This window comes from Rhizobium altiplani (assembly GCF_001542405.1).
GTDB lineage: Bacteria > Pseudomonadota > Alphaproteobacteria > Rhizobiales > Rhizobiaceae > Rhizobium > Rhizobium altiplani.
The window spans coordinates 17,793-75,463 of sequence record NZ_LNCD01000049.1 but is presented as its reverse complement, the minus strand read 5'-3'; the positions used below and the strand labels follow the sequence as shown (position 1 = coordinate 75,463).

The window sequence follows — 57,671 nt, the reverse complement described above, 5'->3', positions numbered from 1 at the left end:
GCTACCGCAACTTCGGCACAAAGCTTTGGAATGCGACGCGGTTTGCCGAGATGAATGGCGCCAAGAGCGATCCGCATTTCGTGCCAGAAGCAGCTGAACTGACGATCAACCGCTGGATCCTGACGGAGCTTGCCCGTACGGAACGTGACGTAACGGAAGCCCTGGAATCCTACCGCTTCAACGATGCAGCAGGGGCGCTCTATCGCTTCGTCTGGAATCAGGTCTGCGACTGGTATCTCGAGCTGCTGAAGCCAGTCTTCAACGGCACGGACGAGGGTGCTAAGAAGGAAGCGCAGGCCTGCGCGGCCTACATCCTGGAAGAAATTTACAAGCTCCTGCATCCCTTCATGCCGTTCATGACGGAAGAACTCTGGGCGCATACCGCAGGCGAGGGCATCGAACGCGACACGCTGGTTTGCCATGCCGAATGGCCGGCGCCGTCCTACGCCGACGATGCCGCGGCCGATGAGATCAACTGGCTGATCGATCTGGTTTCCGGCATTCGCTCGGTTCGCGCCGAAATGAACGTTCCGCCGTCTGCCGTTGCTCCGTTGGTCGTTGTCGACGCCAACAGCCTGACGCGCGAGCGGCTGGTTCGGCACGACGCCGCGATCAAGCGCCTTGCCCGGGTCGACGCCATCTCGCTGGGCAGCGAGGCGCCGAAGGGAGCCGCGCAGATCATCGTTGCCGAGGCAACTGTCTGCCTGCCGCTCGGCACCCTGATCGACCTTGCCGCGGAGAAAGCTCGCCTCGAGAAGGCGATCGCCAAGGCCGACGGTGAGATCGCCCGCATCAACGGCAAACTCTCGAACGAGAAGTTCGTCGCGAATGCCAATCCTGAGGTGGTCGCCGCTGAACGTGATCGCCTCGAGGAATTGCAAGGCCAGATCGCCAGCCTGCGGGTTGCACTATCGCGTGTGTCTGAGGCGGCATAAAATCAACGCTTGGTAGTAATATATTCTAAGGCGTCCGATTGCGAATCGGGCGCCTTTTTTCAGGCTCGGTCGAGATTGATGGATTTCAAGGCCAGGCTTGCCGGGATCGCTGACGGGAATCCTTGATTTCACACGTTTTCTTGAGCCGTTTGGCGAAAAATATGACTGTTGTTTCTCTGTTACAGGGCGGCGTTATCGTGGAATGGTCGACCTCAATTGCGTGGGTAGTTTTACCTTTCGTGGAATTTTCTTCTAAATTGTTGGAATATTGACGTGCCCGTCAAATTTTTACGTAAAGCATCTGTTGGTGCAGTTTCTAATCACGCCCGATCACAAAGTTGCCATTTATCGGCATCGTCGGCACAGTCCCGCCATTGCAATTGCCCGAGTGGGGGAGACACCTTGGCATCTCGTATGACTTCGGCCAGCATTGTGTCGCTGGTTCTATTTTCAACGCTGGCGCAGCCGTCCTTCGCGGGCGGTCTTGACCGCAGCGGCTATAATATCGATCTGCTGTTTGATCAGTCGCGGTTTTCAGCGCAGTCGGCCGTGATCTATGTCATGCCGCAGCGCGAATTGAAGAATGTGAGGGACACTGATCCTTCCATTCGGCCCGGCGGCGGAAACCTGAACAATCGGTCCCACTCGGCGGACGACACAGAGAATTATGCAGTCCCCTACATCGGTTTCAAGGCCGGGTATGAAGATGTGGACTGCCTCTTCGACTACTCCGAGCCATTTGGCGCACACACGAATCCCGGCATCAATTGGGCAGGTGCCAACAACAACATCGAAACGAAGATCAAGACGCATAACTATGCCACGACGTGCTCGTACAAGTTTGATGTGGGCCCTGGCCAGCTTCGCTTGATTGGCGGCGCCTTCTATCAGGAAGTGGAAGGCTTCAAGGAGCGCCTAGTTAGCACGGTTCCAATCGCATTCGGCACCGGAACGGGCGTAGGTCGGTTGGACCTTGAAGACAATGCTTGGGGATGGCGGACTGGCATCGCATATGAAATTCCAGAATACGCGATGCGCGCGAGCTTGGTCTATAACAGCCGTGTGAAGTATGACAGCCTGAGTGGTACGGTTGACCTGACGCAGGTCCGGGCGCCAGTCGCACCGCTGAATGCCGCGCCCTATGGCGCAGTCACGAATGTCTTCGGCGAGGCGGAAGCTCCCGACTCACTGGAGCTAAAGCTTCAGAGTGGTATTGCGCCAGATTGGCTGGCATTTGGTTCTGTGAAATGGACCAACTGGAGTGTCCTCCAGTCGATCTCACTCTGCCCTACATACACGAAGGGCAGGGCTTGCACCGCCACGAGCGGAACTCAGCTCACGTCTCTTGATCTGCTCTATCAAGATGGCTGGACCATTACCGGCGGCATTGGTCACAAGTTCAATGAGCAGTGGACCGGCGCTGTCAGCCTGACTTGGGACCGCGGTACGAGCCACGGCTATGGCTCTCAGACGGACAGCTGGACGGTTGGGGTCGGCGCTGCTTATAACCCGACCGACAACATTGAATGGCGCCTTGCCGGTGCCCTCGGCGTTCTGACGAGCGGTTCCTCCGGAGTGCTGGTGGAGAATGGTGTTCCCTACGGAACCGACGTCTCTTACGACTTCGGCAATGATCTCGTGGCCGCTGTCTCGACCAGCATCAAGGTGAAATTCTAGGTTTCAAAGATGAACCGCAGATCAGCCCGGCAAAACTGCCGGGCTTTTCTTTGTGTACGGGTCGTTAAGCATGCCGATTCCGTGTCTCGTTTTGTGACGATTCAGCAACAGTTTTTTACCAGCATTTGCGTAAGATGATGCCAAGCTGAAATTGTCCATTTCCCGCCACAAACTAGGCGCAGCGCTATATGCGGGCGAGGGAATGACAGGCGTAAGGTGCGCGTAAAAGAGTACGATGAGCGAATTCCTAGCGGATACAGTCAGGGTGGGTGAGGCCCACGGCAACGATGCCGCGGCTAGCGCCATTTCCCTTTTCCCGCAAGGCTATTCCGTCTCAGAACTTCGCTCTGACGTTGCGCTTCCGAACCTCTCTTTCTCCTCGCATTCAGACCGATCGGTGTCGTCGGAATCGGCTTCCGGTAACAACGACACAGGTTTGGTCACAATTGGTGATTACCTTTTTCTCGACAGCGGAAAGGCGCAGAGCCGGGCCGCGGGAGTGAGGCGAATGGCATCGCGGGGGAGCCGCGCCGGGCAGCGGGTGGACAGTGTCGATGCGCTTGGAATTGAAGCTCTCGCAGGAGGGCGGAAGGCTGGATGCGACGCGGGCAAAGGGGCCTTTGAGCCCACCGCGGGATCGCTCGCCGGGAGGAATGCATCCGCGGATCGAAAGTCCGCATGGGTGGAAGCGAAAGAAATCGAGTGAAATGCTGACGTCCGAGTTCAGACCTTTCAGAATGATGCTCATGGGGATTTCCATTGCCTGTTGCGCGGCAATTGTCTCCCCAGCGGGTGCATTCGACATAAAGTCGGGTGTATCGAAGGAGTCTGGCCCGTTCGACCTCTTCAAGTTCGGTTTCAAAGCCTACAAGAACGGCCAGAAGGAAGAGGCGGTCGAAGCCTATAAATACGCGGCGGAAAAGGGACACACGGGCTCACGCTGGGCGCTCGCCAACATGTATGCCGACGGCGATGGCGTCGCGCAGGATGATTTCGAAGCTTTCAAGATCTACAGCGAGATTGCGCAGCAGGGCGTTGAGCCTGGCTCTGAAGATACAGGCTTCTTCGTCAACGCCCTTCTGTCGCTTGCCAACTATTACAAGCACGGAATTCCCGGTAGCCCTGTAAAGACCGATCTCAACCAGGCGCGTCAACTCTACTTCCAGGTCGCGTCTACCTTCGGGGTGCCCGAGGCGCAGTTCCAGCTGGCACAGATGATGCTGGCGGGCGAAGGCGGCAGCACCAGCGCGCAGCAGGCAAAGAAGTGGCTCAACCAGGCCCGCAAGAGCGGCCATCCCGGTGCCATGGCCGTCTTCGGCAATATCCTCTTCCAGGAAGGGCAGGCAGCCAACGGGCTCGCGCTAATGACCGCGGCGCTCGACCGCTGCAAGCCCACGGACTGCGGTTGGATGGAGACCCTGCAGGAGCAGGCTTTCTCCGTCGCAACGGAAAGCGATCGCCGCTCGGCCGTGGCGCTTTCTCACAAGATCGCTGTCAACGGCGCCGATTAAAGCGCGCTGAGCGCTGTCGCCAATCTGAACGAAAAAGCTCAGGCCGCGAAATCGAAGTATGCTACGACTGGCACGTGGTCTGACGGCTTCTCCCAGGCACGAACGTGCTTTTCGATCGCTGATGATGTCATGCGATCGGCAGCCTCAGGCGAAAGCAACAGGTGGTCGATGCGAATGCCGTTGTTCTTCTGCCAGGCACCCGCCTGATAATCCCAGAACGAGTAGAGTTGAACGGCATCGGTCGTCGCGCGCACGGCATCTGTCAGTCCAAGGCCTCCTAGTTTGCGGAATGCCTGGCGCGTCTGCGGCAGGAACAACGCGTCGTTCTCCCAGGCCTTCGGGTCGAAGCAGTCATGCGGCTCCGGGATGACGTTGTAGTCCCCTGCGAGGATCAGGATTTCCTCGTAGGCCAGACGGTCGGCCGCGAATGAGCGCAGCCGTTCCATCCAGGCGAGCTTGTAGCTGTATTTCTCGGTTTCAACAGGATTGCCGTTCGGCAGGTACATGCAGCACACGCGGGCGACGCGGTTGCCCGGCAGCGAAAAGACGGCTTCCAGGAAGCGAGCCTGCTCATCGAGCGGATCGCCCGGCAGCCCGCGGCTCACTTCGTCAGGTTTGGTCTTGGAAAGGATCGCGACGCCATTGAAGCCCTTCTGGCCGTGTGTCTCGACATGATAGCCCATCGCTTCGATTTCGAGCCTCGGGAAGCCCTCGTCGATCGTCTTGATTTCCTGCAGGCAGACGATATCGGGATCGGAGTCCTTCAGCCATTGCGTGAGATTGTCGATGCGCGCCTTGACGCCATTGATGTTCCAGGTGGCGATCTTCATGGGGTGTCCTATTCCGCTTCGTCGCCTTCTTGTATCGCGCTCTTTCGATCGCGGACAAGACGATAAAACCGGCCGCAAGGGAATCTTTCGGCCGGTTCGATGTGGATACCAGGGAAAGGGATTAGATCGAGAAGCTTGTGCCGCAGCCGCAACTTGCAACTGCGTTCGGGTTCTTGATCTGGAAGGATTGGCCAAGGAGATTGTCGACGAAGTCAATCTCGGATCCGGCCATGTAGACCAACGAGAGGCTGTCGATCAGCACCTTGGCGTCGTTCTTTTCGACGATCGTGTCGTCGTCCTGCGGGTCATCTGCAAGGTCGAACTTGTAGGAAAAGCCTGAGCAGCCGCCGCCTTCTACGGAAACGCGCAGGGCGCTCTTCCCGGGTTCGGTGCCGACGATCGCCGCGATTCGTTTTGCCGCGGCATCGGAAAGGGTTACACTTGTGTCCGTCATATTTGCTCCTGCCGGGGTCAAGATCCGGAGAGAATATCTGTTAGCCGCTCGTTTCAAGCGGCTGATTTCATAGCCACTTGCGCTCTATACCACGAAAGCGCCAGTTCGGGCAAAGTGACTGCCAAAGCATCACTTTGCCGTTTATGCTCTTATAGGTATGAAGAGTGCAGGGCGGCGTCAATGGGCGGGCTGCCGCATATAAGTAATGGTGACGAATGACGATCGACAGGCATGCTTTGGGTTATGGCGACAGCGAGAGGGCCGTCTATGCAGCGGACCCTTGGAAGACTCGCGGCAGGCTTTATCCCGAGGATTTCAGCCCGACACGGTCGGATTTTCAGCGTGACCGGGATCGTATTGTTCACACGACCGCATTTCGCCGGCTGAAGCACAAGACGCAGGTCTTCATCGCCCAGGACGGCGATCATTATCGCACCCGTTTGACGCACACGATCGAGGTCGCGCAAGTTGCCCGCGCGCTGGCCCGGGCATTGAAGCTGGACGAAGATCTCGCTGAGGGCGTGGCGCTCGTCCATGATTTCGGCCACACGCCCTTCGGTCACACCGGCGAAGATGCGCTGCACGAGGTTCTGCTGCCCTACGGCGGGTTCGATCACAACGCCCAATCGCTGCGCATCGTCACTAAGCTGGAGCGCCGCTATGCCGATTTCGATGGCATCAATCTGACATGGGAAAGCCTTGAAGGGCTGGTCAAGCACAACGGCCCGCTTCTGACGAAGGACGGTGCCGGCACGCGCGGGCCAGTTCCACAGCCGATCCTGGATTATTGCGAAATCCACGACCTGGAACTGGATACCTATGCCAGCCTTGAGGCACAGGTGGCCGCCATCGCTGACGATATTGCCTACAACACGCATGACATCGACGACGGGCTTCGCTCCGGCTACCTGAGCTTTGAGATGCTGGAGGAGATCCCGTTTCTGGCCGGTCTGATGGCCGAGGTACGGGAACGCTATCCGAACCTTGAGCCCAGCCGCTTTACCCACGAGATCATGCGCCGCCAGATCACGCGGATGGTCGAAGACGTCATTTCCGTTGCCCAACGGGGTCTTGCGGAGATCAAGCCGAAAAGCGCAACGGATGTTCGCTTGGCCAATCGGGTAATCGCGACATTCTCCGACGAGATGTCCGAGACTGACCGGCAGATCAAGGCGATGCTGTTCAAGCGCATCTACCGGCACCCCGAGATCATGCGTATTCGTGCCGGTGCTGCGCAGATCGTGACCGATCTCTTCGCGGCCTATATGGCCAATCCAAAGGAGATGCAGAGCCACTATTGGGTGGATCACATCGCAGGGCTTGCCGAAGCGGCGAGGGCGCGCCATGTCGGCGACTATCTGGCGGGGATGACCGACACCTACGCGATCAGTGCCCACAGGCGATTGTTTGACCACACTCCAGATTTGCGATAGGCAGCGGTCGCCCGGCTAGGACCGGACAAATGCCTTGTGGCAAAGCCTATGCATGGAAGAGTGCGATGAACCTTTTTACCGATTTCGACGCCCGGATTAAAACCGCCCTCGAACAGATCGATCTTGTCAAGGAGAAGCGATCCGAGGTGGATTTCGGCCGCATCGCGATCGAACCGCCACGCGACCCGAGCCACGGCGATGTTGCAACCAACGCCGCGATGGTGCTCGCAAAGCCGCTCGGCACCAATCCGCGCGCCTTGGCTGAGATCATCACGGAGAAGTTGAAGGAAGACGCCGACGTCGCTGACGTCTCGGTAGCTGGACCCGGCTTCATCAACATCAGGCTCTCCGTCGGTTACTGGCAGCGCCTGCTTGCCTCGATGATTGAGGCCGGAACAGACTACGGCCGCTCGACGATTGGCGCTGGCAAGCGTGTCAACGTCGAGTATGTGTCGGCAAACCCGACTGGTCCTATGCATGTCGGCCATTGCCGCGGCGCCGTTGTCGGCGACGCCCTAGCCAACCTGCTTTCTTTTGCCGGCTTTGATGTCGTCAAGGAGTACTACATCAACGATGCCGGCTCGCAGATCGACGTGCTGGCGCGCTCCGTGTTCCTGCGTTACCGCGAAGCGCTCGGCGAGAAGATCGGAGAGATTCCGCCCGGCCTTTATCCTGGCGACTATCTCATCCCGGTCGGTCAGTCGCTCGCGAATGATTACGGCGTCAAGCTGCACAACATGCCGGAAGAGCAGTGGATGCCGCTCGTCAAGGATCGCACCATTGATGCGATGATGGCGATGATCCGCGATGATCTGGATGCTCTGAACGTGCATCACGACGTCTTCTTCTCGGAGCGCACGCTGCATGCCAATGGCGCCGCCGCGATCCGCACGGCGATCAACGACCTGACTTTCAAGGGACACGTCTACAAGGGCACATTGCCGCCGCCGAAGGGCCAGTTGCCCGAGGATTGGGAAGATCGCGAGCAGACGCTGTTTCGCTCGACGGAAGTCGGCGACGACATGGATCGCCCGCTGATCAAGTCGGACGGTTCCTACACCTATTTTGCTGCCGACGTTGCTTACTTCAAGAACAAATTCGACCGCGATTTCAACGAGATGATCTATGTTCTCGGTGCTGATCACGGCGGCTACGTCAAGCGCCTGGAAGCGGTCGCTCGCGGCGTTTCCGAAGGTAAGGCAAAGCTGACCGTCCTTCTTTGCCAGCTCGTGAAGCTGTTCCGGAATGGCGAGCCGGTCAAGATGTCGAAGCGCTCGGGCGACTTCGTCACGCTCCGCGACGTCGTCGAGGAGGTCGGTCGCGATTCGGTTCGTTTCATGATGCTCTACCGGAAGAGTTCGGAACCGCTGGACTTCGATTTCGCCAAAGTAACGGAGCAATCGAAGGATAATCCGGTGTTCTACGTGCAGTATGCACATGCGCGCTGCATGTCTGTTTTCCGGCAGGCGAAGGAGGCATTTCCTGACCTCGACGTGACCCCGGCCAACCTTGCTAATGCTGTTGCGGGCATCTCGGATCCCGCGGAATTGCAGCTGGTTGCGAAGGCCGCGGAGTTTCCACGCTTGGTCGAGTCTGCGGCGCAGTCACAGGAGCCTCACCGCGTCGTATTTTACCTCTATGATCTGGCGAGTTCTTTCCATGCGCACTGGAATAAAGGTAAGGATCAAGTAGACTTACGATTTATTAACGATAAGAACCGAGAATCGAGTATAGCCAGATTAGGGCTGGTGTACGCCGTTGCGTCGGTTTTGAAGTCGGGACTTGCCATTGCGGGTACCGCTGCGCCGGATGAGATGCGGTAGCGTCACCATTTACCCACAATGCTCTGGCATAAACCTTAGCAGTTGCGAGTGGGATGAGTATGGCAGACAAACAGCGGGCGTATGACACGCGTAAGAATACGGACCTCTTTGCTGACGATGATCCTTTGGCGGAACTTGCCCGCATCGTCGGCTTCGAGCCGCGGGTAGCAGCAAATACCGTCGAAGATGCCCCCCGACAGGAGCCGGCCTTCAATCTCGAGGATGAATTGTTGCGCGAATTCGAGCGCTACGATGCGCCTCAGTCTGAGGCTTCCTTCGATCTGCCCGAACCCCCTTTCGAGCAACCAGCTGCCTTTGAGGCTCTTGTGGAAGCCGATCTTTCGCCGGTCGCCCAGGCTGAGCCGGAATTTGCTGTCGAGCCTGAAGTCGCGAGCGAGCCGGTGGCCCATCAGTCTTTGGACGCGGCTTCCAACCTCACCCCTGCCGCTTGGGCGTCGAATGCCGTCCGTGAGGGCGAGCAGATTTCAGGTGGCGCACGGGATCTGATCGAAGAACTCGAGATGTCAATCGGCGCGTCGCCGGCTCCCGCTCCTTCGGTGGCCCCCGCCAAGGCGCCGCAGTGGTCTGCGGCCAGCATTCGGTTGCCGATCGCCAACTTTCATCCGGCACGTCGCGATGAGCCTTCACCCGCGCCGATTATTCCTGTTGTAGCGTCGGAGCCAGTCGCCGCTGCGTCGGAGAGCGCTGCTGTTTTCGAAGTGCCCGTTGCCGCAGGCTTTCCTGCTGAAATCGACCGGCACGAAGAAGCCGAGGCGGTTTACGATGCGCCTGAGGTGCCTCAAGGGGCGCCGTTCGCTGAACCTATCATCGATCACAGCGCCTTCGATCTGGCTGCTGCAGCGAAGGATGACGGTGCCCTTCAGGCCGATGCCGCGCTGACCGAAGCCGCGCCGACGGAGAGCGACGATATTGCCTTCGATATCGACGAACTCCTCGCCGACGTATCGCATTACCCTGTTCCTGAGCGTCAGAACACGCCTGCGGCCGATGTCGCAGAGATTCCGCACTCGCCGGAGCCCCCCCGCGTAGTGGCGTCGTTGCCGAAGCCGGTCGAGCCGCCTCTGGCCGCTCCCACGGCCAAGGCCGAACCGGAAGGTGACGATCCTTTCGCTGGACATGACTTTGAACTCGATCTTGAAGGTATCGAGCTGGAGCTTGCCGACTTTGACTTTGCTGAGCCCTTGAAGGTGCAACCGCAAGCGGTCGAGCCGGCGCGAGTTCAGGCACAGCATGTCGAGGTGGTCAGACCTCAGCCGGTTGCCCCGGTGCCCGCTTTCCAGCCGGCGCCCGCTCCGGTCGTTGCTGCCGCCCCGATCCACCAGGCCACGGCCGAGGCAGCGTTCGTCGCGAAGGCGCCTGTTACACCCGCATTCACGGCCGATGCCGGAGACGATCTCCCGTTCGATCCCTCGATGATCTCGGATGCGGAATATCATCCGGAAGCCGTCGAAGAGATGCACGTGCCCGTGCTGCCCCCTATTGAGCAGCCGGAGCCGGTCGTAGCGACCTCCGATTTCGATTTCGACGTCGACGCCGAGATCGCCAACCTTCTTGCACCCGCAAATCCGGTGGAAATGCCCGCGAAGCCGGTCGTCGAGGAATGGCGGACCCGTGCGCCCGTCTCCGTCGCGCCGACTGCAACACCGGCAGCGTCCGTCGCCAAGCAGGCACCATTGCAGGGCTTGGACGAGTTCGAGCGCGCTTTGGAAGAAGACTTCCGCCGGAGCGTCAACGAGCCGGTACAGCGCCGCGAGAACGTTTCTCAGGTACAGATCCAGTCGGCGAGTGAAGCCGAGGACATGAGCCGCGCACGCTCGATGAAGCGTATGCTGGCTGCCGCTGCGGCAATCGTCGTGTTCGGCGGTGTCGCCTATGCAGGTTACACGTTCCTGGCCCGCGATGGTGGCCTCGGCATCGCCTCCGGCGAGCCGCGCGTGATCACGGCGGACAACGAGCCGGTTAAGGTCGTACCGGAAAACCCCGGTGGCAAGACCGTGCCGAACCAGGACAAGGCTGTTTACGACAGCGTTGGTGGGGCCGCTGCTGAGGCGCCGAAGCAGAAGGCGCTTGTATCCAGTGACGAGCAGCCGGTGGACGTCGTGCAGCGCACGCTGACACCGGAAACGCTGCCTGAGGACAACGACAGCGATATCGCGACGCCGCCCATGGCGACACCTGTCGGAGACACCGAGGATCCGCGCCTGCTGCCGAGCGAGGATACGGCCGCTGCCGACGAGGCAGACAATGCCAATCAGGCTCCATCGGTTTCCGCCCGCAAGGTCCGCACCATGATCGTCCGACCGGACGGCACTCTGGTTGCCCGCGACGAGCCGGCTCCTGAAGCGGCCCCGACGCTGCCGAAGGCAACGCCGGTTCAGACGCAGAAGATCACGGCTGGCTCAAAGCCGGCTGGCGGCACAGCTGCTAATTTCCCGGCGTCGGGACAGGTTGCTGCCGCTGACATCCGTTCGACTCCGGTTGAAGCAACCAAGCCGACGGCGGCTCAGGCTCCCTCTGAAAACGCGCTGGCCAAGGCGGCTGCCGCCACTCCGGCGAATGTCGATCCGCCGGTTCGCGCCGTGAAGAGCTCGACGGTGAGCGACACTGCACCGGCTCCCGCAGCGCGCCCCGTGACCGATGCGGCGAAGGCACCGCTTGAAGCGCCGGCAGCCCAGAAGCCGAAGGACGTTGCCGCTGTTTCGCCGGCTGCGACCCAGGCTCAGCCGACTGCATCGGCTAGCGGTTATGGCGTCCAGATCGCATCGCTTCCCTCCGAGGAAGAGGCGAAGAAGACCTTCGCTAGCCTTTCGAAGAAGTTCGCGAGCGTGCTTGCCGGTCGCAGCTACGAGATCCGCAAGGCGGATATTGCGGGCAAGGGCACGTTCTACCGCCTTCGTATCCCGGCAGGCTCCAAGGACGAAGCCGCGGCCATTTGCGAAAAGTACCGTGCTGCAGGCGGTAGCTGCCTTATCTCGAAGTAAGTTTCTGCAAGCATTCAATGAAAGCGGCGGGCCTCTGGTCCGCCGCTTTTTTTGTGAATGCCGATTGACGCGGCTCGTAATTCCGCAAGGCACCTCTATGATTCGGGTATGACCGAATCAAAAGCAATGATCCTTGGCTGTAGCGGCCTATCCCTCACTCCCGATGAAAAGGCGTTTTTCAACGCCGAGCGCCCCTGGGGCTTCATTCTGTTCGGGCGCAATATCTCCGAGCCGCAACAGATCAGTGACCTCGTCGCGGAAATGCGAGTCGCCGTCGGTTGGCACGCGCCGGTCCTGATCGACCAGGAAGGTGGACGCGTCCAGCGTATCCGGCCGCCAATCTTCCAGCATTATCCGTCGGGGCAACAGCTTGGTGATATCTATCGGCAGGACAGTGAAAAGGGCCTGCGAGCCGCATGGCTGATGTCGCGGCTGCACGCCTTCGATCTTTCGGGCCTCGGGATCAACGTTGATTGCCTGCCGGTTCTGGACGTGCCGGTGGAAGGCAGCAGCAACGTGATCGGCAATCGCGCCTATGGCGGTGATCCAGCAACTGTGACGGCCATGGGGCGTGCCGCTGCCGACGGTTTGAAGGCGGGTGGCCTTCTACCTGTGATGAAGCACATGCCTGGCCACGGGCGCGGCTTTGGGGATTCACATCACGAACTGCCGGTTGTCACCGTCTCGCGCACGGAACTCGAGGCGCACGATTTCCCGCCGTTCATTGCCATGAAGAACGAATTGATGGCGATGACGTGTCATGTTGTCTTTGCGGCCATCGACTCGGAGCGTCCGGCAACGACCTCACGCAAGGTCATTGACGGCGTCATCCGCGACCATATCGGCTTCAAAGGACTGTTGCTTTCCGATGATACGTCGATGAACGCGCTTGCTGGTACGATCGGTGAGCGCGCCGCCAACATCATCGGCGGTGGATGTGATATCGTGTTGCATTGCAATGGCCACATGGACGAAATGCAGCAGGTGGTCGCAAACGTACCGGTCTTGCAAGGCCAGTCGCTTTTGCGGGCAGAAGCGGTGCTGAATGGCTTCCCGACAGCTGACAAGGCCGACGAGGCCTCGCTTCGGGCCGAATTCGATGCGATGTTTGCAACGGTCTGATTGCGAAAGGAACAGGGCAGGGTGACGACGACCAAGGGCACGGAACGGCCACAGACGGCGGCTACGCCGATGGACAAGCTGTGGCAGGAGAGCGGTGCTGAGCGCGCGACCTCCGATCCGGCCCTGCTGATCGACGTTGCCGGCTTCGAAGGTCCCCTCGACCTCTTGCTCTATCTCGCCCGTAATCAGAAGGTCGATCTGTCCCGCATCTCCGTTCTTGCGCTGGCGGAGCAATATCTGCAGTTCATCGAAAGCGCGCGGCGGATACGGATAGAGCTTGCTGCCGACTATCTCGTGATGGCCGCTTGGCTTGCCTACCTGAAATCGCGTCTGCTGATCCCGCAGCAGGCCAAGGACGACGGGCCTTCCGGCGAGGAGATGGCGGCGACGCTCGCCTTCCGCCTGAAACGCCTCGAAGCGATGCGCGAGGCCGCGAGCGGTCTTGTCAATCGCAACCGCCTCGGACGGGATATCTTCGCTCGCGGCGCCCCAGAGCACATCCCGGACAGGCATCAGTCCGCATATGATGCAAGCCTCTATGATCTGCTGACGGCCTACGCGTCGCTCAGGCAGCGTCAGGCCGTGACGCAGGTCACCATCGCGCGCCGCAACGTCTGGTCGCTGACGGACGCCCGCGAGCTTCTGACCCGCATTTTCGGCGAGGTCAGCGAGTGGACTGCACTCGAATCCTATCTGTTGCATTACATGTCGTCTCCGGAAGACAGGGTCACGGCGATTGCCAGTGCGTTCGCGGCTTCGCTGGAGCTGGTCCGCGAAGGCAAACTCGAAATCCGGCAGGATGGAGCCTTCCGGCCCCTCTACATGCGGCGGGGCCCCAAGCATGCGACGCTGCAGGTCGTCGAACAGGAGCGACCGGCGTGACCGATCTGGAAGACGAACACATCGATAGCGCAATGGTGGAAGATTCAGACGACGAGGTTCGTGCGGAGACCGAGGCAGAGCGCATCGCCGAGGCACTGGTCTTTGCGTCCGCCCAGCCCGTTTCCGAAAGCTTCATCGCAGATCGCTTGCCTCGCACGTTCAACGTCCGCGCCATCATGTTGCGCCTGAAGGAGCAATATGCCCATCGCGGCGTCAACCTCGTCCAGGTAGACGATGCGTGGGCGTTTCGAACGGCCGCTGATCTCTCTTTCGTCATCCGGCGCGACGAGAACGAAACGAAGAAGCTCTCGCGCGCGGCCCTGGAAGTATTGGCGATCATTGCCTATCATCAGCCGGTGACACGCGCCGAAATCGAGGACATCAGGGGCGTGCAGACCTCTCGCGGCACAATCGACGTGCTGATGGAGGCGGGTTGGGTTCGGTTTCGCGGCCGCAGGCGCACGCCGGGCCGGCCTGTCACGCTCGGCACCACCCGCGATTTCCTCGATCACTTCGGCCTGGAAGAACTCCGCGACCTGCCGGGGCTTGAAGAGTTGAAGGGGGCAGGGCTGCTCTCCGGTCGCATACCGGCCAATTTCAATGTACCATCGCCTATGATGAGCGACGAGTTGACCGAGGACGAAGATCCAATAACGCAACTCGATCTTGAGGAACTCGGCCTGCTTGCACCGGGCGGCGGGTCCGAAGACTAATCGGATTTGTCTTGGTTCCGCCACGCATCGCGAAAACAATGCCGATCATAGTTTTTCGGATGTGTATTCTCTTGTCACAGAGGGCGATCCCGTGACATTAAGCGACAATCCAAGGGGAACTTTGATGTTGGAATTGGTGTAGGAAGCTCTTACATCTGGAAACATCGCAACAGGGAGTTAGCGTAATGGGTTCTTTTAGCATGTGGCACTGGCTGATCGTTCTGGTCATCGTGCTTTTGTTGTTCGGTCGCGGCAAGATTCCGGAGCTGATGGGTGATGTCGCCAAGGGTATCAAGAGCTTCAAGAAGGGCATGAACGACGAAGACGCGCCTGAGTCCACGACTGCCAAGACCGTCGATCACAAGGCCGACGAGACGAAGTAAGCCACTTCCGGGCAACGTAGCCCCCACGTTTCCCGTTCAGGAGCCTTGAATGTTCGATATTGGCTGGACCGAGCTGCTTGTCATCGCGGTCGTATTGATCGTGGTGGTTGGTCCCAAGGACTTGCCGCCGATGCTTCGTGCGTTCGGCAAGATGACGCAGCGCGCTCGTAAGGTCGCCGGTGAGTTTCGTGCCCAGTTCGACGAGGCCCTGCGTGAAGCGGATCTGGACGAAGTTCGCCAGACGCTGACTGATGCGCAGAAGCTGAACCCCGTCAACACCTTGCGCGAAGCAATGAACCCGCTTCGCCAGATGGGCAACGAAATCAAGGCTGACCTGCAGAAGGCGACGACGGTCGATAACAAGACCGAAGTTCCGCCGGCTGCCGTATCGGTTCCTGAGCCGTCGATGAGCCTGCCAGAGACGCCGCCGGTCGTAGCACCGGCGCCTGTTGCAGCAGGCGTGGAAAATGCGGCAGCCCAGGAAAAGCCGAAGGCGGCCCATAAACCGCGCGCCAAGGCGGAGCCTGCGCCTGCCGCGGTTGCTGCTCCGGTCGGAAAGCCCAAGCGGACTTCGACGAAGACAGCGGCCGCCAAGAAGCCTGCGGCAGTTGCCGCCACAGCCGCTCCGAAGAAGACGGCAGCAAAGAAGAAGAAGGACGACGCATGAGCGGTGAAATCGAAGACAAGCCGCAGCCACTGATCGAACACCTGATGGAGTTGCGTACGCGGCTGATCTGGTCGATCGGTGCGTTTTTCGTCGCGTTCATCGCCTGCTTCATATTCGCCAAGCATCTCTTCAATGTGCTCGTCTATCCATACAAGTGGGCGGTGACCTGGGCGCATCTAGACGTGTCCAAGGCGCAGCTCATATACACCGCGCCGCAGGAGTTCTTCTTCACGCAGGTAAAGGTCGCCATGTTCGGCGGCCTGGTCATCGCCTTTCCGATTATCGCGGCGCAGATCTACAAATTCGTCGCCCCTGGCCTCTACAAGAACGAGCGCGCGGCCTTCCTGCCGTTTCTGATTGCGTCGCCGGTCCTGTTTCTGATGGGTGCTTCGCTCGTCTATTTCTTCTTTACGCCGATGGTCATGTGGTTCTTCCTGACCATGCAGCAGGCGCCGGGTGAGGGCGATGTCGCGATCTCGCTGCTTCCGAAGGTCTCTGAGTACCTCAGCCTGATCATGACGCTGGTGTTTTCGTTCGGCCTGGTCTTCCAGCTTCCTGTCATCACCACGCTGCTCGCCCGTGTTGGGCTGCTGACTTCCGATTGGCTGGCCGAGAAGCGCAAGTTCGCGATCGTGCTCGCTTTTATCGTGGCAGCGGTGCTGACGCCGCCCGATCCGATGTCCCAGATCGGCCTTGCACTGCCGACCATCCTTCTCTACGAGATTTCCATCTACGCGGCGCGACTCGTGGAGCGCCAGCGTGCCCGCGAGGCGGTCGAAGAGGCTGAAGGAAACACGGACGTTGCCAAGACGGACAACGTCTGACGATTTCCCTCAATGAGCGCTTCCAAGCATCCGGTCGAGGCCTAGCCGGGCTTTGGCCGGGTTATCTTTTTACAACGACCTGGAACGACGATGCTCGATATAAAATGGATCCGTGAGAATCCCGAAGCCCTCGATGCGGCACTTGCCAAGCGTGGTGCCGAGCCTTTGTCCGAAAACCTGATTGCGATCGACGAAAAGCGCCGTTCGGCCATCCAAAGCGTCCAGGACATGCTGTCCCGCCGCAATGCCGCCTCCAAGGAGATCGGCGCTGCGATGGCCCAGAAAAACAATGGACTTGCTGAAAAGCTGAAGGCCGAAGTAGCCGACTTGAAGTCGCTGCTTCCGGCCGCGGAAGAGGGCGAGCGGCAGGCGACGGACGAACTGAACGATGCGCTGTCGCGCATTCCGAACATCCCGCACGATGACGTGCCGGTTGGCAAGGACGAGCACGACAATTCCGTTGCCCGAGTCGTCGGCGAAAAGCCCCGCTGGAATCATACGCCGAAGGAACACTTCGAAATCGGCGAAGCGCTCGGCTACATGGACTTCGAACGGGCTGCGAAGCTCTCGGGATCGCGCTTTACCGTGCTGACCGGCCCGCTGGCGCGGCTGGAGCGTGCGCTCGGTCAGTTCATGATCGACCTGCATACGCGCGAGCACGGCTATACCGAAGTCAGCTCGCCGCTGATGGTTCGTGACGATGCCATGTTCGGCACCGGCCAGCTGCCAAAGTTTGCGGAGGACCTGTTCAAGACCACGGATGGCCGCTGGTTGATCCCAACCGCCGAGGTGACGCTCACCAATCTCGTCTCGGGCGAAATCCTCGACCAGGAGAAACTGCCGCTTCGCTTCACCGCGCTGACCCCGTCCTTCCGATCGGAGGCAGGCTCTGCCGGACGCGACACGCGCGGTATGCTGCGCCAGCATCAGTTCTGGAAGTGCGAGCTCGTCTCGATCACCGATGCCGAGAGTTCGCTTGCCGAGCACGAGCGTATGACCGCTTGCGCCGAAGAGGTGCTGAAGCGCCTCGGCTTGCATTTCCGCACGATGACGCTCTGCACCGGCGACATGGGCTTCGGTTCGCGCAAGACCTACGACCTCGAGGTTTGGCTGCCCGGCCAGAACACCTATCGTGAAATCTCGTCCTGCTCGGTCTGCGGCGATTTCCAGGCGCGTCGCATGAATGCGCGCTATCGCGGCAAGGAAGACAAGGCGACGAAGTTCGTCCACACGCTGAACGGTTCCGGCACGGCGGTCGGCCGCTGCCTGATTGCTGTTCTGGAGAACTACCTGAACGAGGATGGTTCCGTGACCGTTCCCGATGTTCTGCTGCCATACATGGGCGGTTTGACGAAGATCGAACGGGCGGCCTGAGCCGATGCGCATTCTGCTCACCAACGACGACGGCATTCACGCGGAAGGCCTCGCGGTGCTGGAGCGGATTGCGCGGACGCTGTCCGATGATGTCTGGATTGTTGCGCCGGAGACGGACCAGAGCGGCCTTGCGCATTCGCTGAGTCTTTCCGAGCCGTTGCGGCTTCGGAAGATTTCCGACAAGCATTTCGCGCTGCGCGGAACTCCGACCGATTGCGTCATCATGGGCGTCAAGCAGGTTATGGACGTCAAGCCCGACCTGGTGCTCTCGGGCGTCAATTCAGGCTCTAACGTCGCCGATGATGTGACCTATTCGGGCACCGTCGCCGGGGCGATCGAGGGCACGCTGCAGGGTGTCCGCTCCTTTGCGTTGAGCCAAGCCTATCTGCACCAAGACGGGGCAAGGGTGGTCCCCTGGGAGGTCTGCGAGGCGCATGCGCCGGCACTTCTCGACAAGCTCATATCGCTCGACCTGCCTGACGGCACCTTCCTGAACCTGAACTTTCCGAATTGCCGGCCGGAAGAGGTCGAGGGCGTGGAAGTGACGGCACAAGGGCGGCTTGCCTTCAACCTGCAGGTCGATGCCCGTTCCGACGGGCGCGGCCTGCCCTATTACTGGCTCCGGTTTGGAGAACGCGCCGGCGCCTTCGTCGCAGGCACGGATATTCACGCCCTGAGAAGCCGCAAGATTTCGGTAACGCCTTTGAAACTGGATCTGACTGATTATTCCGTACAGGACCGCGTCGCGCGGGCGCTTTCGGGTACGGAGTAGACTATTTTGACGGCACGGTTGGTGGAGAAGGAAGGTTTTGCGGCGCTCGTCTTGAGGCTGCGAGCCGAAGGCGTGTCCGATCTGGACCTGCTGACAGCAGTCGAGCAGACGCCGCGGTCGCTGTTCGTGCCGGCACAGTTTGCCGAGCAGGCCTATTCGAGCCGCACGATCCCGATCGAATGCGGCTCCTTCATCGAGGGCGTCGATCTCGCGGTCAGGATCCTTCATCACCTGAAAATCAAACCCGGGCAACGCGTGCTCGAGGTCGGCACCGGCAGCGGCTTCATGACCGCCGTCATGGCTCGCATGGCCGAGCGCGTGCTGACGATCGACCGCTACAAGACACTGACGACGAATGCGCAGCGCCGCATAGACTCGCTCGGACTGCGAAACGTCATCATCCGCCAGGCTGACGGCAGTGCCGGTCTGCAGGGAGAGGGGACCTTCGACCGTATCGTCGTAACCGCTGCGTTCAATTCGATGCCACGGTTCTACACCGACCAACTCGTTTCCGGCGGTTCGATGATCGCTCCATTGATGATTTCCGACAACGAGTGTCGCCTCGTGCGGCTCACGAAAACGGGCAGCCGCTTCGAGCGCGAGGAGCTGTTCGACACACCCTATCTTCCGATCGTCCCTCGTCTCGCATCTCAACTCTAGGGCGACTGGCTCGCAAGCGTTGCTATGGTTAGCAATCCCTCAAAAAAATCTCGCGGATTCCGGCACCTTAACCGCGTGGTAATACTAACGCGCTTTAATAAACCCACAAATGGTTGCGTTAATCAGTGGGTCGAGTCATGCGTTTCAGTCTTTCGCCAAGAGTGGGCAAGTCTGCCGGTAATGTCCTGATAGCGGCTTTGCTGGCGAGTGCGGCAACGGGTTGCAGTTCCGATGTGACACGTTTCGGTGGTCTCTTCTCGTCATCCGGTCAGGACCAGATGACGACCAACTCAATCCCTCGCAGAGGTATGCAGGCCGATCCGGTGCCGCAGGCGGATTTGGCACAGGGCGGCTACGCGCCAAGTAGCCAGGCAACGAGCCAGCCTTATCCCGCGCAGCCCGCTTATGGCGCCTCCAGCGCCCGCATGGCCTCGGCACCTGTTTCCGTCCAGCGCTCCGAACTCGCGGCTCCCTCCGCCGTTGCACCGGCAGCGCCATCCCGTGAAAGGCAAGTCGCACTCGCCCAGCCATTCCCTGCCGCCACTGCTCCGAAGAAGTCGGCGCCCATTCTCGTTCCACCGAAGGCAGACGCGATCGTCACCGGCACGAACCCCAAGGTTTCCGGCTGGTCGGCAACCAATGCGCCGTCCGTCACACTTCGCCCGGGTGAAAGCATCACGACACTCGCCAACCGCTACGGTGTGCCGGAGAAGGAGATCCTTCGCGTCAACGGCTTCAAGGCGGCCGCCGCCGCCAAGCCGGGCCAGATCATCCTAATCCCGACATTCAATGGAGGCAATGCAGCAAAGGCAGCCGCCCAAAGCGCCGACCTCTCCAAGGGTGGGCATCTGCCGCAACCGAACAAGCAGCAGGAACAGAACGTTGCGGTCGTTCCGGGTGCGAACTCCGCCCGTGACAAGTCAGTCGCAAATGCCGATCCGTCCAACAAACTTGCGGCCGGTGCAGGCAAGGGGCCAAAGGGCGCCGGCGGCACCTACGTCGTCAAGCCGGGTGACTCGCTCGCCAAGATCGCCAAGGCGACGGGCACCAGCATCGACGATCTGAAGGCCGCCAATAACCTGTCGGCCGGTTCTATTCGCATCGGTCAGGAGCTTAGTCTTCCGGGTGGTTCTCAGGATGGCATGAAGACGGCTTCCATTCCGGCAAAGGCAGAGCCGAAGCCAGTCGCCGAGCCCGCCTCCGCAACGTCGACTGCTGCCGCGCAGCCGGCAACCTACAAGGCTCCTGTCGCCACCGAGACGGTTGATGAGGCTGCCAAGAAGGAAGTGGCATCCGCCGCACCCGAGGCTACCGGCATCGGCAAGTATCGCTGGCCGGTTCGTGGAGCTGTCATTGCCGCCTACGGCGCCAACGTCAACGGCAGCCGCAACGACGGCATCGACATTTCCGTGCCCCAAGGTACGCCGATCAAGGCGGCCGAAAACGGCGTGGTCATCTATGCTGGCAACGGCCTGAAGGAACTCGGCAATACGGTCCTCGTCCGCCACGACGATGGTACGGTCACCGTCTACGGCAACGCCGATACCTTGAGTGTTGCCCGCGGCCAGAAGATCCAGCGCGGCCAGACGGTCGCCGTCTCCGGCATGAGCGGCAACGTCAAGCAGCCGCAGGTCCATTTCGAAGTTCGGAAGGACGCGACGCCGGTCAACCCGATTACCTTCCTCGAATAGGTATTGCGTCCGAGGATGCTCAAAAGCCCGGCCTCAAGCCGGGCTTTTGTCATTATGCACGGTCGAGTGCGATGCGCATCCGACCGGCGAGATCCTGAATGTACTGCCAGGCAACACGGCCCGAACGTGCGCCACGCGTCGTGGCCCATTCTAGCGCCTCCGCATGCATCTTCTCGCGATCGATTGGCAGCCTGAAGTGGTCGGCATAGCCGTCGATCATCGTTAGATAGTCGTCCTGGCTGCATTTGTGAAAACCCAGCCAAAGGCCGAACCGGTCGGACAGCGAAACCTTTTCCTCGACCGCCTCCGAAGGATTGATCGCCGTCGACTGCTCGTTCTCCATCATGTGGCGCGGAAGCAGGTGGCGCCGGTTCGAGGTCGCATAGAACAGGACGTTGTCCGGTCGACCTTCCACGCCGCCATCAAGGGCTGCCTTGAGCGATTTGTAGGCCGTGTCATCATGGTCGAACGAAAGGTCGTCGCAGAAGACGATGACACGGTGCGGCGTGTCCTTGAGAAGATCGAGCAGCGTCGGGAGGCTCGCAATATCCTCGCGATGCACTTCCACCAGCTTTAGCGACACGCCGCTCTCGCGCCGCACATCCTCGTGAACAGCCTTGACCAGCGACGACTTGCCCATGCCGCGCGCACCCCAGAGAAGAACGTTGTTGGCCGGAAAGCCTTCGGCGAAGCGCACCGTATTCTCGTGCAGGATATCGCGCACGTGGTCGACACCGCGGATGAGCTTCAGCGCCACGCGGTTCGGCCGTGCAACCGGCTGAAGATGCTGACGGGCAGGGGACCAGACGAAGCAGTCGGCCGCGTTCCAGTCGTTCAATGCGGGCGGCGGCCCCGCCAACCGATCGATCGCATCTGTGAGCCGGCGCAGCTCCGTCAGAATGGCGTTGTTGACGTCTCCGGCCATGGGCCTTCCTCCTGAATTCTGCTTGCAACCAGTGTACTGTGTCTTTTGCCTGCGGCGTAGCATGGCCTTTTACGAGCGGAAAGGTTATGAGGCAGCGGAATCGGTACGGTTTCCAGCTGTTTCTGTTGCATTCGCAAAGACCGCAATTATAGTCCGGCCACCCGAGAAAGGCGGAGTTCCGCCTCCGGAAAGTTTGAGGAGTTTAGCATGTTCATCACCCCGGCATTTGCCCAGGCTGCCACCGATACCGCGGCGTCGCCGTTCGGTTCCGGCTTCGAAATGATCATTCTTTTCGTGCCGTTGATGGTTGTATGGTATTTCCTGCTGATCCGTCCGCAGCGCGCCCAGGCCAAAAAGCGGGAAGAAACGCTGAAGGCGATCCGCCGTGGCGATCAGGTTGTGACCGGCGGTGGCCTCGTCGGCAAGGTCACCAAGGTTGTTGACGACAAAGAACTCGAAGTGGAGATTGCAGACGGCGTTCGCGTTCGCATCGTCCGCACCGGCATTTCGGAAGTTCGCGTCAAGGGTGAGCCAGTCAAGGCGGACGCAGCATAGTATTGCAAACCAAGATGTGAACCGGATTAGGCCGGGTCGGAAATAGTCGAGAGAAAATGCACCGTTTTTCCCGCTTGAAGGCCGTCCTGATCTGGGTTTTGGTGGTGGTGGCCGTGATACTCGCGGCCCCAAATCTGTTGTCTGAAGGGCAGCGTTCGAGGCTGCCCCTATGGCTGGCTCATAGCCACATTGTTCCTGGCCCCGATGTGCAGGGCGGTTCCCATCTGCTTTTCCAGATAGAACGCGCTGATATCGTAAAGCACCAGCTCGAACGCACAGTCGCGGATGTTCGCGGTAAGTTGCGCGAAGCCAATATTCGCTACACTGGCCTGACCGGCAACGATCAGGAGATCACCGTCAAGATTACCGCTGCCAGCCAGGTGGATGCTGCCGTCAATGCGTTGAGCGCGCTGACCGTGAGCACGAAAAGTGGCTGGTTCGGTGGCTCGGTTCAGAATGTTTCCCTGCAGAAGGGCAATGACGGACAGCTTACGCTACGAATTTCGAACGCTAGCATCGACCAAGGTATCGCGGCCGCTCGGACGCAGTCCATCGAGGTTGTCGAGCGTCGCATCGCCGGCATTGGGATTAGCAGTTTTTCAGTCCGCGGAGACGGGCGTGATCGTATCGACGTCAAGGCACTAGGCTCGGTCGACGTCGAGCGCCTGAAGAATATTCTGAGCGAGCCGGCCCAGCTCTCCGTCCGGCTGATCGATGAAAGCATGTCGGGGCAGGAGGCCCTTGCCGGTCGCTGGCCCGCGACGTCAGAGGTTCTCTACTCGCTCGACGATCCGCCCGTTCCCTATCTCGTGGACCGCACTGATTTCGTGACGGGCAACAATCTCGTTGACGTTCAGGCCGTCGCCGATGCGAACACGGATTCAGTCGCAATCAGTTACAAGCTGGATGCTGAAGGGACCGAACGCCTCGCGCAGAAGACTCGCCAGAACATCGGTCGGCACCTTGCCATACTTTTTGATGATCAGGTCATGGCGGCGCCTCTGATCAATGCGCCGATCCTGGACGGCACCGGGAAGGTGCCGGTCAGCTTCAGTGAGGACGGAGCCCGCGATCTTGCGCTGATCTTGCGAAGCGGCGCTCTGCCGGCGACGTTGACGACCGTAGAGGAGCGCACCGTCAGCCCCATCCTCGGGGCTGAATCAAAGCGCGCCGGTCTGATCGCCGGCTTCGTCGCTGCGATCCTTGTCACCGGATTGATGTTTGCCTTCTATCGCAAGCTGGGCATCATTGCCGGCATTTCGCTGGTCCTGAATCTGCTTTTGATTCTTGCTGTGCTAAGCGTGATCGGCGCGACACTCACGCTGCCCGGCCTCGCAGGTATCGTCTTGATCATCGGCATGGCCGTCGACGCCAATGTGCTTGTCTACGAGCGAATTCGCGAGGAGGCGAAAGCCGGTCACTCCTTCGCGGATGCGATCGACAACGGCTTCTCCCGGGCATTTATGACGATCCTTGATGCCAACGTCACGATCGTCATTGCGGCCGTCATTCTCTATTATCTCGGCAGCGATACCGTCCGCGGTTTTGCAGTGACGCTGGCCGCGGGAATCCTGACGACGGTCTTCACTACCTTCACGCTGACGCGCTGGATTGTCGTTACCTGGCTGCATCGCAAGCACCCGCGGCATCTGCCAAGGGATGTTCAGACGGGCATTTTCGACCGCGCGAACATCCGTTTCATGGGCATCAGGCGCTACACCTTCACGGTGTCGGCCGTGCTTTCCATTCTCGCCATGGTCGGCTTCGCGACAGTCGGTGCAAATCTTGGCGTCGACTTTGCGGGCGGGTCGCTGGTGGAAGTCAAGGCGAAGCAAGGAGCTGCCGATCGTGATGATATCCGCGCTCGCCTCGGTGATCTGAACATCGGGGCCATTGAGGCTCGCCGCCTTTCCGACCCGTCGACGGCATTGGTCCGCATCCAGGCGCAAGGCGGCGGCGAGAATGCCGAACAGTCTGCCATGACGTTGCTGCGTGATGAATTGAGCGACGACTATGAGATCCGGCGTGTCGAGGTTGTCGGCCCCGCCGTATCAGGCGAACTGACCAGGGCCGCGACGTTGGGCATACTCGGTTCGCTCGCTATCATCCTGCTTTACATCTGGCTCCGCTTCGAATGGCAATTCGCGATCGGCGCGATTATCGCGACGCTCCACGATATCATCCTGACGCTAGGCCTTTTCGTACTGACCGGCATGGAATTCAATCTCACAAGCGTTGCGGCCCTCCTGACGATCGTCGGCTATTCGCTCAACGATACAGTCGTCGTCTACGACAGGATGCGCGAGAATCTGAAGCGCTATCGCAAGATGCCTATGCCGATCCTGATCGATGCTTCCATCAACCAGACGCTGTCGCGCACCGTTTTGACGGCGGCAACGACGTTGCTGGCGCTCCTGGCGCTCTGCCTTTTCGGTGGCGACGTGATCCGCCCGTTCGCCTTTGTGATGCTGTTCGGCGTTGCCATTGGCACCTTTTCCTCCATCTATATAGCCGCGCCCGTGCTGATAGCCTTCAAGCTCCGCCCGGACGCGATTGACAACGATCAGAACAAGAAAGTGGCCGAGCCGGATACGAACCCCGGCAATCCGGCAGTGTGAGAATATGGCAAGAGGCATAGAAATCCGCGAGGCGCATTTTCCTGGACGTGCGCCCATCGATACCTACGGCAATGGCGGCTTCCGTTTCGCTGACATGTCTCATCGCGGGTCGATCCTTTGCCTGCCGTCCGGCATCTATGGCTGGGACATGGACATGTCGAAGCCTCTGTCGATCAAGAATTTTCAAAAGGTGCTCGATGAAGCAGCCGGGATCGAGGTTCTGCTGATCGGGACGGGAGACGACATGCGTCCGATCCCGCCTGATCTGAAGGCCGCGCTCAAGGCTGCAGGTATTTCCTCGGATCCCATGAACACCGGCGCGGCCGTCCGCACCTTCAATATCATGCTCATGGAATCCCGCGCTGTCGCCGCGGCACTGATCGCGGTTTGACAATGGCGGAGCAGTCTTTGACGAACCAGGACATTTGCCTGGCGATGCTGCGTGACAACGACCGCGACCGCTATCTGGCTTGCCTGCTGGCGCCGGAAGTAAGGCGGGGCGCTCTGGCAGCTCTCTACGCTTTCAACGCCGAGCTCGCGCGCATTCGCGATCTGGTGCACGATCCCCTTCCAGGGGAGGTTCGCATGCAGTACTGGCGCGATCTGCTGGAGGGCAGCGCGCACGGCTCCACCCAGGCAAACCCGATTGCCGCCGCCTTGTTGTCGGCGATTGAAACCCACCGCCTGCCATCGCAGACCCTCGTCAACATGATCGATGCCCGCATCTTCGATCTCTACGACGATCCGATGGAGACGCGGGTCTCACTTGAGGGGTATGCCGGCGAGACGGCGTCTGCGCTGATCCAACTGGCAAGTCTCGTGCTTGCGCCGGAGGCGGCCACCGCATCTGCCGAGGCTGCTGGGCATGCGGGCGTTGCGCAGGCCATCGCCGGTCTTCTGCTCCTGATGCCGTTGCATCGCCACCGCGGCCAGCTCTACCTTCCCCTTGAAATCCTGTCCGCTACCGGGCTCGATCGTGATGCGTTTCTCGCCGGCGAGGACAAGCCGCGAATCTCTGCCGCGATCGAAGCCTTTGCGGGACTTGGACGCGACCATCTTGCCAAGGCGAGACGTGTCGCAATACCGCAGTCGGTGTTTCCCGCCTTTTTGCCTGTCACCATGGCGGAGCCGATTCTTTCCAACGCCCAGAAGGTAGGCGCGGGACTGTTCGATCGGCAGATCCAGCGATCGCAGTTTCGGCGCCAGGCCGGCATGCTGCTTGCGCTGATGCGCAAGAAAATCTGACCCTGTTTAAACTCGCGCAAGGCTCGTGCGTTATAAAGACGCCGTTGTCGATTTGATCGGAGAGGGATGTGAGCATAATCGTCTGGTGCGTTATATTCGCGATCGTCGTCTTCATCGCCTTCATTTCGACGCGCATGGCGGCGCAGAACAAGGAAGATGGCCTGCACGATACCGGGCTCGCGATCATCGAGTTCAACCGGGCTTTCCCCAACGAAGCAATCCGCCAGTTGCAGGCGACTGCCGATGGGCAGGCGGTGTTCGTGCGTTTGCATGACAACAAGGCCGGCATCATGCGGAATATGCAGCGGCACTATTCGTGCCATGTTCTTGAGCCGGGAAGGGTGCGTGTGCTCAGCTCCGAAACCGGGCGAGGCCTCAACATAGAGTTCCTCGACGCACCACATTACAGCGGAACCTTTGAATTCGCGTCCGCCAGGGTGGCGTCGGAGGTCGCACTTTGGCTGCTCGGCAACTACGTGGCCGAGCCTGACAAGGCATTGCCGTCGCACAATCCCACGGTCGCAAACGGCCAGTAGCAAAGGTCCTGGCGAACCGGGATATCCCTTCGCTGCGGCCGTCCCGCATTTACAATCATCCTCGTCGCCGCGGCCCGCGCGACGCGTCGCCGCGGCCGTTTTGCCGTTGCCTACGGTCCGAAATAGGCGCAAGATTTACGCTATCCGGCATTAGTTTGAGTTTGTATTCACAAACGCGATGGAGGTGCGTGATGCTTGCAATCAATGATACCGCTCCGGATTTCGAAGCTCAGACGACCGAAGGCGTGATCAGTTTTCACCAGTGGATCGGCAACTCCTGGGCAGTGCTGTTTTCGCATCCGAAGGACTTTACCCCCGTATGCACGACCGAACTCGGCTACATGGCGCGGATCAAACCCGAATTCGACAAGCGGGGTGTGAAGATTATCGGTCTTTCCGTTGATCCGCTCGAACGCCACACCAGCTGGATGATAGACATCGAGGAAACGCAGGGCTATCGTCCAAACTATCCGATGATCGCGGACGTCGATTACGCGGTATCGAAGCGTTACAACATGCTGCCCGCGCTCGTATCCGGCGATCCGACCGAGCGCACTCCAGCCGACAATCAGACCGTCCGCAACGTCTTCGTGATAGGGCCTGACAAGAAGATCAAACTGGTCATGGTCTATCCGATGACCACGGGGCGCAACTTTGATGAGGTGCTGCGGGTCATCGATTCCCTGCAGCTTACTGCAAAGCACAAGGTCGCAACGCCAGTGAACTGGAAGAACGGCGAGGACGTGATCATCGCCGGTTCAGTCTCCGACGACGACGCAAAGAAGCAATACCCGCAAGGTTGGCGAGCACCGAAGCCCTATATCAGGATCGTGCCGCAACCGCACGGATAGGCAATCGCAAAGCAAGCCGCCACGAAGGAGGTGGGGATGATCTTCCGGCAGCTGTTCGATCCGGTGTCGAGCACCTATTCCTATTTGCTGGCAAGCCGGAACGGCGGCGAGGCGCTGATCATCGATCCGGTGTTGGAAAGGGTTGATCGCTATCTTCAGCTCATTCACGAGCTCGATCTGAAGCTCGTGAAGGCCGTAGATACCCATCTCCATGCCGACCACATCACAGGTCTTGGCGCGCTGCGCGACAAGACCCATTGTATTACCGTGATGGGAGAGCAAACAAAGGCCGACGTCGTTTCGATGCGTCTGTCGGACAATGAGAAGCTGACCATCGAGGGACTCGCCCTCGATGTGATTTATACGCCGGGACACACCGACGATTCCTACAGTTTCGTTTTGCCCGACCGCGTTTTTACCGGCGACACCCTGCTCATTCGCGGCACCGGCCGCACCGATTTCCAGAATGGAGATCCCCGGGCGCAATACGAGTCGATCTTTGGCCGACTGCTGAAGCTTCCGGAATCGACGATGGTCTTCCCTGCACACGACTACAAGGGCGATACGGTCTCGACCATCGGCGAGGAAAAGGCCTTCAATCCACGCCTGCAGGTAAAATCCGCCGATGAATATGCCGATCTGATGAACAATCTGAAACTGGCCAATCCGAAGATGATGGACGTAGCCGTTCCGGCTAACATGAAGGTCGGGATGAACCAGGACAACGTAATGCGCCATGGCTGGGCGCTGACGGCGCAGCAAGCGCTGGGCGTCGTCGGCCTCGGCGACGTCGCCTTGGTCGATCTGCGCGAGAATGCCGAACGGCAGCGAAACGGCACGATCCCGGGCTCTCTTCACGTCCCCTATCCCTCGCTCGAGGAAAGCATAGGCGCTGGCGGTACGCTGCATGAGCTGGCAACTTCAACCCGCAAGAGGCTGCTTTTCTATTGCGCGTTCGGCGAACGATCGGCAATGGCCGTGCAGGCAGCGCATGACGCCGGTCTTCCGCTGGCCTTTCATATTCAAGGCGGCATCGACGCCTGGAAGAAGGCGGACGGACCGATCGCGCATTAGCGAGCGCCCTATGGCAAGCGATAAAATGGTGCAGCGGCAATCGATTCTGACCTGTCCGATCTGCGGGCACCGATCAGTGGAAACGATGCCGGTCGATGCCTGCGTTTGGTTCCACGAATGCCAGGGCTGCGGCGCGACGCTTAAGGCGAAGCACGGCGATTGCTGCGTCTTTTGCTCATACGGGTCGGTTCCGTGTCCGCCGATTCAAACCCGCGCGATCTCGCGGTGTTGTCAGGCCACCTCGAACACGGCCGCGTAGTGATAGGGCGGCAGATCGACGACCCGCTGCATGAAAAAGCCAGCAGTCTCAACAACGGTACGAACCGCTTCGGGCGACATGCGCATCTCGGTTCGCGGTCCCCGGGGCTTGCCTAGGACCACCGTTTCCTCTCGCGGAGCCGGGTGCCAGTTGACGATGCAGAACAGGCCGTCCGGTTTCAGAACTTCCCTTACGGAACATGCGAGACCTATTTGGTCAGGAGCGCCGTGGAAGGTATTGGCGATCAAGACAAAATCGACCGGTTCGTCAAGGTGTTTCGCCAGCGCCGACGTGGCGTCCGCGCAAATCCACTGGCGAACTGACGCGCCGCTGCGCTCAACTTCGGCCTTTGCCAGCTCGATCATGGCGGGATCGAGATCGAGCGCCGCCAACCGTCCGTCGACCAGTGCTGCGAGCGGGCCGGTGAAGTAACCGTCGCCGCAGCAAAGGTCGAGAACGCTCATGCCCCGCCGGATGCCAATCTGTTGAAGCAGCCCTTGGGGATCAGGCCACAGCGCAGACCACCAATCCCTGTCCGGCATGGACGTGCCTTGAAACAATGCTGCCATGTCACGCCCCCGAGGAGGTCTCACCACACAGAATTTCGACAGCGACGAGACGCCTGTCGATGGCTAGATCGGTAGGCTCCCGGCTCGATTACGCACTCTCCGCGAGCTTGACGTCCTGTCCGAGCCAGGTGGCACAATCCGCAAGCGCCCGCTTGGCGATCAGCTGCCGCTTCATGATCGTCTTGTCCTTGCCGCGGAAACGCTTCACGCCTTCGGGTTTGACGATCGAGCCGGGCTCCAGCTCGGGGAACAGGCCGAAATTGATGTTCATCGGCTGAAACGACCGCTTGCCCGGCTCCTCGTCGTTGACGATGTGTCCGCCCGTGATGTGGCCGAGCAGCGAGCCGAGCGCCGTCGTTGCCGGCGGCAGGGATACTCCTTCTCCCTTTCGCTCGGCAGCGGCGAACCGGCCAGCCATGAGGCCGACGCTGGCGCTTTCGACATAGCCTTCGCAGCCAGTAATCTGCCCGGCAAAGCGCAGGCCCGGGCGGGACTTGAGCGTGAGCGACGGGTCGAGCAGCGTCGGCGAATTGATGTAGGTATTACGGTGAAGGCCGCCGAGGCGAGCGAATTCGGCGTTCTGAAGCCCCGGGATCATGCGGAAGATCTCGGCCTGGGCCCCGTATTTCAACTTCGTCTGGAAGCCGACCATGTTGTAGAGCGTGCCGAGCGCATTGTCCTGGCGCAACTGAACGACGGCATAGGCCTTGACCGTCGGGTTGTGCGCATTGGTCAGGCCCATCGGCTTCATCGGGCCGTGCCGCAGCGTCTCGCGGCCGCGCTCTGCCATCACCTCGATCGGAAGACAGCCGTCGAAGTAAGGCGTTCCTTCCCACTCCTTGAATCCGACAGTATCGCCGGCAATCAGGGCATCGACGAAAGCGTTGTACTGCTCTTCGGTCATCGGGCAGTTGATGTAATCCTTGCCGGTGCCACCCGGACCGACCTTGTCATAGCGCGACTGGTACCAGCAGATATCCATATCGATGCTGTCCCGATGAACGATCGGCGCGATTGCATCGAAGAAGGCCAGCGCGTCCGCGCCCGTCTCGGCCTGGATGGCGCTTGCAAGGGAAGGTGCCGTCAACGGGCCGGTGGCAACGATGGCGAGATCCCATTCTGTCGGCGGCAAGCCGGTTACTTCTTCACGAACGACCGTGATCAACGGGTGCTCTTGGATCGCTTTGGTAACGGCGTCCGAGAAACCGTCGCGGTCGACGGCCAGCGCGCCACCGGCGGGGACCTGATGCTTGTCGGCGCACGCCATGATCAGCGATCCCGCCATGCGCATTTCGGCATGGATAACGCCAACCGCGTTGCTGGTCGCGTCGTCAGAGCGGAAGGAGTTGGAGCACACGAGCTCGGCCAAGCCGTCGGTCTTGTGGGCGTCGGTGCCACGCACGCCGCGCATCTCGTGCAGAATAACCGGCACGCCGGCATTTGCGATCTGCCAGGCTGCCTCGGAGCCGGCGAGCCCGCCGCCGACCACATGGATGGGAGAATGGGAAAAGGTCTTGTTCATGCGCGGCTGATTACCACGCTGGGCCGGCGCAGGAAACCGAAGAATTGGCGACTGATCGATGCCGGCACCGATGCCGTCAAATATCCAGCTTCAGCCGAGCGCCCGTGTCGCTCGCCGCCGGCACGGCGCAGCAAATCAGCGCTTCGTCATCGGCGGCGTCGGCGGTCGGCTCCTTCGTGTATGCGACGGAGCCTGACAGGATTTTCGTCCTGCAACTTCCGCAATTGCCAAGGCGACAGCTGAACTCGGGCGCCAAGCCGCGCGCTTCGGCAAGCTCGAGCAACGTGCCCGATCCTGGCTCCCAGCGTGCTTCCTTACCGGAGCGCATGAAATAGACCGGCTGCGGTTCTTCAGCGGCGGCGCGCGCGGGCGATCGCGGGAGCGCATCTCCCGATCGCTGGAGAGACGCGGGTCCAAACGCTTCGGCATTGATGCGGCTATCAGAGATATTCAATCCACGCAGGCCATCATAGACCGACTGCATGAAGCCGGCTGGACCGCACAGATAAAAGTCGTAGTCGTTGAACGGCAACACGCTGCTGAGCAGGGTCATGTCGACGCGCCCCTGCTTGTCATAGTCTTCACCAGCGACCGTATCAGAAGTATCGCTGAGCAACCGGACCAGCTTGACGACGCCGCCGGACACTGCGGCGAGTGCCTGCAGCTCGGCATTGAATGCACGTTCCGACGCGTTGTGCGCTGAATAGATCAGCCAGGTCGGTCGTATCCGCCTGGTTCGCAGCCCCTCGTAGACGACATGCCGCAGCATCGCGAGCAGGGGGGTGATCCCGATGCCTGCCGCCAGCAAGACGGCAGGGCGTCTCTCGCCGGGGTCAATCGTGAACGCGCCTGTCGGGGCGCGTGTCTCGATGATGTCTCCTTGCCGGATGGCATCGTGAAGATGCGCCGAGACAAGCCCTTCGCGCTTGACGCTGATGCGATAGATACTGTCGGAGGGGGCCGAGGAGATCGTATAGGTGCGCACCGCCGGCACATCCGATCCCTCGAGCTTGATGCGGATCGGCAGGTGCTGGCCGGAGACATGCGGAATGATCCCGCCTTCGTCTATCGGTTCGAGATAGAACGAGCGCACGCTGGCGCTCTCTTCGACGATCCGGGTGACGCGGAAGGGCCGCCAGCTCTTGGCGAGGGCAATCGCCTGAAGCCGCGCGGCAGCCTCATCCCAACTCCCGGTCATCAGGGAGTTGGGAGATGGACCGTTGGCGCGCGATCGCCATCGCAGCGGCAACGCTTCCTGCCGGTAGACGATCTGTGTCGGGCGAAAGCGCCACAGCCGCTCCGCCCCCTGGAACGCCGCTATCTCAGGCGATTCCAGAATGACCTCGGCGCTGCCCGATAACTGCAGCAGGTCGCCGCTCTCGAAATCCGCGAAGACCAACCCCGCCCGCGGATTGGCAAGAATGTTGCCGAGCGTGTTGAAGAAGAGATTGCCGGCAAAGTCCGGGATCGTCAGAACACTGTCCTCGCCAATCCGGACAAAGCCGGGCCGGCCGCCACGATGCGAAACATCGATTTGGCGCCCTTCATGGTCGCGGTCGACATACGAGGCGACGAAGAATGTATCCGCCTTGGCGATCATTTCGGCAGGCCGACCCTCCAGATTGCCAAAACTGACCGGGTCGTACCCGGAGGGCTGCATTGGATCCCGTGCAAACTCGAAATCGCGCAGCTGGATATATTGCGGGCAGTTGCCGTAGGCCTGCCCAACACGCACATCGAAGCCGTCCTGCCCGGTTCGATGGATAGTGCCATTCAGCCGGTTGCGACGGCGCGTGTGGAGCTCGATGCCCAACATGGCAATGGCCTTGCCGTCGTCCATTCCCGCGTCGGCCGGGTCGAGCGGCTCACGCGGAAGGTCGACACTCAGTGTGTGGACGTCCGGGCTCTGAAGGAAGCCCGGACGATTGGCACGGAGTGTCGCCCATGCGTTGCCGTCTTCATCTACCGTCCCAAGAACGATGAAGGGCAGCTGCGGGTAGAACTGCCGATGCTGATCGATCAGGTGATCTCGCAGCACGCGGCGGCCCACTTCGTCCATTCGCTTCGCGACGCCGACCTTCTCCTGCAGTGCGATCTCTCCGGCATGCCAGGGAGAGGAGGTGGTGCTCTGTGCCTCGGTGGGCATAACTGGCTCCTTCACGGCTTTTGGTCGGGTGCGGCGCGATGCGGCGCCTTAAGCGGCCTCGACAATGCCGACGGGTGATTTCTGGAAAGGCTGAAAGCCGGGAAGAGCTTCTATGCGCTCGAGCCAGGTCGTTACGCTACGGTAGGCAGACCGGTCGACGTTCCCCTCAGGCGCCCGGGCGATGTAGCTGTAGAGGGCGATGTCGGCGATCGTCGGTCTCGTTGAGGCGATCCATTCACGACCGGTCAGTTGGGCATCGACAAGGCCAAGAATGCGATGAGCTCTCGCGATCACTTCTTCAGTATCGAATTTCGCGCCGAATAAGGTCACAAGACGGGCCGCGCATGGACCATAGGCGATCTCGCCCGCCGCGACCGACAGCCACCGCTGAACCGCAGCCGCCGCTGCCGGCTCCTCCGGCAGCCATCCCTCCGGCGCATACGTCTTGGCGACATAGACAAGAATGGCGTTGGAGTCGCTGACGACGGTGTCGCCGTCCTGAAGCACCGGCAGCTGCCCGAATGGGTTGAGCGCCAGGAAATCGGGGCTCTTGTGTTCTCCCGCCGCTAGGTCGACCTCCACGATTTCGGCATCGACGCCGATAAGCGACAGAAAGAGGCGGGCGCGATGGGCATGGCCCGATAGAGGATGCGAGTACAGCTTCATCGATCTGATCTCCGATTGAGGTGAACAGACAATAATTGTTTCCTGCTGCGCGCTGAATTGCGATAATATGAAAGTCACTATTTCAATTTGTGGAATATTGCGGGATATCCTATGGATCGGCTTCAATGTATGAGGGTTTTGGTCAAGGTCGCCGAGACGGCGAGCTTTGCGCAGGCTGCACGCCAACTTCACATGAGCGCTCCGGCCGTTACGCGCGCAGTTGCCTATCTGGAGGAAACTACAGGTGCTAGGCTGTTCGTGCGCTCAACGCGCTCGGTGAAGCTGACGCCATCAGGCAGCCGATATGCTGACGACTGCCGAAGGATTCTCAGTGATATCGACGAGGCGGAAGCCTCTGCCGGTGGATCCCATTCAACGGCATCCGGAATCCTCAGCATCACTGCGCCGGTATTGTTCGGTCAGATCCATGTCGTCCCGATCTTGACCGCGTTTCTCAGCACGCACCCGGCGGTCACCGGGCGCGTCCTGTTCTTCGATAGGATGGTCAATCTCGTGGAGGAGGGCATCGACGTCGCCATTCGTATCGGCCACCTGCAGGACTCGGACCAGCAGGCGAACAAAGTCGGCAGCGTGCGCCGCGTTGTCTGCGGCGCGCCGGCCTATTTCGCGCGTCATGGGGAGCCGGTAACGCCGGCGGATCTCACCCGGCACGTGACCATCGTCAATACGGGATCATCGGCGCCGTTGGACTGGCACTTCGCGCCCAACCATACGCCCGTCAAGCTTCACCCGCGCATGTACTGCAACACCGTCGATGCATCGATCTCCGCGGCGTTGACGGGGTGGGGCCTGACGCGGACCTTGTCCTATCAGGTGGCGGAGCATCTTGCTGCCGGTCGGTTGAGGACGGTGCTCGATCAGTACGAGGAAGAGCCACTGCCGATCCACGTGGTCCACGTAGAGGGCAGGCACGTCTCAGCCAAGACACGTGCTTTCGTGGACTTTGCTGTTCAGAAGATAAAGGCGCTCGGCCTCTAGAGGCAGACCGATGTCGAGGTAGATATCAGCCCGATACGCTGTGCCGCAAAGGCGGCATTTATGCCATGGCCTTGGCCGAGGCTTCGTAGCATTCGGACAGGGAGCTTATACGATCGAGGTTGTTCAGGATATCGACCATGTCGCATGCTTCGCGCCACGTCATCCGAGCCATCTGCACGTTGTTCAACTCCGCCGGCCGTTGTGTCGTGGCATCGACAACGGTCCAGAGTCCGTCCTCCATGCGAAGATTATATCGGCACATTACGCATGTCTCCCTTGGGTAATGCCGGATACTTTCACAATGGCTAATATGAGTCCATCCTAAAGGATGATGGAAGTGCGGTATTAACTGCCATGCCCGTGGCGGGCGCGCTCGCCGTGAAGGGGCTCAGAATCAAAAACGGCGCCAAAGGCGCCGTCTTGGAAGCTTCACGCTCGCCGCTATTAGCGGAACGAGCGGGAAGCGATATTGCGGATGTCGTAGCGGGTAACGCCGATGTCGGCGAGCGCCTGGTTGGAGAGGCTGCCAAGTTCACTGAGCGTGCGGCGATAGCTCATCCAGTTCTTTGCAATGCGGATCGGGTTCATGTTCTTTTCCTCAGAATGATCGTCAGAGCGGCCCCATCGCCGTCTCATCGTTGACGTTCATATAAGTCTTCTCTGTCATATTGTGCAGTGCAAAGAAGCGGCATCTGCTATGCAATTGTGCATGTGATGCTCATTCCGAATGCAACGATTGTTTTCTGAGCCACGCCAAAAGGGACGGGGAATTGACTGCAACTATCGCGGAAGCTGGTAGCCAGGCAAAAGAAAACGCCCGTTGCCAGGGGCAGCGGGCGTTTTATCAAGGCGATCTTGCTTGGGAGGATAGCAAATCGCTTGGATTAGCGGGCAGAAGCCTCGCGAGCAACACGATGGATGTCAGAACGGTCGATACCGAGGTCGTGCAATTCGCGGTTGGTCATGCGGCCGAGTTCGGAAACAGTCTGACGATACTTGCGCCAGTTGTTGAAAGAGCGAGAGAAGTTCATTTTGGTCCCCTTTCCTAGGGCTTGCGATCTGCCAGCTGCCGCCGATCGGCGCTGACCTCTATTTGATGACTGCAATATATGTTGCGCTGCGAAGTCGTAACAGAGACAAGATTTCAGATCACCTATGCATTAAGCGCAAGTCTCAAGCGCTAGTCGCCGTGATTTCGCCCCCATGTGGTTAATCATTAGGCAGAATGGTTGGTGTATGCCGGCCCGCGTTGCCTTTTCTCCATGCGAGGCAGAGTGGCCGCCGGTTGGATATGCAGCTACGACAAGGAGGTCGCAGCAAAATTTGGTTCGGCGGTCAGCGGCTGCTGGGTCGTTGCTGCCTCCGATGAGCCTGCTGCCAGGCCATTAGACCGGCGCGACCTGCGGGAGGCACACCCGCCACCGCTGTCCAACAGGCATTGGAAGACCACGCTGCGATATGGTCGAAAACCAAACGCCCACCGGGGGAGGATCCGGTGGGCGTCGTTAGGGTGACTGACAACTGGGAGGAGGAGTGTCGTCAGTCTATCGGAGGGCGCTGGGAGGAGGAGTGCGCTGCTCCGAATTTCGTTACGAAGATCATCTTCGCAGGCTTTTCCGGTAACCCGGGGCAGGGCGCCGTCCCCTTGCCTTCTGATTAGTAATATAAATCGTCTTACTGGTATTTTGCAGTGCAATATAATCATGCTGCCCATGCAGAAATCGCATGGCTTGCGAGTATGGAGTGTATATTAGCAACCTGCCGTTATGGATCGGTTAAAAAGCACCCCAAATTCGCCCAATGAGGAATTCGTATGGGAATATTTCCCTCGTGCTCGATCAACGGCTATAAAGCAAAGAGAGGAAGCGCGTAGTCGCGCGTTTGGCGGAGTAGGGCATGTATCGCGGTCGATTGGAGCGAGACCTCTCGCTTTGGGTGGAAAAGGGGCTCTTGCCGGAGGCAACTGCAGGAGCGCTCTTGGAGGAATATGACGCGCGCCCGGCAAGCTTCAGCCTTGGCAACGTGCTGATGATCCTCGCGGCAATCCTGCTAGGGGCGGCGATCCTGCTGGTTGTCGCTTCGAATTGGGAAGCCATCCCGCGTCTTGTGCGCGTCGCCGTCATTCTTGCAATCATCTGGGTCGTGCATCTCGGCGCGGCGGTCATGCTCAGGCGCGGCGCCACCGGCGCAGCAGGCGGACTGTTGGTGATCGGGACATTGGCCTTCGGTGGAGCGATTTCGCTGATCGGGCAGATGTATCATCTGTCGGGAGACCAACTGACGGTCATGTACCTGTGGTTTGGCATGGCAGTGGTTTCGGCGGTGCTGTTTCGCTCCGGCGTCGTCGCCGCGGTGGCAGGCTTTCTGTCTTGGGGCAGCTTCGCGGCCTATCTCGATACCTACGATACGCGCTGGGTCGGCCTCGATCCCTGGATTGTGCCGCTCATGGCAGCGGTTGTCATTGGTCTCGTCCGCCTCACCGGCGCGGATCGCGCGCGCCATCTCGCGTATCTGCTGCTTGTCGGCTGGCTTACCTGGCTCTATGCGGTGAACGAGAATTTCTGGCTCGCGCTCGCCTATGCTGTCGGCGGCATGCTCGCCTTTGTTCTCGTCAGCCTGCCGGTAGCACGACGTTCCGCGCTTCTCAGGACTGCCGGATCGGCTCCTGCCTTTTACACTTTCCTCGTCGCCATCATCGGTCTCCTTCTGCTCCATATTGAACTGGAGCATGGCTGGCAGTTCGTGACATTGGCGCTGGTGACGCTGGGCGCCGCAGTTGTTGCCATTGCGCTCCAGGGACGAAACAACGGTGCGGTGCGCTATCTGGCCTACGCCGCCTTTGCCGCTGAGATGCTCTACCTTGCGTCGGTGACCGTCGGGTCGATTCTCGGGACATCGAGCCTCTTCCTGTTCTCGGGGCTCTTCGTTGCGGCCGTCGCGTGGCTCGTCATTCGCCTCGAGCGGCGATTTGCCCTCACAACTCCGGAGGCAAGCGTATGAGCATTTTCTCGCCGCAAGGTTCAGGCAGCCGCTACATCGTCGCTGCAATCATCGTAGCGGCGCTGCAGACCGCCGTTCTTGGCTATGTGATCGAGAGCCGTGCGTCGATTCTGCGCAGCGGTACCGACGCTCTGCTGAAGACCGCGCCCGTCGATCCGCGCGACTTTCTGCGCGGTGACTATGTCGTGCTGAACTACGAGATCTCCTCGGTCCCGGTAGCATCGATTGTTGGCGGTGTACCGCAGGACCAGGGCAAGAAGAGCCTATGGGTGCGGCTGAAGCCTGGCGATGGCGGATTCTGGGGCATTGTCGAAGCATCGTTCGAACGCTTGGCCGAGCAGCCGGGCACCGTGGTTCTGCATAGCAGGCCTTTCTATAGTTATGGCCCCAATTCCGCCGACCACATCCGCGTCGAGTATGGCATCGAACGCTATTACGTTCCGGAAGGCCAAGGCACGGCCTTGGAGCAGGCGCGCCAGGGCGGTGACGTCTCCATTGCCGTTCGCGTGGCCTCGGATGGAACGCCACAGATACGCAGCCTGCTCGTCGACGGGAAGCCCGCCTACGACGAGCCTCTTTATTAAGTTGACGCCGAATGGTGTGGAAGCCTGCGAGCGCGGGCGAAATCACTGTCATTTGCCCTTCATTTTTCCTTTGCCTCTCCCAAATCGGGTGTTATAGAGACGCCGCGCTCCGGAAGGCCTCATGTGCAGGCATATGCATGCGGTTTTTGAGAACGCGGGTATGGTGAAATTGGTAGACACGCCAGATTTAGGTTCTGGTGCCGCAAGGCGTGGGAGTTCAAGTCTCTCTACCCGCACCAAAAGCTGGCTTGCAGGCGGGGGGACCGGAACCGGTGTTCCTCGATTACCCGGCAGCAAGGCGCCGTTCCGCCAGGGGCGGAATGAATAAGAATTGAGAACAAGCCACGCTCGGCAACTTTCCGGCGTCGTGCTCATCGAAACGAACGGCGTCTGGGCACGGCCGCCACGAAATGAGGTAGGAAGACATGCAGGTTATCGAAACGCTCGCTGAAGGGCTGAAGCGCGAAATCAAGGTCGTAATCCCGGCCAAGGACATGGAAGTCAAGATGAATGAGCGTCTTGCCGACGTGAAGGACAAGGTCCGCATCAACGGCTTCCGTCCGGGCAAGGTTCCGGCCGCTCACCTCAAGAAGGTTTACGGCAAGTCCATTATGGCCGACCTCGTCAACGAGATCGTCCGGGAGCAGCCGACCGCCATCTTGGCCGAACGCGGCGAAAAGTCCGCGACGCAGCCGGAAATCGCGATGACGGAAGACAAGGACGAGGCCGAACAGATCCTCGCCGCTCAGAAGGACTTCGAGTTCACGCTGTCCTACGAAGTTCTGCCGCCGATCGAACTGAAGTCCAACAAGGGCATCAAGATCACGCGCGAAGTCGTCGACATCTCCGAAGAGGAAGTCAACGAACAGGTTCTGAAGGTCGCTGAAAGCGCCCGTTCGTACGAAACCAAGAAGGGCAAGGCCGCCAACGGCGACCGCATCACGATGGACTACGTCGGCAAGGTCGACGGCGTTGCCTTCGAGGGCGGCACCGACCAGGGCGCCGAACTCGTTCTCGGCTCCGGCCGGTTCATCCCGGGCTTTGAAGACCAGCTGGTCGGCACCAAGGCTGGTGACGAGAAGACCATCACCGTTACCTTCCCGGCTGACTACCCGGCCAAGAACCTCGCTGGCCAGGAAGCCACCTTCGACGTGTCGGTCAAGGACGTTGCTGCTCCGGCCGACGTTGAAATCAACGACGAGTTGGCCAAGAAGCTCGGCCTTGAATCGGCTGACCGTCTGAAGGAAATCGTCCGCGGCCAGATCGAGTCGCAGTACGGCTCGATGACCCGCCAGAAGGTCAAGCGTCAGATCCTCGACCAGCTCGACGAAATGTACAAGTTCGAGACCCCGGCCTCGCTCGTCGACGCCGAGTACAACGGCATCTGGAACCAGGTCGCCAACGATCTCGCTCAGTCCGGCAAGACCTTCGAAGACGAAGACACGACGGAAGAGAAGGCACGGGAAGAGTACAAAAAGCTCGCTGAGCGTCGCGTTCGCCTCGGCCTCGTTCTCTCTGAAATCGGCGAAAAGGCCGGCGTCGAAGTAAGCGAAGACGAAATGCAGCGCGCTATCTACGAGCAGCTGCGCCAGTATCCGGGCCAGGAAAAGCAGATCCTTGACTTTTTCCGCAGCCAGCCGGGTGCAGCAGCCTCGATCCGCGCTCCGATCTTCGAAGAAAAGGTCATCGACCATCTGCTGACCGAAATCGACGTCACGGACAAGAAGGTGACCAAGGAAGAACTGCTCGCCGACGAAGAAGGCGAAGCGTCCGAGAAGGAAGCCAAGAAGGCCGCTCCTAAGAAGAAGGCTGCTGCAAAGGCAGAAGCTGCTGAAGGCGAAGAAGCTGCTCCGAAGAAGAAAGCCGCTCCGAAGAAGAAGGCTTCCGAGGAAGGCGCCGAGTAATCTTCGGCCAGTTGAAATTTACGAAAGCCCCGCCTTGTGCGGGGCTTTTTCTTTCCAGGTCGCGTGCCTGCTTTTAGGCTGCCGTCCGTCCAGGTCGCACGGTATGATTGCATTTTGGAATGATATGATGCAATCTAAGCGTTGTTGGCAGGGGAAGGATTGACGATGGCTTCCGGCGCAGACCTGACAAGGCGGATTTTCGAGGCGCGGCATCGGGGGGACCTTGATGCGCTTATGTCATTCCTTGGGACAATTGCGTTTTCCGGGCAGCCGGCAGCCAGTATCTGGCGTCGCTCACCAACCCCGTTGTCGGCAGCGCTGCACTCCGCGCGACGATGCGGCAGTTCATTGACACATGGGACATGACGGCGCTGGAACTCGACATCCGTGTCGACGGAAATGTTGCACCGGTTCATCGCGTCGGCCAGATGCGTCATAGTACGACCAAGTTCGATACCGAAATCATGGACAAGATGACCTTCGAGAACGGCAAGCTGGTTGAGTGCGTGGAATTTCTCGACACACTTCAAGCTGCGTCACTACTCAATATAGCGGCGATCTCTACGGCACAAATTTAACCGGCCCGTTCTTGCGTTGGCGGCGGCGGCGGTCGACCTCAGACTGCCGGTCGGGCCTTGTGGGCGTGGGTCAATTCCGCAACCTTGTGAATGTGGGACACAGCAGCCCGCCCGCCCGCTGTCTTCGTGAAGAGTTCAAGCGTCTCATCCTCATGGTCACCGACCGGTGTCAGTGCCTGGTCCATATAGGCTTTGGACGCTTTGTCTCGTGCGATGAAGAAGGCGCTGATTGCAAGCTTGGCAATGGTCGCACCTAGCGACAGGTGTTTGGTGACCGTCTCCCAGACGAAACGCGGCCAGAAGGTTACAGCGCTTTCGCGCGGCATATCGGGCCGCCGTTCGGAGGGATGCTTGAGACGTAGAAGGCCGCTCTGCAATGGATGCACGTTCTCCAACGGTACAGTTGTGGCGAACGACACAAGGACCTTCACGAGGCTGGCGAGCGGCACGCCCGTGGCAACGGCCCGGCGCAGCAGCGTCTTCATGTGCTCCGGCGAATAGTAGAGCGACCAGGCCTCCTGGTAGATGCCCTCCCATTCCTGCTTGCTCATCTTCGGATGCGCGGTGCAGACGTGCTCCACGTCGTAAATATTGAGATCGGCGTCCATCTCGACGCCTTTCTTCCACAAGGTCTGGTGGTCTTCCGAGCCCGGCAGTGGTGTCAGCACGAAGAATTCAATGACATCAAGAGGCAGTTCGTGCTGGATGATCGCGATGTCGCGGCGGATCGTCTCCGGCGTGTCCGCGGGGAAACCGAGAATGTAACCGGCGAGAGTCATGATGCCCTGTGCCTTCCAGGCAAGCAGCATCTTCCGGTATTCGGTGATCTTGTTCTGGTTCTTCTTGGCCGCCGTGAGGTTGTCCGGGTTTACGTTCTCAAGCCCGATGAAGACGCGGGTGACGCCGGCACGCTTTGACTTTTCGATGAAGTTCGGGATCTTGTGGCAGAGGGTGTCCACCTGGATCATCAATCCGAGCGGAATGCCGTCCTTCTCCCTGAGTTCGATCAGGCGGTCGAAGATTGCTTCCCAATCCCTGTTGCGTGCGAAATTGTCGTCGGTGATGAAGAACTTATGGATGCCTTGCGCCCAGTTCATTCGCACCAGCTTTTCGACATCGTCGGCCGAGCGGAAACGCGACTTGCGGCCCTGCACGTTGATGATGGTGCAGAAGGAGCACTGATAGGGGCAGCCACGGCCGGCGTCAAAACTCGTGCTGAGGCCGAGAGTCTGCGCGACATTGGTTTTCGGCAGAAATGGGACGGCGGCACCTTCGATGCTGGGCAGGTCGTTCATGAAATTGTAGAGCGGCTCAAGCTTGCCGGCGGCGGCGTCCTGTAGAACGCGGTCCAACCGGCCTTCTGCCTCTCCAGCAAACATCGAGATGCCCATCTCGCGACAGGCGTCGAGGCCGACCGCCTTGCCGTCGAGCATGGCCAGGCATCCCGACACGTGAAAACCGCCCATCGAAACCGGAATTCCGGCAGCGCGGAAGGGCCGGGCAATGTCGAGCGCCCGCGGATATTGGTTCGACTGCACACCAACCAGGGCGATCATCCCGAAATTGTCGTGCTGTTCAAGCCGCTTGAGAAGTGCGGGGATGTTGACCCGGGTGTTGGTCTCGTCGATGACCGTAATCTCGATCCCGACATCGGGCCCCAATACCTTGCGTTCGGCGCAGTCGACAGCGATTCCATAGATCGCAGCCAAGGAATTCGACGGGATCATCGCCCGCCACCACCGGATTACATAGCCGTCATCGTCATAGTGCGACGGCTTGATGAGGATGAGCTGAAAGGTCCGTTCGGCAGTCTTTGGAAGATCTTGCACGGTCACTCGCTGGTAAGAGGAATCCCCGAAAATGGACGCTACCAGACACGGTGGATTATACAAGCAAAGCTTTTACCGATGCTATTCGACACAAATAAGTCAGTTGGAATGGATTTTGGACGGCGCGTAGGTGTCTGTTTTCGTTCAAGAAATTATCAAATTCCAATCGGTTGCCTTTAGTCGGAGGGATTAAAGCTCCGACTTGATGTCGCCCATGCGGTTCCACGCGTCGAGGCCTGCGATCTTGTAGGCTTCTGCGAGGGTCGGGTAGTTGAAGGTGTTTTCGACGAAGTACTCGACGGTGCCCTTGAGGTTCAAGACTGCCTGGCCGATGTGAACCAACTCGGTCGCTCCTTCGCCGACGATGTGCACGCCAAGCAGCCGGCGCGTCTTCAGAGAGAAGATGAGTTTCAGAAGCCCAGTATCGAGGCCCATGATGTGGCCACGCGAAGTCTCGCGGAAACGCGCGATGCCGCATTCATAGGGGATACCGCGCTCCTTCATCTCTTCCTCGGTCAGGCCGCAGGTGGAGATCTCAGGCACGGCATAGATGCCGTAGGGAAAGTACTTTGGCGGCTCCTTCGCGACCGCGCCGATAGCAACGCGCGCAGCAATGCGGCCCTGCTCCATCGAGGTGGATGCCAGGCTCGGAAAGCCGACGACATCGCCCGCGGCATAGATGTTTGGTACGGACGTCTGGAAGGTCTCCGGATTGACCTTGAGGCGACCGCGGCTATCAGCTTCGAGCCCGGCCGCGTCCAGGTTGAGCGTGTCGGTCGCGCCCATGCGCCCGGCGGCGAACAGGACCATGTCTGTCACCAGGCGGCGACCATTGTCGAGCTTCAGTTCAACCTTGCCATTGTCGAGACGCGTCACCTTGTCGGCCTTGGTGCCGAGCAAGATCTTCATGTTGCGATCGCGCAGTTGGTAGGTGAAGTCCTCGACGATTTCCCGGTCGATGAAATCGAGCATCGTCGCCTTCGGATCGATCACGGTCACCGCGGTATCCAATGCGCTGAAGATCGTCGCATATTCGATGCCGATGACGCCCGCGCCGATCACGACCATCGAGCGCGGCAGCTCGTCGATGTCGAGCAGTTCGTCACTGTCGAGCACTGTCTTGTTATCGAATGGGATGTCGTCCGGACGGAACGGTTTCGTGCCGACCGCAAGCAGGATGCTCGCTCCCGTGACCTTGACCACTTCCCCATCATCCTTGACGACCTCGAGTGTCGACGGGTCGAGAAAGCTTGCCTTGCCCCTGATGTGCTGCACCCGGTTTCGGGCGAACTGGTGTTCCAGCACTTCGACTTCGTGATCAAGGGTGATCAGCAGGCGGCGCCGAAGGTCATCCGCGCTGATCTCTTCCTTCACGCGATAGGATCGGCCATAGAAGCCGCGCTCACGCCATCCGGACAGATTGAGCGCCGTTTCGCGCAGCGTCTTGGAGGGGATGGTGCCGGTGTGCACCGAAACACCGCCGACGCGCTTGCCTTGCTCGATGACCAGGACCTTCTTGCCAAGCTTGGCTGCCTGGATTGCGCCGCGGCGGCCTGCCGGGCCGCTGCCCACAACAACGAGATCGTACTGGAACATTAGGCTGGCCCCGATTGGAAAGCTGGAATCATTTTGCGACGCAATATGTCGCGCGTCCACCGGGGCAGGTCAATGTTGCAAAATGCTCTAGGAGGAGAGGTCTGGATTTATTGAAGCCAAGTAGGGTTCCAGCTTCTCGAAGCTGCGGTCCATGGCGAATGCGCGAGCGAAAGGCAACCCGATATGCCCGTAGAAGATGGACATCTGTTTCTCCGCAACCCCCTGGCTCGTCTTGTCGACGCCGGCCAGATAGAGTGCGGAAGCGAGACCGGTTCGATCCGCGCCTGAGTTGCAATGGATCAACAGCGGTTTCGGCGCGTCCTTCATGACTTGGATCAATTTCATCGCTCGCTCTGGCGAAAGTTCCTTGTAGGCCGACATCGGGAAATCGATATGCTCGATGCCAAGTGTCTTTGCCTGCTCGACTTCGGCGCTCCGTACCGGGTTATTGCCTCGCAAGTTTATGATCGTCTTGATCCCATAACGCTTCGAGAAACCCGCAAGGGCTTCAGGCGATGGCTGCGATGAACGATAGACTTCGCCATCGATGACCGCGTGGAAGTTGTCCGTAACTGTCAGGTAGAGGGCGTAGCTGCCACCGGCGAGAAAAGACCCGGCGAGCAAGCACAACGCTGCTATCGCGGTGCGAGGAAATCGGCGAGAGGCGGTTGGCGTCATAAAGGTACCGGAGCAGTTTGATTGCAGCATTGTCCCTTTGCCACCTAAACCTGACGGATACCTGAAGCACTTTAGCTCCTATAGGTTTAGACTCCTATATCAGACGCAACCCTTTCAGGCTAGCGTGACCGTCCTTGCCGATGATGATGTGGTCGTGGACCGTGATGCCGAGGGGCTTTGCGGTGTCGACAATCATCTTGGTCATGTCGATATCGGCCCGCGACGGCGTGGGATCGCCGGAGGGATGATTGTGGACGAGGATCAGGGCTGTGGCCGAAAGCTCCAGCGCCCGCCGCACAACCTCGCGCGGATAGACCGGCGTATGATCGACCGTGCCCCGCCCTTGAACCTCGTCGGCGATCAATGCGCTTGTCGAGAAAGAGAATGCGGAATTGCTCGCGTGTCTCGTGAGCCATCGCGGCGTGGCAGTATTGAATCACCAACGACCAGGACGACAGCACCTGCTAGCCTCGAAGCTCGCTCGTCAGGGTCCGCTGTGCGACCGTCGAGACCAGTTTCAAATCGAGCGCCACGGCTTCGCCGATGCCCTTTACCTCCTGCAGCAGAGGCAGCGGTGCACCGAAGACGGCAGCGAGCGAGCCGAAGCGCTCGTGCAGCGCCTTGGCGATCGGCTTGGTGTCGCGCCGGGGGATCAGCCTGTACGGCAGCAGTTCGAGCAACTCGTAATCGGCAAGGGCTGTATCGCCATGCTGACGGAAGCGGTCGCGCAGGCGCTCGCGGTGCCCGTGGTAGTGCTCTTCCTTGCCAAGCGAGGCGGAGAGGCTGGATGCCGGCTTGGCGGCCTGTTCCGCGAAAAAGGAGCGTTCGTCGGTTGCATCGCTGGTGGCGAAGGGCAGTTCGGCGTCGTTGGAATGCGAAACAGGACCCTTCGTCATCAAGCGCTCATCGGTTCAAGGGCGGGAGGCCGGGTCGGTCGAGGCCGCCTGGCGAAAGCGTGAAAATCTCGCAGCCGTCGGCAGTAACCCCGACCGTGTGTTCGTATTGCGCCGAAAGCGAGCGATCGCGCGTTACCGCAGTCCAGCCGTCCGCAAGAACCTTCACATGCGGCCGACCGAGATTGATCATCGGCTCGATCGTGAAGATCATGCCTTCCCGCAGTTCGGGCCCTTCGTTCGCGCGACCATAGTGCAGGATATTTGGGGAGTCGTGGAACAGCGCGCCGACGCCATGACCACAGAAGTCGCGCACGACGGAACAGCGCTCGGCTTCGGCATAGGTCTGAATGGCTTCCCCGATCGCGCCGGTGCGGGCGCCGGGCCGAACGGCCGATATGCCACGCAGGAGGGATTCATAGGTCACTTCAAGCAGCCGCTCAGCAGCGCGCTTGATGGTTCCGACCGGGTACATCCGGCTTGAATCGCCGTGCCAGCCTTCGACCACGTAGGTGACGTCGATGTTGACGATATCGCCTTCGCGCAGCGGTTTTGCATCCGGAATGCCATGGCAGACGACATGGTTGATCGATGTGCAGGTAGACTTTGTGTATCCGCGATAGTTGAGCGTCGCCGGAATCGCGCCGTTGTCCATGCCAAATTCGAACACGAAACGGTCGATTGCATCGGTCGCAACGCCGGGCCGCACGAACGCCGCCAGCTCATCGAGGCAACGCGCCGTCACTTGGCACGCCTTCCGCATTCCTTCGAATGCTTCGGGACCGTAGAGCCTAATTGCGCCGGTATTCTTCGATGGCGCGGAAGAGGCTTCTATATAATTTACCATTGCAGGCCCTTAGGATTGTCATTCTGGTACATAATGCAGCTATGCCGGGTTCGTCCATCGCGATCAATGGGGCGAATGCTATTTCTGCCGTGTGCGTCGTGTATCGGTGCCAAGTGGCTTTTCTGCGAGCGGCACGCGTCTTCGCCCTCACGCGATCCTCACGACCCGCGGCTTGAGCATGCATGCATTGGACGGGGCGCTGGAAATTGCCTCGTTGAGATAAAATCATATGGCTCTTCCCAGAGACCCGTTCGGCGGTTTATGTCCGCAACTCCGGTCCCTCTGCGGCCTTGCCCGAGGAAGCTTCGCTTCCCCTGGGGACCATGTGTGCCACACAGGCACGTCCGAGGCTCAACTCAACGCCGCATTCGCGCGGACGCCGCCGTCCCCGGAGGGAGACCATTTTCTGCAGACCCCTGATGCGGAAGCTCACGTCCTTCTTCCGCACCCGGCGCCGGTTCCGCCTCGCCGCAACGCCTTGTGGCGTATCCGCGACGGGACAAGGGGATGATGGCATGGGGGCGAGGTGCGGTGAAAATCGAGCGCGGTGTTATCTTTTGACTATTGATTAGGAGCGCGACGAGAACAACGAAGCGAAGGTGGACGTCGGCTTGTTCGGCATGCTCGTGACCACCACCAGCTGGCGTATCTGGCCGCGCTTGAAGGCAGCGAGGAAGCGCTTGTAGTCCTTGAAGGACACGCAACCGTTCGAGTCGCCGCGGGCGCCGAGCATGTAGGTGTGCGCAAGCAAGCCGACGCGGTTGTAGACGTAGCCTGCACCGCCGACAGGGTTCAGTCGGATCGCCTCGACGCCGTGGAAAAGGCTTTCGCGCATCGTCAGATTGTAAGTATGCGGTGGGGTCGGGCCGCGGTTCTTGGCATGCACAAAACGCGGATTGTCACGCATCTTGCCGAGGCCGGAATGGGCTTCCAGGCGTTCGCCGTTCGGAAGGTAGACGACGTTGGCCGAAATGTCGTAGACCGCGACGCCATTGCGGGCGATCGCGGGGGACAGCCCCTTCTTCACCGTCGGCATTTGATCGTCGTCATCATCGGAAGCGCCGGCATCCGGGCGCGCATAGGCAAGTACGGGTTCAGCCGGAGCACTGCGATCGTTGGGGGTAGCCCGCTTGATCAGGCCATCGGGCCGAGCCATGGGCAAGGGGATCTCGGTGTCGGTGCCGCTCAAAACGAGATCGAACGGCTGGGTTGCCCCCGGTGCAGGCTGCTCAGTCGGCGCAAGAGCCGCAATCTCGACCGGGCCGGGCTTGGTGGCGGCGGGCGGTACCTGTCCCTTGATTTCGGCCGCAGGGCTTGCTGCGAGCGCCAGCAAGGCAGGTCCTTCGGCGGCTGCGACCTCCTGCTTCGACGGGATGATGATACGGTCAGTCGAGGCAACGGTCGCTGATGCCACCTCTACGGTGTCGTCCTTGGCCGGGCGCGCCGGCTGAGCGGGTGCCGGTGACGCGACAGCCGTCGCCAGCTCTCTGTTCGGAGAGGCTTCGGAGAGCGCAAGAGGTTCGGACTGCCCGACAAATGCCGCCGCAAGCGCCGCCGACGGAGCGGCTACGTGAACACCCCTTGCAAGGGCCAGTTCGGCATCGGTGCTCATGCGCAAGCGCGAGAATTTCTTGACGTGAACGAGGCGTTGCACAGGCTCGGTCTTCGCGACGCTTGCGGGGGCAAGCGCGATGTCGGCGAAGCGACCGGCGCTCGGAAGCGGGGCCGGTGCAACCATATGCATAGTCGCAAGTGTAGCGACGACCCACGCTGAAGCGGCAAACCCCGCACCGATGAGAGCTGCACCTGAAAGAAAGCGGAAAGAGTAACCGAAACGAGAAATGGACGTACCTATAGGCCTGCTATTGCTAAACACATCGACCGCAAACGCCATGAGACCCGTCTTTCACAACTCGTTACTGGGGCCGGCGGTACGAACCGATGGATATTCCTTCGCCGGGGCCGGTATAGAAGCATCAGGGCTAAATTGCGGCTCGCTAATATGTCCGGTTGATTGGCAGGATGCCGAATTATGGTAACCAATTCCTTTACGCGCTCGCTCGAGCCGTTCAAAATTGAGGGCAGGCTTTGGGCATGTCCTTGGGGCGCCGGCTTTTTGCCTGCTCCTCCTTTGTCAGGACGTGCCGAGGAATGCGGATTCTGCTATGAATACCTCCCGTCGCGTGGCTCCACGTTGGGAGGGAAAGCCGATGTCTTCGACACAAGTGGTTCATGAAGAAATCTCGCCAGCCTTGCTTGTTGATGCGATGTTTGCATTTCGGAAAACGGCGGCGATGAAGGCAGCGATCGAATTCGATCTTTTCACAAAATTTGGCGGGCAAGCGCGCACGGCGGCGATGCTCGCGTCGGACATTGAATGCGCCGAGCGTGGGGTGCGCATTCTTTGCGACTTCCTGGTAGTTTCGGGTCTTCTGACGAAGAGCGGTGAGAATTATGCGCCGACGCCGTCGAGCAAGGCCTTTCTGGACAGGCGTTCCCCGGCCTATATAGGTGCGGCGATCGATTTCATGGGGTCGCCGCAAATGATGTCCTTGTTCCTCGAAAATCCTGCCGCCTACGTCCGCAACGGAGGCTCCGTCGGCTTGGCCAACGTGGAGCCGGACAACCCTATTTGGGTCAAGTTTGCGAGGGGCATGTTTGGGCTTAACACAGCGAGCGCGAAAGCTGTGGCATCTGACGTTGCGACATGGTCAAAGCTGCCAAGCAAGGTGCTGGACGTTGCCGCCGGTCCTGGTGCCTTCGGTATAGAAATCGCCATGGTGGCGCCATCTGCCAGCGTGGTTGCTATCGATTGGAAGCCGGTTCTTGCGGTGACCGAGGAAAATGCAACGAATGCAGGAGTAGCGGGGCGCTTCAGCTTCCGGCCCGGCAGTGCCTTCGAGGTTGATTGGGGCAGTGGCTATGATCTCATCCTGCTGCCGAATTTCCTTCATCACTTTGACGCCGAAGGCTGCGTCATGCTCCTGAAAAAGGCGCGAGCAAGTCTGGCAGCAGGAGGCCGCGTTGCGATCGTCGAGTTCGTTCCGAACGAGGATCGGGTGTCGCCCGAGTTCCCGGCTGCTTTCGCCATGGTCATGCTGGCCACGACACCGAAGGGAGACGCCTACACGGAGCGGGAACTGGCCGATATGGCCAAGTCGGCTGGTTTTCAGGAGTTCGTTTCCCGACCGCTGCCCCCGTCACCTGCCAGTCTGATCTTCCTGGAGTGATGAAGCCGAGCAGGGGCGTCGCTCTTAGGCTCGCTCCATCACGTAGCTTCCCGGCGCCTCCTCGATGGCGTTGAGCGCGGTGCCTCCCGGTTTCCGGGCGGGCACGCGCTTTTTGTCCTTCGCCTCGATCCAGGCTTGCCAGTGTGGCCACCACGAGCCGGCGTTCTCAGCCGCTTTGGTAAGCCACGTCTCATAGTCGCCAGTTACGCCGCCGCCGGTCCAGTATTGGTATTTCTTCTTGTCCGGGGGATTGACGACGCCCGCTATGTGGCCGGAACCTGCCAGCACGAAATCGACCTTGCCGCCGAAGAACTGGCTGCCGAGAAACACCGATTTTGCAGGCGCGATATGATCTTCGCGGGTGGCGAGATTGTAGATCGGGATCTTGACGTCCTTCAGCGACAGCTTCTGACCGTCCAGGATCATCTCGTTCGCTGTCAGCGCGTTCCTGAGGTAGCAATTACGCAGATAGAAGGCGTGGTTTGCCGCCGCCATGCGGGTGGAATCGGCATTCCAGAACAGAAGGTCGAAGGGCATCGGTTCCTGGCCCTTCAGATAGTTGTTGACGAAATAGGGCCAGATCAGTTCGGAAGCCCGCAGCATATTGAAGGCGGTCGCCATCTTTGAGCCGTCGAGGTAGCCGATCTCCTCCATGTGGGCTTCAAGCCGGCCCAATTGCTCCTCGTCGACGAAGACCTTGAGGTCGCCGGCGTGGGTGAAATCGACCTGTGTCGTGAAGAGGGTAGCGGTCTTGATCCGCTTGTTCTTTTCCTTGGCGTGCAACGCTAGCGTTGCCGCAAGCAGCGTGCCTCCGACGCAGTAGCCGACGGCGTTCGCTTCCTTCTCACCCGTCGCCCTCTCGATGGTGTCGAGGGCAAAGTCGATGCCTTCGCGCGCATAGGCGGCCCAATCCTTTTGCGCATGCCGCGCGTCCGGATTGACCCAGGAGATCACGAAAACGGTCTGGCCCTGGTCGACGCACCATTTGATGAATGATTTCTGTGGGTTGAGGTCCAGGATATAGAATTTGTTGATCCACGGCGGGCAGATGAGGAGAGGGCGCTTCAGCACCGTCTCTGTCGTCGGCTCGTACTGGATGATCTGGCAGATCTCGTTCTGCGCGATCACCTTGCCCGCGGTCAGCGCCATGTCGCGACCGACGGCGAATTTGGTCATGTCGGTCTGGCGAAGCCTCAGGTCGCCTTGGCCCGCCACGATATCCTCGGTAAGCATCTTCATCCCGCGCACCAGGTTCTCGCCGCTGGTCGCGATCGTTTCACGGTAAAGCTGCGGATTGGTGGCAACGAAGTTGGTCGGCGAGAGGGCGGCCGTGATCTGCTTCACATAGAAACCGGCCTTGTGCTTCGTGTGCTCGTCGAGCCCGTCGGTTTCGGCGACCATCTTCTCCGCCCAATCGGCGGTGATGAGGTAAACCTGCTTCAGGAACTCGAAGAACGGGTTCTTCTGCCAGTCTTCATCGGCAAAGCGCTTGTCGTTGCGCTCCGGTTCCGCCGCCGGCGTTTCGCCCTGCATGCGTTGCATCGAGCGCATCCAGATACCGAAGTAGCTGCTCATCAACTGGGTCTGCGCTTCGAAGGTGCGGCGCGGATCTGAGATCCAGTATTCGGTGACCTTGGAGAGCGTCTTGACCATGTCGGTCACCGGCTCTGCTGCATTTTCTGCGATCTCGCCACGTTCGCGTGGCGCAAGCCAGGCCGTGGCCGCCTTGCCGAGATTCTCCAGTGCACGGGCAAAGTTGACCGCCATCGCCTCGGGATCTTTCATCAGGTACGGATCCAGGTCCTTCGCATCGAATCCCCGGCTCTTTGCCTTGTCGCCGTCTTGCTGCTTGCTGTCGGTCACCTGTCTCCTCCGGCGGCGGCATGTTCCTGCAAATTGATTTGTACATCTGGAAAGATCTATAAAACAAGTTCCGCTGACGCACGCTCGTGCTATTGCTTTGTGGCGGCGACGAATCTAACAGTCGAAGCACCTCAGGATTTGGGACCTCTGGCAAATGACGAGAATTGGCATCCGCACCATCGCAAACATGACCCGTATCGCGCTCATCGGCGCCGCCGCGGCCATGGCGCTTGCCGGATGCATGCAGACGCCCGAGGAAAAGGCCGCCTTCGCGGCAAGGCAAGCGGCCCCGACGCCCGTTGTCATGAGCGCGACAAAGGGTGAAGAGCCGACCGAGAGCGGCCTGTCTCATTACAAGGACGGCTATCCGGGATTCGGGGCACCGCTCACGGCCGCAAACGTTCAGATGAGCGACGACGAGGCTGGCGGGGTTCAGAAGCAATTGACGGCGCTTGCCGCCCAGCGCAAGGCCGGCACGATCTCGGAAGCCGAGTACCAGCGTCGCGTCGCGGAATTTCGCAAGCTAGCGGCCGAACACGGCGCCGAAACGCTCTCAGAAATCGCCAATTAGGCCTTGCCTTCGCTGCAATTTGGAAGCAAAGCCTTCCATCTGTGGCGGAAGATGAATTTTTCCCGATAATGCACGGCCTGCGCGGCTTTCCGTCAAAGAAATGCCGTGCGACGCAAGTCTGATGAATACGGCGTTGGTGATTCTGAAGTTCGTATCGCGAACAGCCGGGAATTTAGGACGAACTTCGAGCGCGGCCGCGGTGGCCGCATTTCCGTGGGGAAAGAAATGGAAGAGTTTCACAAAGTCCGGCGTTTGCCGCCTTACGTTTTCGAACAGGTCAACCGTTTGAAAGCAAGCGCGCGAGCGGGCGGGGCCGATATCATCGATCTCGGCATGGGAAACCCTGACCTTCCGACCCCGAAGGCGATCGTCGACAAGCTCTGCGAAGTCGTCCAGGACCCGCGCACGCATCGTTATTCGTCCTCCAAGGGCATTCCGGGCCTTCGCCGGGCGCAGGCTGCCTATTATGCGCGCCGCTTTGGCGTGAAGCTCAATCCTGACACGCAGGTCGTCGCGACGCTGGGCTCCAAGGAAGGCTTTGCCAACATGGCGCAGGCAATCACCGCGCCGGGCGACGTCATCCTCTGCCCGAACCCGACCTATCCGATTCACGCCTTCGGCTTCCTGATGGCCGGTGGCGTCATCCGCTCGATGTCGGTCGAGCCGGACGAGAGCTTCTTCCCGCCGCTGGAACGCGCCGTTCGCCATTCGATTCCGAAGCCGCTGGCGCTGATCCTCAACTATCCGTCCAACCCGACGGCTTTTGTGGCGACGCTGGACTTCTACAAGGACGTCATCGCGTTCGCGAAGAAGCACGATATCATCGTCTTATCCGACCTTGCCTATTCGGAAATCTACTTCGAGGGCGAGCCGCCTCCGTCGGTTCTCGAGGTTCCGGGTGCGATGGATGTGACGGTCGAGTTCACCTCGATGTCGAAGACCTTCTCGATGCCCGGCTGGCGCATGGGCTTTGCCGTCGGCAACGAGCGTCTGATCGCCGCGCTCACACGCGTCAAATCCTACCTCGACTACGGCGCGTTCACGCCGATCCAGGTAGCGGCAACGCACGCGCTGAACGGCGACGGCTCTGATATCGCGGAAGTCCGCAACGTCTACAAGCGCCGCCGCGACGTCATGGTCGATACTTTCGGCAAGGCCGGCTTTGAAGTGCCGCCGCCGGCAGCGACGATGTTTGCCTGGGCCAAGATCCCGGAAAAGTTCCGTCACCTCGGTTCGCTGGAATTCTCCAAGCTGCTCGTCGAGAAAGCCGACGTGGCTGTCGCGCCAGGCATCGGTTTCGGCGAAATGGGCGACGACTACGTGCGCCTGGCGCTCGTCGAGAACGAGCACCGCATTCGTCAGGCAGCCCGCAACATCAAGAAGTTCATGTCGACGGCAGACGAGACGATGCACAACGTCATCTCGCTCAACGCACATCGCTGATATAATCCCTCAACGGCAGCCGCTTCCGGCGGCTGCCCTTCATGACACATTTCAGGATCGATCCATGGCAGATGCCCTCAAAATCGGCATTGCGGGCTTAGGTACCGTTGGTGCTTCGCTTGTCCGTATCATTCAGCAGCGCAGCAACGAGCTGGCCGCAACGTGCGGACGCCCGATCCTGATTACGGGTGTTTCCGCCCGCGACAAGACCAAGGACCGCGGCATCGACGTCGGCGGCATCGAGTGGTTCGACCGGCCGGAAGATCTGGCGGGGAAGGGCGACATCGACGTTTTCGTCGAACTCATGGGCGGCGTCGGTGGATCGGCAAACAGCTCCGTACGCGCTGCTCTACAGCGCGGTCTCCACGTGGTGACAGCAAACAAGGCGCTGCTTGCCTACCACGGCGTCGAACTGGCGACGATCGCGGAGGAGAAGGGCGCGTTGCTGAACTTCGAAGCAGCGGTTGCCGGCGGCATTCCCGTCATCAAGGCGCTGCGCGAATCGCTGACGGGCAATACGATCTCCCGCATCTACGGGATCATGAACGGCACCTGCAATTACATCCTGACGAAGATGGAAAAGGAAGGCCTGTCCTTCGCCGACTGCCTGAAGGAGGCACAGCGCCTCGGCTATGCAGAAGCCGATCCCGCCTTCGACATCGAAGGCAACGACACTGCCCACAAGCTCTCGATTCTCACGACGCTCGCCTTCGGAAACCAGATCGCGGCCGACGATATCTATCTCGAAGGCATCACCAACATCTCGATCGAGGACATCCACGCTGCCGCCGATCTCGGCTACCGCATCAAGCTGCTCGGCGTTGCACAGCGGACCGATACCGGCATCGAACAGCGCGTCCATCCGACGATGGTGCCCGTCGATTCCGTGATTGCACAGGTCGACGGCGTGACCAATGCCGTGGCGATCGAGTCCGATGTTCTCGGTGAGTTGCTGATGGTCGGGCCCGGCGCTGGCGGCAATGCGACGGCTTCGTCTGTTCTCGGTGACATCGCGGACATTGCAAAAAGCCGACCTGGCGCCCAGCGCGTGCCCGTTCTCGGCCATCCCGCCAAATCGCTCGAGCCCTACCGCAAGGCGCAGATGCGAAGCCACGAAGGCGGATATTTCATTCGCCTGACTGTGCTCGACCGCACGGGCGTGTTTGCAAGCGTCGCGACCCACATGGCGGAAAACCATATCTCGCTGGAGTCGATCGTCCAGCGCTCGAAGCAGCACCTTGCGCCGTCGCATCACCAGACGATCATCATGGTGACTCACGCGACAACAGAGGACTGCGTTCGCAAGGCGGTCGCCGCAATCAAGGGCGAGGGCTATCATGTGGGTGAACCGCAGGTGATCCGCATCGAGCGGCCGAAGGAAGACTGAGCCTCACCCGCTCCCAGAAGATCGATGTTGCCGAAGGTGCCGCGGTAGATCAGCCGCGCGCATCCACAGCTAACGTCGAGTGTCTCGTCCAAAACCGTTGTGCGGCCGGGCCAAGCCGCATAAAGCTGCCGATATCACTCCCGGTCCCGGGGTGGTGACAAGCGACGAGGGCAGCAGGCGATATGGAGATTCCGGCCGATCCGGTACAACGTGCGTTTCTGGGCGTGGAGAGGTCCGTACTGGACAACCGCTGGATATCGCGACTGGATCAGGCCGGCCAGAACCGGGCGCTTGCGATGTCTCAGGTGCACGGGCTGCCTGAACTTATCGCGCGCGTCCTCGCCGGACGCGGTGTCACCGTCGACGAGGCGCTGGAGTTTCTTGATCCGACGCTCCGCAACCTGATGCCGGACCCCTACACGCTGACGGATTGTGAGAAGGCGGCCAAGCGGCTCGCCGAGGCCATCCGCAACCAGGAGCAGGTCGCGATTTTCGGCGACTACGACGTCGACGGCGCGTCCTCGTCGGCGCTTATGTTCCGCTTTCTCGAGCACTTCGGCGTCAAAGCTGAGATCTATATTCCGGATCGCATTTTCGAGGGCTATGGGCCTAACGCTGCGGCAATCGGCAGTTTGATCGACAATGGCGCACGGCTGATCGTCACCGTCGATTGTGGGTCGACCAGCCATGATGCCCTCACCGAGGCAGCGAGGCGCAATATCGATGTGGTGGTGATCGATCACCACCAGGTGACACACGATCTGCCGCCGTGCCACGCGCTGGTCAATCCGAACCGGGAGGACGATCTCTCCGGGCAGGGACATCTCTGCGCGGCGGGCGTCGTGTTCCTCGTGCTCGTCGCGACGCTAAGGCTGTTGCGGGAAGCAGGAAACCCGCGCGTACGGTCGATCGACCTGCTGCAATGGCTCGATATCGTCGCGCTTGCGACCGTCTGTGATGTCGTGCCGCTGAAGGGCCTGAACCGTGCCTACGTCGTCAAGGGGCTGATCGCCGCTCGCCACCAGGGCAATGCCGGCCTGTCCGCTCTCTTTCGCAAGGCGGGTCTTGCTGGACCGGTGACGCCCTATCACTTCGGCTTCCTGATTGGGCCGCGCATCAATGCCGGTGGTCGCATCGGCGACGCGGCACTCGGGAGCCGCCTGCTCACCCTGGACGACACGAGCGCGGCCGAGGCCATCGCCATGCAGCTGGATGAGCTCAACCGCGACAGGCAGGCGATGGAAGCGGCGATGCTGCTGGAAGCGGAAGCCGAGGCACTGGCGGAATATGGGGACGGCGAGGGCGCCTCGGTCATCGTCACTGCGCACGAAAAGTGGCACCCCGGGATCGTCGGCCTGATTGCCGCCCGTCTCAAGGAGCGCTTCAAGCGCCCGGCCTTTGCCATTGCTTTCGATCCATCCGGCAAAGGCACCGGCTCGGGTCGCTCCATCAACGGCTTCGACATGGGCAAGATGGTGCGCGCGGCTGTGGACGATGGCCTGCTGGTCAAGGGCGGCGGCCACGCGATGGCTGCCGGTCTCACCGTTGAGCGCGACAAGCTCGGCCGCTTGCGCAGCTTCTTTGCCGAGCGAGCCGAAAAGACGGTTGCCGCACTCGTCGCCAACGAGAAGCTGAAGATCGACGGCGCGATTGCCGCCAGCGGCGCGACGCTCGATCTGATCGACCGCCTCGAGACGGCCGGGCCTTACGGCTCGGGGCATTCACAGCCGCTCTTTGCTGTTCCCGCCCATCGGCTTCGCGATTCTCGTTTGGTTGGCGAGAAGCACGTGAAGGTGACGCTCGAAGCCATGGACGGCGCTCGCCTTGATGGGATCGCCTTCCGGGCCGCCGATACGCAGCTCGGCAACCTACTGCTGAATTCGAGGGGCGCCAACCTCCATGTTGCAGGCTCGCTTGGCGCGGACCACTACCAGGGTGTACGACGCATCCAGCTACGCGTCCAGGACGCCGCTCCGGCGCGGTGAGTGCACATGACTATCCAGTGAAGGCTCGCCAGTGGCGGCAATTGCGGCTGCCTCGAACTGTTCCCGAAGACTGTCAACCGCGTCCTTGCCATTGGCAAAGTCCGCTTGGATGGCGACGGATTTTGCGCCAAGCGCTGCGGCACCGCCGATGCCACTCGAACTGCCAGTCACGAGGGCTACTTTGGTGCCAATTTTCCAGACATAAGTCTCTCCGCTGCAATTTTTATAGCGACCGATATATTGTGCGGAAAATCCGTCTTTTAATAGTTTTATAGGGATCAATATAAAAATGACTGAACCAGTCCGGAGACGTGGCAGGCCAAGAGCGCTCGATCGCGACGTCGGGTTGGGTGTCGCGTCGCCGCTCTTCTGGGAGCATGGTTACGAAGGAACCTCGATCGCCGACCTGACCCAAGCGATGGGGATCACTCCGCCTTCGCTGTACGCTGCGTTTGGCTCAAAGGAGGAACTCTATCGGCAGGCCTCGACTACAATATCGAGCATGAAACCAAACGCCGCACCGAGGCGCTGCAAGGGCCGATGTCAGCCTATGACGCACTTGCAT

Annotated in this window: 51 protein-coding genes, 1 tRNA gene and 2 pseudogenes (1 of these 54 only partly in view); 36 read left to right on the top strand and 18 right to left on the bottom strand. The window is 60.1% G+C overall.

The window, feature by feature from the left end:
• The 3 genes from AS026_RS10195 to exoR form a co-directional block, all read left to right on the top strand.
• Positions 1-935: the final stretch of a valine--tRNA ligase gene (locus AS026_RS10195; protein ID WP_062369586.1), read on the top strand. 1,909 nt of this gene lie to the left of the window's left edge; only the last 935 of its 2,844 coding nucleotides appear in the window; its start codon lies beyond the left edge, outside the window; its stop codon occupies positions 933-935.
• A gap of 402 nt (positions 936-1,337) precedes the next feature.
• Complete coding sequence (locus tag AS026_RS10190) at positions 1,338-2,612, top strand: OmpP1/FadL family transporter (protein ID WP_062369585.1); 1,275 nt, start codon at positions 1,338-1,340, stop codon at positions 2,610-2,612.
• A 707-nt stretch (positions 2,613-3,319) separates the two neighbouring features.
• Positions 3,320-4,123 carry an exopolysaccharide production regulator ExoR gene (gene exoR / locus AS026_RS10180; protein ID WP_062369583.1) on the top strand — a complete coding sequence of 268 codons (804 nt, stop codon included), beginning with the start codon at positions 3,320-3,322 and terminating at the stop codon, positions 4,121-4,123.
• Positions 4,124-4,161: 38 nt separating this feature from the next.
• Here the strand turns inward: exoR and xth are convergent, their stop codons facing one another.
• Positions 4,162-4,953: an exodeoxyribonuclease III gene (gene xth / locus AS026_RS10175; RefSeq protein ID WP_062369582.1), complete on the bottom strand. Its 792-nt coding sequence runs from the start codon at positions 4,951-4,953 to the stop codon at positions 4,162-4,164.
• Positions 4,954-5,074: 121 nt separating this feature from the next.
• Positions 5,075-5,407, bottom strand: coding sequence for an iron-sulfur cluster insertion protein ErpA (gene erpA / locus AS026_RS10170; protein ID WP_018859392.1), 333 nt, complete (start codon positions 5,405-5,407; stop codon positions 5,075-5,077).
• Between the two features lie 215 nt (positions 5,408-5,622).
• Here erpA and AS026_RS10165 point away from each other — a divergent pair, with 215 nt between their 5' ends.
• From AS026_RS10165 to AS026_RS10105, 13 genes are all read left to right on the top strand, one after another.
• Positions 5,623-6,840, top strand: a complete 1,218-nt coding sequence (locus tag AS026_RS10165) for a deoxyguanosinetriphosphate triphosphohydrolase (RefSeq protein ID WP_025659091.1) — start codon at positions 5,623-5,625, stop codon at positions 6,838-6,840.
• Positions 6,841-6,905: 65 nt separating this feature from the next.
• Positions 6,906-8,663 carry an arginine--tRNA ligase gene (gene argS, locus AS026_RS10160; protein ID WP_062369581.1) on the top strand — a complete coding sequence of 586 codons (1,758 nt, stop codon included), beginning with the start codon at positions 6,906-6,908 and terminating at the stop codon, positions 8,661-8,663.
• Positions 8,664-8,722: 59 nt separating this feature from the next.
• Complete coding sequence (locus tag AS026_RS10155; protein ID WP_062369580.1) at positions 8,723-11,665, top strand: SPOR domain-containing protein; 2,943 nt, start codon at positions 8,723-8,725, stop codon at positions 11,663-11,665.
• Between the two features lie 108 nt (positions 11,666-11,773).
• The gene (gene nagZ / locus AS026_RS10150) at positions 11,774-12,787 is read left to right on the top strand and encodes a beta-N-acetylhexosaminidase (protein ID WP_062369590.1); all 1,014 of its coding nucleotides are present in this window, start codon (positions 11,774-11,776) and stop codon (positions 12,785-12,787) included.
• Positions 12,788-12,808: 21 nt separating this feature from the next.
• Entirely contained in the window at positions 12,809-13,669 is an 861-nt protein-coding gene (locus AS026_RS10145) for a segregation and condensation protein A (protein WP_062369579.1), read from the top strand.
• A 32-nt stretch (positions 13,670-13,701) separates the two neighbouring features.
• Positions 13,702-14,382: an SMC-Scp complex subunit ScpB gene (gene scpB, locus AS026_RS10140; protein ID WP_051420040.1), complete on the top strand. Its 681-nt coding sequence runs from the start codon at positions 13,702-13,704 to the stop codon at positions 14,380-14,382.
• A gap of 185 nt (positions 14,383-14,567) precedes the next feature.
• On the top strand, positions 14,568-14,765 hold the full coding sequence (locus AS026_RS10135; protein ID WP_007532194.1) for a twin-arginine translocase TatA/TatE family subunit: 198 nt from the start codon (positions 14,568-14,570) through the stop codon (positions 14,763-14,765).
• A gap of 49 nt (positions 14,766-14,814) precedes the next feature.
• Positions 14,815-15,432: a Sec-independent protein translocase protein TatB gene (tatB, locus tag AS026_RS10130; RefSeq protein WP_062369578.1), complete on the top strand. Its 618-nt coding sequence runs from the start codon at positions 14,815-14,817 to the stop codon at positions 15,430-15,432.
• Positions 15,429-16,256: a twin-arginine translocase subunit TatC gene (gene tatC / locus AS026_RS10125; protein WP_018859384.1), complete on the top strand. Its 828-nt coding sequence runs from the start codon at positions 15,429-15,431 to the stop codon at positions 16,254-16,256. Before tatB ends, tatC begins: the two co-directional genes overlap by 4 nt.
• Positions 16,257-16,346: 90 nt before the next feature.
• Positions 16,347-17,630: a serine--tRNA ligase gene (gene serS, locus AS026_RS10120; protein WP_062369577.1), complete on the top strand. Its 1,284-nt coding sequence runs from the start codon at positions 16,347-16,349 to the stop codon at positions 17,628-17,630.
• A gap of 4 nt (positions 17,631-17,634) precedes the next feature.
• The gene (surE, locus tag AS026_RS10115; protein ID WP_062369576.1) at positions 17,635-18,402 is read left to right on the top strand and encodes a 5'/3'-nucleotidase SurE; all 768 of its coding nucleotides are present in this window, start codon (positions 17,635-17,637) and stop codon (positions 18,400-18,402) included.
• A 6-nt stretch (positions 18,403-18,408) separates the two neighbouring features.
• Complete coding sequence (locus AS026_RS10110; RefSeq protein ID WP_025659083.1) at positions 18,409-19,062, top strand: protein-L-isoaspartate(D-aspartate) O-methyltransferase; 654 nt, start codon at positions 18,409-18,411, stop codon at positions 19,060-19,062.
• A 137-nt stretch (positions 19,063-19,199) separates the two neighbouring features.
• A complete protein-coding gene (locus AS026_RS10105; RefSeq protein WP_062369575.1) occupies positions 19,200-20,753 on the top strand; it encodes a peptidoglycan DD-metalloendopeptidase family protein in 1,554 nt (517 codons plus the stop codon).
• A gap of 52 nt (positions 20,754-20,805) precedes the next feature.
• On the opposite strand, the gene AS026_RS10100 is transcribed toward AS026_RS10105, so the two are convergent.
• Positions 20,806-21,678, bottom strand: a complete 873-nt coding sequence (locus tag AS026_RS10100) for an ATP-binding protein (protein WP_025659081.1) — start codon at positions 21,676-21,678, stop codon at positions 20,806-20,808.
• Between the two features lie 207 nt (positions 21,679-21,885).
• Between AS026_RS10100 and yajC the strand changes: the two genes are divergently transcribed.
• From yajC to AS026_RS43205, 8 genes are all read left to right on the top strand, one after another.
• Positions 21,886-22,233, top strand: coding sequence for a preprotein translocase subunit YajC (gene yajC / locus AS026_RS10095; protein ID WP_018859378.1), 348 nt, complete (start codon positions 21,886-21,888; stop codon positions 22,231-22,233).
• 56 nt (positions 22,234-22,289) lie between these two features.
• Positions 22,290-24,851, top strand: coding sequence for a protein translocase subunit SecDF (gene secDF, locus AS026_RS10090; protein WP_062369574.1), 2,562 nt, complete (start codon positions 22,290-22,292; stop codon positions 24,849-24,851).
• A 4-nt stretch (positions 24,852-24,855) separates the two neighbouring features.
• The gene (locus tag AS026_RS10085; protein WP_062369573.1) at positions 24,856-25,242 is read left to right on the top strand and encodes an Mth938-like domain-containing protein; all 387 of its coding nucleotides are present in this window, start codon (positions 24,856-24,858) and stop codon (positions 25,240-25,242) included.
• 2 nt (positions 25,243-25,244) lie between these two features.
• A complete protein-coding gene (locus AS026_RS10080) occupies positions 25,245-26,096 on the top strand; it encodes a phytoene/squalene synthase family protein (protein ID WP_062369572.1) in 852 nt (283 codons plus the stop codon).
• 68 nt (positions 26,097-26,164) lie between these two features.
• Positions 26,165-26,632 (top strand): hypothetical protein, encoded by a 468-nt coding sequence (locus tag AS026_RS10075; protein WP_025659077.1) that lies wholly within the window; start codon positions 26,165-26,167, stop codon positions 26,630-26,632.
• Positions 26,633-26,823: 191 nt separating this feature from the next.
• Positions 26,824-27,483 (top strand): peroxiredoxin, encoded by a 660-nt coding sequence (locus AS026_RS10070; RefSeq protein ID WP_018859373.1) that lies wholly within the window; start codon positions 26,824-26,826, stop codon positions 27,481-27,483.
• 36 nt (positions 27,484-27,519) lie between these two features.
• Positions 27,520-28,557, top strand: a complete 1,038-nt coding sequence (locus tag AS026_RS10065) for an MBL fold metallo-hydrolase (RefSeq protein ID WP_025659075.1) — start codon at positions 27,520-27,522, stop codon at positions 28,555-28,557.
• Between the two features lie 25 nt (positions 28,558-28,582).
• Positions 28,583-28,816, top strand: coding sequence for a GDCCVxC domain-containing (seleno)protein (locus AS026_RS43205; RefSeq protein WP_082728492.1), 234 nt, complete (start codon positions 28,583-28,585; stop codon positions 28,814-28,816).
• On the opposite strand, the gene AS026_RS10060 is transcribed toward AS026_RS43205, so the two are convergent.
• The 4 genes from AS026_RS10060 to AS026_RS10045 form a co-directional block, all read right to left on the bottom strand.
• On the bottom strand, positions 28,789-29,385 hold the full coding sequence (locus AS026_RS10060) for a class I SAM-dependent methyltransferase (protein WP_062369571.1): 597 nt from the start codon (positions 29,383-29,385) through the stop codon (positions 28,789-28,791). The genes AS026_RS43205 and AS026_RS10060 overlap by 28 nt on opposite strands.
• 88 nt (positions 29,386-29,473) lie before the next feature.
• Positions 29,474-30,907: a methylenetetrahydrofolate--tRNA-(uracil(54)-C(5))-methyltransferase (FADH(2)-oxidizing) TrmFO gene (gene trmFO, locus AS026_RS10055; RefSeq protein ID WP_025659073.1), complete on the bottom strand. Its 1,434-nt coding sequence runs from the start codon at positions 30,905-30,907 to the stop codon at positions 29,474-29,476.
• A gap of 76 nt (positions 30,908-30,983) precedes the next feature.
• Positions 30,984-33,053 (bottom strand): 2Fe-2S iron-sulfur cluster-binding protein, encoded by a 2,070-nt coding sequence (locus AS026_RS10050; RefSeq protein WP_062369570.1) that lies wholly within the window; start codon positions 33,051-33,053, stop codon positions 30,984-30,986.
• 48 nt (positions 33,054-33,101) lie between these two features.
• Positions 33,102-33,719 (bottom strand): glutathione S-transferase family protein, encoded by a 618-nt coding sequence (locus AS026_RS10045; protein ID WP_025659071.1) that lies wholly within the window; start codon positions 33,717-33,719, stop codon positions 33,102-33,104.
• A 111-nt stretch (positions 33,720-33,830) separates the two neighbouring features.
• Here AS026_RS10045 and AS026_RS10040 point away from each other — a divergent pair, with 111 nt between their 5' ends.
• The gene (locus AS026_RS10040; RefSeq protein WP_025659070.1) at positions 33,831-34,718 is read left to right on the top strand and encodes a LysR family transcriptional regulator; all 888 of its coding nucleotides are present in this window, start codon (positions 33,831-33,833) and stop codon (positions 34,716-34,718) included.
• 58 nt (positions 34,719-34,776) lie between these two features.
• Here the strand turns inward: AS026_RS10040 and AS026_RS10035 are convergent, their stop codons facing one another.
• The 3 genes from AS026_RS10035 to AS026_RS39655 form a co-directional block, all read right to left on the bottom strand.
• A complete protein-coding gene (locus AS026_RS10035; protein ID WP_026372073.1) occupies positions 34,777-34,980 on the bottom strand; it encodes a hypothetical protein in 204 nt (67 codons plus the stop codon).
• Positions 34,981-35,162: 182 nt separating this feature from the next.
• The gene (locus AS026_RS39660) at positions 35,163-35,306 is read right to left on the bottom strand and encodes a DUF1127 domain-containing protein (protein WP_018859365.1); all 144 of its coding nucleotides are present in this window, start codon (positions 35,304-35,306) and stop codon (positions 35,163-35,165) included.
• A 296-nt stretch (positions 35,307-35,602) separates the two neighbouring features.
• Positions 35,603-35,749 (bottom strand): DUF1127 domain-containing protein, encoded by a 147-nt coding sequence (locus tag AS026_RS39655; RefSeq protein WP_018859364.1) that lies wholly within the window; start codon positions 35,747-35,749, stop codon positions 35,603-35,605.
• 865 nt (positions 35,750-36,614) lie between these two features.
• On the opposite strand from AS026_RS39655, the gene AS026_RS10030 reads away from it, so the two are divergent.
• The 5 genes from AS026_RS10030 to AS026_RS43200 all read left to right on the top strand — a co-directional run bounded on the left by AS026_RS10030 (position 36,615) and on the right by AS026_RS43200 (position 40,784).
• Positions 36,615-37,718 carry a DUF2157 domain-containing protein gene (locus AS026_RS10030; protein WP_025659068.1) on the top strand — a complete coding sequence of 368 codons (1,104 nt, stop codon included), beginning with the start codon at positions 36,615-36,617 and terminating at the stop codon, positions 37,716-37,718.
• Complete coding sequence (locus AS026_RS10025; RefSeq protein WP_025659067.1) at positions 37,715-38,302, top strand: GDYXXLXY domain-containing protein; 588 nt, start codon at positions 37,715-37,717, stop codon at positions 38,300-38,302. The genes AS026_RS10030 and AS026_RS10025 overlap by 4 nt, the downstream gene beginning before the upstream one ends.
• A gap of 154 nt (positions 38,303-38,456) precedes the next feature.
• A tRNA-Leu gene (locus AS026_RS10020) sits at positions 38,457-38,541 on the top strand.
• A 186-nt stretch (positions 38,542-38,727) separates the two neighbouring features.
• Entirely contained in the window at positions 38,728-40,206 is a 1,479-nt protein-coding gene (gene tig, locus AS026_RS10015) for a trigger factor (RefSeq protein ID WP_025659066.1), read from the top strand.
• 335 nt (positions 40,207-40,541) lie between these two features.
• Positions 40,542-40,784 carry a nuclear transport factor 2-like protein gene (locus AS026_RS43200; RefSeq protein ID WP_245271639.1) on the top strand — a complete coding sequence of 81 codons (243 nt, stop codon included), beginning with the start codon at positions 40,542-40,544 and terminating at the stop codon, positions 40,782-40,784.
• Between the two features lie 38 nt (positions 40,785-40,822).
• Here the strand turns inward: AS026_RS43200 and AS026_RS10005 are convergent, their stop codons facing one another.
• From AS026_RS10005 to AS026_RS09980, 6 genes and pseudogenes are all read right to left on the bottom strand, one after another.
• Positions 40,823-42,619: a B12-binding domain-containing radical SAM protein gene (locus AS026_RS10005; protein ID WP_037215166.1), complete on the bottom strand. Its 1,797-nt coding sequence runs from the start codon at positions 42,617-42,619 to the stop codon at positions 40,823-40,825.
• A gap of 183 nt (positions 42,620-42,802) precedes the next feature.
• Positions 42,803-44,209, bottom strand: coding sequence for a Si-specific NAD(P)(+) transhydrogenase (sthA, locus tag AS026_RS10000; protein ID WP_062369569.1), 1,407 nt, complete (start codon positions 44,207-44,209; stop codon positions 42,803-42,805).
• Positions 44,210-44,296: 87 nt separating this feature from the next.
• Positions 44,297-44,917 carry a dual specificity protein phosphatase family protein gene (locus AS026_RS09995; protein ID WP_082728491.1) on the bottom strand — a complete coding sequence of 207 codons (621 nt, stop codon included), beginning with the start codon at positions 44,915-44,917 and terminating at the stop codon, positions 44,297-44,299.
• A gap of 64 nt (positions 44,918-44,981) precedes the next feature.
• Positions 44,982-45,783: pseudogene (gene radC, locus AS026_RS09990) on the bottom strand (RadC family protein).
• A gap of 7 nt (positions 45,784-45,790) precedes the next feature.
• Positions 45,791-46,627 (bottom strand): type I methionyl aminopeptidase, encoded by an 837-nt coding sequence (map, locus tag AS026_RS09985; RefSeq protein WP_018859953.1) that lies wholly within the window; start codon positions 46,625-46,627, stop codon positions 45,791-45,793.
• A 568-nt stretch (positions 46,628-47,195) separates the two neighbouring features.
• Positions 47,196-48,521, bottom strand: coding sequence for a DUF2778 domain-containing protein (locus AS026_RS09980; protein WP_025659062.1), 1,326 nt, complete (start codon positions 48,519-48,521; stop codon positions 47,196-47,198).
• Positions 48,522-48,837: 316 nt separating this feature from the next.
• Between AS026_RS09980 and AS026_RS09975 the strand changes: the two genes are divergently transcribed.
• Positions 48,838-49,857 (top strand): methyltransferase, encoded by a 1,020-nt coding sequence (locus AS026_RS09975; RefSeq protein WP_062369568.1) that lies wholly within the window; start codon positions 48,838-48,840, stop codon positions 49,855-49,857.
• Positions 49,858-49,881: 24 nt separating this feature from the next.
• Here AS026_RS09975 and phaC read toward each other — a convergent pair whose 3' ends face one another.
• Positions 49,882-51,720 carry a class I poly(R)-hydroxyalkanoic acid synthase gene (gene phaC / locus AS026_RS09970; RefSeq protein WP_037215164.1) on the bottom strand — a complete coding sequence of 613 codons (1,839 nt, stop codon included), beginning with the start codon at positions 51,718-51,720 and terminating at the stop codon, positions 49,882-49,884.
• A 154-nt stretch (positions 51,721-51,874) separates the two neighbouring features.
• Here phaC and AS026_RS09965 point away from each other — a divergent pair, with 154 nt between their 5' ends.
• From AS026_RS09965 to recJ, 4 genes are all read left to right on the top strand, one after another.
• Positions 51,875-52,291, top strand: coding sequence for a gas vesicle protein GvpG (locus tag AS026_RS09965; RefSeq protein WP_018859949.1), 417 nt, complete (start codon positions 51,875-51,877; stop codon positions 52,289-52,291).
• Positions 52,292-52,516: 225 nt separating this feature from the next.
• Entirely contained in the window at positions 52,517-53,734 is a 1,218-nt protein-coding gene (locus tag AS026_RS09960) for an LL-diaminopimelate aminotransferase (protein ID WP_007532313.1), read from the top strand.
• 64 nt (positions 53,735-53,798) lie between these two features.
• The gene (locus AS026_RS09955; RefSeq protein ID WP_062369567.1) at positions 53,799-55,121 is read left to right on the top strand and encodes a homoserine dehydrogenase; all 1,323 of its coding nucleotides are present in this window, start codon (positions 53,799-53,801) and stop codon (positions 55,119-55,121) included.
• 182 nt (positions 55,122-55,303) lie between these two features.
• Positions 55,304-57,106: a single-stranded-DNA-specific exonuclease RecJ gene (recJ, locus tag AS026_RS09950; protein ID WP_062369566.1), complete on the top strand. Its 1,803-nt coding sequence runs from the start codon at positions 55,304-55,306 to the stop codon at positions 57,104-57,106.
• Here the strand turns inward: recJ and AS026_RS09945 are convergent.
• The gene (locus tag AS026_RS09945) at positions 57,074-57,277 is read right to left on the bottom strand and encodes a hypothetical protein (RefSeq protein WP_062369565.1); all 204 of its coding nucleotides are present in this window, start codon (positions 57,275-57,277) and stop codon (positions 57,074-57,076) included. The two genes, recJ and AS026_RS09945, sit on opposite strands and share 33 nt — an antisense overlap.
• Before the next feature lie 118 nt (positions 57,278-57,395).
• Between AS026_RS09945 and AS026_RS41125 the strand changes: the two are divergent.
• Positions 57,396-57,671: pseudogene (locus AS026_RS41125) on the top strand (TetR/AcrR family transcriptional regulator); the annotation flags it as partial.

Bases quoted from the DNA above. Each gene is read 5' to 3' on its own strand.
- AS026_RS09975 (WP_062369568.1), top strand. From the start codon at position 48,838: ATGTCTTCGACACAAGTGGTTCATGAAGAAATCTCGCCAGCCTTGCTT.
- sthA (WP_062369569.1), bottom strand. From the start codon at position 44,209: ATGTTCCAGTACGATCTCGTTGTTGTGGGCAGCGGCCCGGCAGGCCGC.
- AS026_RS10045 (WP_025659071.1), bottom strand. From the start codon at position 33,719: ATGAAGCTGTACTCGCATCCTCTATCGGGCCATGCCCATCGCGCCCGC.
- scpB (WP_051420040.1), top strand. From the start codon at position 13,702: ATGGTGGAAGATTCAGACGACGAGGTTCGTGCGGAGACCGAGGCAGAG.
- AS026_RS43205 (WP_082728492.1), top strand. From the start codon at position 28,583: ATGGTGCAGCGGCAATCGATTCTGACCTGTCCGATCTGCGGGCACCGA.
- AS026_RS10080 (WP_062369572.1), top strand. From the start codon at position 25,245: ATGGCGGAGCAGTCTTTGACGAACCAGGACATTTGCCTGGCGATGCTG.
- AS026_RS10105 (WP_062369575.1), top strand. From the start codon at position 19,200: ATGCGTTTCAGTCTTTCGCCAAGAGTGGGCAAGTCTGCCGGTAATGTC.
- AS026_RS10155 (WP_062369580.1), top strand. From the start codon at position 8,723: ATGGCAGACAAACAGCGGGCGTATGACACGCGTAAGAATACGGACCTC.
- erpA (WP_018859392.1), bottom strand. From the start codon at position 5,407: ATGACGGACACAAGTGTAACCCTTTCCGATGCCGCGGCAAAACGAATC.
- AS026_RS10065 (WP_025659075.1), top strand. From the start codon at position 27,520: ATGATCTTCCGGCAGCTGTTCGATCCGGTGTCGAGCACCTATTCCTAT.
- serS (WP_062369577.1), top strand. From the start codon at position 16,347: ATGCTCGATATAAAATGGATCCGTGAGAATCCCGAAGCCCTCGATGCG.
- AS026_RS10050 (WP_062369570.1), bottom strand. From the start codon at position 33,053: ATGCCCACCGAGGCACAGAGCACCACCTCCTCTCCCTGGCATGCCGGA.
- map (WP_018859953.1), bottom strand. From the start codon at position 46,627: ATGGTAAATTATATAGAAGCCTCTTCCGCGCCATCGAAGAATACCGGC.
- tatC (WP_018859384.1), top strand. From the start codon at position 15,429: ATGAGCGGTGAAATCGAAGACAAGCCGCAGCCACTGATCGAACACCTG.
- AS026_RS10165 (WP_025659091.1), top strand. From the start codon at position 5,623: ATGACGATCGACAGGCATGCTTTGGGTTATGGCGACAGCGAGAGGGCC.
- trmFO (WP_025659073.1), bottom strand. From the start codon at position 30,907: ATGAACAAGACCTTTTCCCATTCTCCCATCCATGTGGTCGGCGGCGGG.
- AS026_RS39660 (WP_018859365.1), bottom strand. From the start codon at position 35,306: ATGAACCCGATCCGCATTGCAAAGAACTGGATGAGCTATCGCCGCACG.
- AS026_RS09960 (WP_007532313.1), top strand. From the start codon at position 52,517: ATGGAAGAGTTTCACAAAGTCCGGCGTTTGCCGCCTTACGTTTTCGAA.
- secDF (WP_062369574.1), top strand. From the start codon at position 22,290: ATGCACCGTTTTTCCCGCTTGAAGGCCGTCCTGATCTGGGTTTTGGTG.
- exoR (WP_062369583.1), top strand. From the start codon at position 3,320: ATGCTGACGTCCGAGTTCAGACCTTTCAGAATGATGCTCATGGGGATT.
- AS026_RS09995 (WP_082728491.1), bottom strand. From the start codon at position 44,917: ATGCTGCAATCAAACTGCTCCGGTACCTTTATGACGCCAACCGCCTCT.
- xth (WP_062369582.1), bottom strand. From the start codon at position 4,953: ATGAAGATCGCCACCTGGAACATCAATGGCGTCAAGGCGCGCATCGAC.
- tatB (WP_062369578.1), top strand. From the start codon at position 14,815: ATGTTCGATATTGGCTGGACCGAGCTGCTTGTCATCGCGGTCGTATTG.
- AS026_RS09980 (WP_025659062.1), bottom strand. From the start codon at position 48,521: ATGGCGTTTGCGGTCGATGTGTTTAGCAATAGCAGGCCTATAGGTACG.
- surE (WP_062369576.1), top strand. From the start codon at position 17,635: ATGCGCATTCTGCTCACCAACGACGACGGCATTCACGCGGAAGGCCTC.
- AS026_RS10025 (WP_025659067.1), top strand. From the start codon at position 37,715: ATGAGCATTTTCTCGCCGCAAGGTTCAGGCAGCCGCTACATCGTCGCT.
- AS026_RS10060 (WP_062369571.1), bottom strand. From the start codon at position 29,385: ATGGCAGCATTGTTTCAAGGCACGTCCATGCCGGACAGGGATTGGTGG.
- AS026_RS10085 (WP_062369573.1), top strand. From the start codon at position 24,856: ATGGCAAGAGGCATAGAAATCCGCGAGGCGCATTTTCCTGGACGTGCG.
- AS026_RS09965 (WP_018859949.1), top strand. From the start codon at position 51,875: ATGACGAGAATTGGCATCCGCACCATCGCAAACATGACCCGTATCGCG.
- AS026_RS10040 (WP_025659070.1), top strand. From the start codon at position 33,831: ATGGATCGGCTTCAATGTATGAGGGTTTTGGTCAAGGTCGCCGAGACG.
- recJ (WP_062369566.1), top strand. From the start codon at position 55,304: ATGGAGATTCCGGCCGATCCGGTACAACGTGCGTTTCTGGGCGTGGAG.
- AS026_RS10135 (WP_007532194.1), top strand. From the start codon at position 14,568: ATGGGTTCTTTTAGCATGTGGCACTGGCTGATCGTTCTGGTCATCGTG.
- AS026_RS10035 (WP_026372073.1), bottom strand. From the start codon at position 34,980: ATGTGCCGATATAATCTTCGCATGGAGGACGGACTCTGGACCGTTGTC.
- AS026_RS09955 (WP_062369567.1), top strand. From the start codon at position 53,799: ATGGCAGATGCCCTCAAAATCGGCATTGCGGGCTTAGGTACCGTTGGT.
- yajC (WP_018859378.1), top strand. From the start codon at position 21,886: ATGTTCATCACCCCGGCATTTGCCCAGGCTGCCACCGATACCGCGGCG.
- AS026_RS10030 (WP_025659068.1), top strand. From the start codon at position 36,615: ATGTATCGCGGTCGATTGGAGCGAGACCTCTCGCTTTGGGTGGAAAAG.
- tig (WP_025659066.1), top strand. From the start codon at position 38,728: ATGCAGGTTATCGAAACGCTCGCTGAAGGGCTGAAGCGCGAAATCAAG.
- AS026_RS39655 (WP_018859364.1), bottom strand. From the start codon at position 35,749: ATGAACTTCTCTCGCTCTTTCAACAACTGGCGCAAGTATCGTCAGACT.
- nagZ (WP_062369590.1), top strand. From the start codon at position 11,774: ATGACCGAATCAAAAGCAATGATCCTTGGCTGTAGCGGCCTATCCCTC.
- AS026_RS10070 (WP_018859373.1), top strand. From the start codon at position 26,824: ATGCTTGCAATCAATGATACCGCTCCGGATTTCGAAGCTCAGACGACC.
- AS026_RS43200 (WP_245271639.1), top strand. From the start codon at position 40,542: ATGCGGCAGTTCATTGACACATGGGACATGACGGCGCTGGAACTCGAC.
- AS026_RS10100 (WP_025659081.1), bottom strand. From the start codon at position 21,678: ATGGCCGGAGACGTCAACAACGCCATTCTGACGGAGCTGCGCCGGCTC.
- argS (WP_062369581.1), top strand. From the start codon at position 6,906: ATGAACCTTTTTACCGATTTCGACGCCCGGATTAAAACCGCCCTCGAA.